Here is a 54425-nt window from a genome sequence, read left to right as displayed (position 1 = left end):
ATCTGCTCAACGACGGGGACACGGTGTTCGCCCTCGCCACAGGCACCCACGCGCTCGACGCCGCGAACCCTCTCGCCCTGAACGAGATCCTCGCGGCGGGCGCCGACTCGGTGACCCGCGCGATCGTACGGGCCCTGCGCGCGGCCGGGTCGGTGGACGGACCGGGCGGAGCCTGGCCGTCGTACGAGGAGCTGTACGGGTAGCTGCATGGGTAGGTGTATGACGAACCGGACAGGGAGGCTCGTGGCGCCCCGGACGGGAAAGCGTAGGGGAGTCGGGCGGGACAGCGAGGACGTCCGGTGAACGGAGGGAGTCAACCGCTGAGCGGACTGCGTGATCGGCGGCCGACGACCCGGCGACGAGCGCAGGAACGGCGTCTGAGCAGGGGGTACGGGTGTCCGCCGGGGACGGGCGGGAATTCTTCGCGCGATCCGTTCGTTTCACCGCCGCACGTTTTCTCAGTTCCCGGACATGATGTCCGCCCGAAGGGCTACGGTATGCACCCACAAGGTGACATGCAGCGACGCCGGGAGAAGCCTTGAGCGTTCCGTACGAGACGGCAGCGTACGAACCAGCCGACTCGCCCGAGTCTCCTGAGGAGCATCTCGCGCGACTGCTCGGCCGTGCCCTGAACTCCTTCGAGCTGCCCGACGAGGCAGTACGCCTGCTCGACTGCGCGCTGGCGTACGACAGTTCGCTGCACTCCGCGCACCACAGTGCCGGCCTGCACCGCGAGACGTACCGGCACACCTGGCTGCTCGCCGACGGCTCGGCGCTCACGCTCTGGGAGCTGGTCCACAACACGACCCCGGGCAGCGAGCCCCAGCACGAGGTGTACGTGGACGGGGAGGAACTGGGCGTCGCCACCGCCCGGCTGCCGCTGCCGCCGGAGACCCCGGACTTCGAACTGCCGGTGGCGGTGCAGTTGTCCCAGATCCCCGCACCCCTGCCCGTCTACGTCCCCGACGCTTCGGCGGACCACGCGCGCCGCTTACTGCGCCGGGCGGAGAACACGGACCGTCCGGGACCTCGGACGGCCGCGCTGCTGACCACGGCGTCCGCCCACCAGATCACCCAGGCCTTCGGCCGCCCGGCCGCCGTGGGAGGGCCGGGGCGCTCGAGGCTGTCCTTCTCCCTGTACGAGCACGCGTTCCTGCTGCGTGACGGGGTGGAGATCTCCCTCTGGGAGGTGGAGCACACGGCCACGCCCGACGGGCGGCACATGTGCGAGGTGTACACCACCGAGGACGCCGCCCGGGACGCGATGGAGCGGCGCGCGACACAGGTGCCCTGACCAGGGTCGCACTGCCCGGCCCGCTGTCATCGCCCTTCCCGACCACCGGTGAAGCGCCGCACCAGGACGGTGAACGCCTCACGCTCGGCCGGGGTGAGCCGCACCTGCTCCGCCTGCGGGCCCGTTCGCCGCTGACGCGGAATCGTCCGGAGTGCCTGCGACTCCTGCGGCCCCGGAACGTCGCGCCCCGGCTTCGACTTCGGATCCGGCTTCTGATCCTGATTCGGGCGAGGGCCGACGTCCTCGCCCCGCGGTCCCGGCCCTGTGGGCCCCCACCGCGCTCCCGCTCGGGCCGGCGTCCGCATCCGCGTCCGCAAGCCGGCGCCACTCCCCCGCACCCGCCTGCGGTCCCGCCGCAGAACACCGGCCAGGCCCGCTGTGCAGGCCACGGCCACCAGGGTGAGGACGGTGGCGCCCGTCACCCTCAAGATCGAGTCGTGCTCAGGCATGGGCCCAGTACACATCACGGTCCGGGACTTTGGTCCCGGACCGTGATGAACGTGATCTATATCGCAGTTGACTCGTTTTCCTGCGAAAGTCTCACATGTACCTATTGGAGCAGTTCGCCGGCCTTGCCGCCTTCCGCCGTTGCCGGCTTCCGTGCTGTCCGCTCCCGGGTCACGCGGCGACCGGCTGCTTCGATCCCGCCGCCGCGGCCGCCGAGCCCTCGCCGCTGATCGCGCCGGGCGCTCCCGGAGCCGGCTTGCGCAGGCCCTTCAGGACGATCACCAGAGCCGCCGTGACACAGACGCCCGCCGCGATGGCGACCAGGTAGAGCAGCGGGTTGCCGATCAGCGGAACCACGAAGATGCCGCCGTGCGGCGCGCGCAGGGTGGCGCCGAAGGCCATGGACAGGGCTCCGGTGACCGCGCCGCCCACCATCGAGGCGGGGATCACGCGCAGCGGGTCGGCCGCCGCGAACGGGATCGCGCCCTCGGAGATGAAGGAGGCGCCCAAAACCCAGGCGGCCTTGCCGTTCTCCCGCTCGGTCCGGTTGAAGAGCTTGCCGCGGACCGTGGTGGCCAGGGCCATCGCCAGCGGCGGAACCATGCCGGCCGCCATCACCGCGGCCATGATCTTCATCGCGGAGTCGCTGGGGCTGGCGACCGCGATACCGGCCGTGGCGAAGGTGTACGCGACCTTGTTGACGGGGCCGCCGAGGTCGAAGCACATCATCAGGCCGAGCAGGGTGCCGAGCAGAATGGCGTTGGTGCCGGTGAGGCCGTTCAGCCAGTTGGTCATGCCGTTCTGCGCCTCGGCGATCGGCTTGCCGATCACCACGAACATCAGGAAGCCGACCACCGCCGAGGAGATCAGCGGGATCACCACCACCGGCATGATGCCGCGCAGCGCCACCGGGATGCGCACCCGCTGGATCCCCAGCACCACCGCACCGGCGATCAGACCGGCGGCGAGACCGCCGAGGAAGCCCGCGTTGATGGTGAGGGAGATCGAACCGCCGACGAAACCGGGCACGAGTCCCGGCCGGTCGGCCATGCCGTACGCGATGTAGCCCGCCAGGACCGGGACGAGGAACCCGAAGGCGACGCCGCCGATCTGGAAGAGCAGGGCGCCCCAGCTGTCGGCCTGGGTCCACACGAAGTGTTCCATCACCGACGGCGCCTTGTTGATCTCATAGCCGCCGATCGCGAAGCCGAGGGCGATGAGGAGACCGCCCGCCGCGACGAACGGGACCATGTAACTGACGCCGGACATGAGCCACTTGCGCAGCTTGGTGCCGTAGCCCTCACCGGGTTCGCCGGCGCGGTCCACGGGGGTGTCGCCCGATGCGGCAGCGGCGGTGGCCTCACCGCGCTCGGCCTTCCCGCGGACCTCGTCGATCAGTTCGGCGGGGCGGTTGATGCCCGCCTTGACGCCGGTGTCCACGGTCGGCTTGCCCGCGAAGCGTTCCTTCTCCCGGACGGGCACGTCGTGGGCGAAGATCACGCCGTCCGCCGCCGCGATCACGGCCGGGTCGAGCCGGGTGAAGCCCGCCGAGCCCTGCGGCTCGACCGCGACCTCGATGCCTGCTTCCCGGCCGGCGTTCTCCAGCGCCTCTGCCGCCATGTACGTATGGGCGATGCCCGTGGGGCAGGAGGTGACGGCGACGATCCGGAAGGGGCGCGCGCCCTCGCCGGACGTGGCCGCGTCCGCGTGCGGGGCGTCTTCGCTCGTGGCGCGTTCGTCGGTTGTGCCTTCGCCGGGAGTGCCTTCCGCGGAAGTGCCTTCGCCGGTGGTGCCCATGGCGGCGTCGGCGGGGGCCGCCGCCGGCGCCACCACGGAGTCCGTGGAACCTTCGGAGTCGCCGGAGCCGCCGGAGTCCTTGGAGCCGGCCGCGTCCGCCGTGGCCCCGGTCCCGTCGGCCACCGGCTGCTCGTCACCGCGGATGAGCGCCGCGGCGCCCGCTGCGTCGCCGATCGCCCGGAGCCCGTCGGTGAACTCGGAGTTCATCAGTTTCCGGGCCAGCGAGGAAAGGATCGTCAGATGAGCGTCGTCCGCACCGGCCGGAGCGGCGATCAGGAAGATCAGGTCGGCGGGCCCGTCCGCGGCCCCGAAGTCGATCCCGGCGGCGCTGCGCCCGAAGCCCAGCGTCGGCTCGGTCACGTGCTCGCTGCGGCAGTGCGGGATGCCGATGCCGCCGTCGAGGCCGGTCGGCATCTGGGCCTCACGGGCGGCCACGTCGGCGAGGAAGCCCTCCAGGTCGGTCACCCGGCCCAGGGCCACCATCCGCTCGGCGAGGGCTCGCGCCGCCGCTTCCTTGGTGTTGGCGGACAGGTCGAGGTCGACCAGGTCCGCGGTGATCATCTCGCTCATCGCGGGCTCCTTTGCACGCGTATCGCCCTTGACACGGGGTGGGCGGAAGGGTGAACGGGGGTGGTGGTGCGGTGGGGGGTGGTGGGAGTTGCGGGATCTGAGGCACGTGTGGGGACCGACGGGCCTGGGAGGGGAGTGGGATGTGTGAGAGCAAAGGTGGCGGCCGTGACGGCCATGCCGGCCGGTCCGGGAAGCGAAGCGGTACGAACGTCGGTGTTCACGTCACCGGCTCCTTCAGTACGCGGTCCAACGGCACCGTCGACGTGACCGTCACCGCTGCCGGGTCCAGGTCACCCGGCGTGGGCATCACGCTGCCGGGGGTCTGGACGGCCGCCGCTCCGTGGGCGAGTGCCGAGGCGAGCGACTCCGGTCCGTGCCCGCCGGCGATCAGGAAGCCGGCGAGCGAGGAGTCGCCCGCGCCCACATTGCTGCGGACGACCTCCACCCGGGCGGTGCCGAACCAGGCGCCGTGCTCGTCGACGAGCACCTGTCCGTCGGCGCCCAGACTGGCGAGCACGGTACGGGCGCCCATTCCGCGCAGTTCCTCGGCCGCCTTCACCGCGTCGCCCACGGTGGTCAGCCGGCATCCGACGACCTCGGCGAGCTCCTCGGCGTTCGGCTTCACCACGTCGGGCCGCTCGCGCAGCGCCGCGGCCAGCGCGGGTCCCGAGGTGTCCAGGGCGATGCGTACGCCGGCGGCGTGCGCCCGCGCGACCAGCTCGGCGTACCAGGAGGGTGCGAGGCCGCGCGGCAGACTGCCGCAGCAGGCGATCCAGTCGGCGCCCCGCGACTCCCGGTGAACCGTCTCCAGGAGCAGTTCCTGCTCGGCCGCGGTCAGCTCCGGGCCGGGAGCGTTGATCTTCGTCAGGACGCCGTCCGTCTCGGCGAGCGCGATGTTGGAACGGGTGGCCCCGGCTATCGGTACCGGAGCGACCTTGATGCCCTGTGCGTCCAGCAGTTCGGCGACCACGGCGCCCGGGGCGCCGCCCAGGGGCAGCACGGCGACGGTGCGCCGGCCGGCCGCGGCGACGGCACGCGAGACGTTGACGCCCTTGCCGCCCGGGTCCACGCGTTCGCCGGTGGCCCGGTTGACCTCGCCGTGCTCCAGCGCGGGGACCTCGTACGTACGGTCCAGGGAGGGGTTGGGAGTGACGGTGAGGATCATGCACGCACTACTTCCGTGCCGCCGCGCTCGATCGCGAGGGCGTCTTCGGGGCTCAGCCCACTGTCAGTGATCAGCAGGTCCACGTCGCTCAGGTCGCCGAAGCGGGCGAAGTGCTCCTGGCCGTGCTTGGAGGAGTCCGCGAGCAGCACCACACGGCGGGCGGCCGCCATGGCGGCCCGCTTCACCGCCGCCTCGGCGAGGTCGGGGGTGGTCAGACCGCGTTCGGGGGAGAAACCGTTGGCCGCGACGAAGAGCACGTCCGCGCGGATCTCGCCGTACGCGCGCAGCGCCCAGGCGTCCACGGCGGCACGCGTGCGATGCCGTACGCGACCGCCGACCAGGTGCAGCTGGACACCGGGGTGGTCGGCGAGGCGGGCCGCGATGGGCAGACTGTGGGTGACGACGGTGAGCGAGAACTCCACCGGCAGAGCGGCGGCGAACAACGCCACCGTCGAACCGGCGTCGACGATCATCGTGCCCTCGTTCGGCAGCTCCGCGAGGGCGGCCCTTGCGATGCGGTCCTTCTCGTCGGCGGCCGTGATCTCGCGCTCGGCGAGGTCCGGCTCGAAGTCGAGGCGTCCGACCGGAATGGCCCCGCCGTGCACCCTGCGGACCGCTCCCGCACGATCGAGGGCCTTCAGGTCCCTGCGGATCGTCTCCGCCGTCACCTGGAACTGCTCGGCCAACGAGACCACATCCACCCGGCCGCCGTCCCGGGCGAGCCGCAGGATCTCCTGCTGTCGCTCTGGTGCGTACATGCCCACTCACCTCCAAACCGTGCCCGAACGTGTGGCTTTCCCCAAAGGGTACGACGGGCAACTCGGGAAGTAAACAGAAACGGGCCCAATCGGGCACGAGTGGGCATGAACAGGTGTTGGATCGCGCCCGATGCCTTTCCCCTCCGACACTTCGACCAGAACGACCAGAACGACCGAGACGGCATAAAACGGCCAGGACGGCCAGGACGGCCAGGATTCGAGTAGGGCACGAGTTCGATCCGCTCATCCCCACCATCGGTGAGTCCGCCGACTTCGACGACTTCGGCGGCCCGGGCGGCTCGGGCGGCGCTGCCCGCACCGCTTCCACCCAGCGCCGGGCACCGGCCTCGTAGAGCGGGGCGACGGCTTCTTCCTTGGCTGCGAAGTACCGGTAGAAGGTGCGCGGGGCGACACCCGCCGCCTGTGCGGTGCCCTCGGCACGGGTGGCTTTCAGGCCCTGGCGGACGAAGAGACCGACCGCCGCGCGGGCGATCTCCATACGGGTCTCGGCTTTGCGCCGCTCGGCCGGCGAGGCAGGAGAAGGGGGAGGATGCGGAGGCGGAGGAGGCGGAGTGGTGCTGCTGCTCGCGCCCGGCAGGCTATGCCCATGTGACACAATCTGCCATCTGGCGGGTCACCCCGGGGTTCAGGTTCGGGGTGACCCGCTTTCCTGTCCCGTACAAGGGGAAACCGGGCCCGGCACCCGGGGGGAGGGTGCCGGACCCGGCTTGGGAAGTCCCGGCGCCGGGGGGGTGGTGCGACGGGACGTGGTTCAGGGGAGTCGTCCAGGAGGCCGAGGCTCGGAGATCTTCCGACGGAGATCTTCCCATCCCCCAGATCTCGAGACCCGAACTCCTGCGCTCTGCATTCTTGTTCCCTGGCCCAGCGGGTTGAAGCAGTGCCAGGGCGTCATGTTTGCGCCGTATTTCATCACCCGGCGCCCTCAAGAGCCCTGCACCGGCCCCGCATTGGCTCTACGCCGCCGCGTCGAATCCGGTGTCGCGGGCCAGCTTCTTCAGTTCCATCAGCGCGTGCTTCTCTATCTGGCGGATCCGCTCGCGGGTCAGACCGTGCTGCTTGCCGACCTCCGTCAGGGTGCGCTCCCTGCCGTCCTCTATGCCGTACCGCATCTTGATGATGGAGGCCGTGCGCTGGTCGAGGCGGCCGATGAGGTCGTCCAGTTCCTCGCTGCGCAGCAGCGTCATCACCGACTGCTCCGGCGACACCGCCGACGTGTCCTCGAGGAGGTCGCCGAACTGTGTCTCACCCTCGTCGTCCACCGGCATGTTCAGCGAGACCGGGTCGCGGGCCCAGTCGAGCACGTTCGTCACCCGCTCCGGGGTGGAACCGAGCTCGGCTGCGATCTCCCCGGGCTCCGGGTCCCGCCCGTGCTCACGGTTGAATTCGCGCTGCACGCGCCGGATCCGGCCCAGCTCCTCCACCAGGTGGACGGGCAGGCGGATGGTGCGGGACTGGTCGGCTATCGACCGCGTGATGGCCTGGCGGATCCACCACGTGGCGTAGGTCGAGAACTTGAAGCCCTTGCGGTAGTCGAACTTCTCGACCGCGCGCACCAGGCCGGCGTTGCCCTCCTGGATCAGGTCGAGCAGGGGCAGACCGCTGCGGGGGTATCGGCGGGCCACCGCGACGACCAGGCGGAGGTTGGAGCGGATGAAGACGTCCTTGGCCCGCTCGCTCGCGTCGTACAGCGCCTGGAGTTCCTCGGTGGTGGCCCCCACCGTGTTCTCCTCGGTGCCGTCGAGGATCTGCCGCGCGAACACACCCGCTTCGATGATCTGGGACAGCTCGACCTCCTTGGCAGCGTCGAGCAGCGGTGTGCGCGCGATCTCGTCGAGGTACATGCCGACCAGGTCGCGGTCGGCGATCTCGCCACGATGGGCGCGAACACTGCTTGCCGAGTCGGCCGTCTCGCCGGAGGCGGACTTACGACGGGCGACGGCACGGGTTGCCATGCTTGCTCCCTTACGATGATGAGGTCGGCGGGTGGTTCTGCGGATGCCCGGCACGTACGTCAGGGGTTCGGTCTCTCACTTCGGACTCTGCTCGGGTGCCCGGCATCTGTTGGAAACAACGACTGGAATCCGGACAGAATTCCCAACCCGACCCCCGAATTTTCTGATCATGCAGTACCCTGTCGGGCCGCAGGGGGCGAGCTGGCGTCGGATTACACGAAGGCCCAGGTCAGGCTGGGGGCCGAAGGTGACCTGACAGCACTCACCGATCTGTACAGCCAGTACGTGCGCGCGGTACGTGCGCGAGACGGCCATCACGTTCGACACCCCGGTCCCCACCCTTGAAGAACGCCGCCCCTCGCTGCTCTCCCACCCGGTAGACGGCCCGTACCGCCTGATGGTTGCCACGGCCGCGACCGCAACTGCGACCGCAATCACAACCGCAACCGGGAGCTCCGAGCAGATTCCGGGCTACGCCACATCCAGCCCTTTCCGGGCGAAGCCCGCCTACGCGACGTCGGTGGAAACGACGGTCCACGTCGCCCCGGACGCCAAAGGCCGCGGGATCGGCGCTCTGCTCTACACGGCCCTGTTCGAGGCCCTGGCAGCCGAGGACCTGCACCGCGCCTACGCGGGCATCGCCCGGCCGAACGAGGCATCCACGCGGCTGCACCGGCTCTTCGGCTTCCGGCACACGGACACGTACCGCGAGGTGGGCCGCAAGTTCGGCCGCCACTGGGACGTGGCCTGGCACGAGAAGGAGCTGTAGCCGACGGCCGCCAGGTGCCGCGACCTGGAGCCGACGGCCGCCAAGCGCCGCGCACGGGAGCCGGCGACCGCCGAGGGCCCGGCACACGGGGCCGGGCGCAGGCCCTCGTGCGCCGGGCCCCGACGTTCTCAGCCGAACTGCACCGACCGCTTGGCCAGCCCCAGCCAGAACCCGTCGATCACCGACTTCTGCGTGTCCAGGTCACCGGCCGCGTCCGCCGCGCCCATGGTCACGAAGAGCGGTGCGAAGTGCTCGGTACGGGGATGGGCGAGCATGCCCGCCGGGGACTTGCGGGCGAAGTCGAGCAGCCCGTCCACGTCACCGGCGTCCAGCGCCCGGTGTCCCCAGTCGTCGAACTCGGCCGACCACCTGGGGATGCCGCCCTGCCGCAGCGCGGCCAGGTTGTGGGTGAAGAACCCGGAGCCGATGATCAGCACGCCCTCGTCGCGCAGCGGTGCGAGCTTGCGTCCGATGTCCATGAGCTTCACCGGGTCCAGGGTCGGCATGGAAACCTGGAGCACCGGGATGTCGGCCTCGGGGAACATCTCGACCAGCGGGACGTAGGCGCCGTGGTCCAGCCCTCGGTCGGGAACGTCCTGTACCGGGATGCCGGGGGCACGCAGCAGCTTGCGTACGGAGTCGGCGAGCGCGGGGGCTCCGGGGGCGCCGTACTTCACCTGGTAGTAGTGCTCGGGGAAGCCCCAGAAGTCGTAGACGAGGGGGACCGTCCCGGTGGCGCCGAGGGCGAGCGGGGCCTCCTCCCAGTGGGCGGAGACGACGAGGATCGCCTTCGGGCGGGGTAGTCCGGCGGACCACGCGGCCAGCTCACCGGGCCAGATGGGGTCGTCGGCCAGGGGCGGGGCGCCATGGCTGAGGTACAGCGCGGGCATGCGTTCCTGAGTGGCGGCGGTCATGGCTGCGACTCCTTCCGGCGATCGGTGCAGATCTGGCTGGCGGGCGGATGAAGCTTTTTACTTGAAACCTCAACCTCTATTTCCGCACTCTAGCGCAACTTTGTTTAACTTTCAAGGAGAAGGGCTTTACAGTGGAGTACATGACGACGGCACCCACTTCCGCAGCGGCACCGGGTTCGGCACCCGGCCCGGCAGGCACCGACGAACCTCGTTGGCTCAACGTCGAGGAACAGCGCGTCTGGCGCTCGTACATCGAGGCCAGCACCCTCCTGGAGGATCACCTCGACCGCCAGCTCCAGCGGGACGCGGGCATGCCGCACCTCTACTACAGTCTGCTGGTCAAGCTCGCCGAGGCACCGGAACGGCGGCTGCGCATGACCGAGCTGGCGATGCTGGCGAAGATCACCCGCTCCCGGCTCTCGCATGCCGTGGCACGCCTGGAGAAGAACGGCTGGGCGCGCCGCGAGGACTGTCCGTCCGACAAGCGGGGCCAGTTCGCCGTGCTGACGGACGAGGGTTTCGAGGTGCTGCGCCGGAACGCGCCGGGTCACGTGGAGGCCGTGCGGCAGGCGTTCCTCGACCGGCTCACCCCCGAACAGCAGAAGGCCCTCGGCGAGATCATGGAAATCATCGCCGAGGGACTCCAGCCCAGCGAAGCGGGTGCGGACCTGCCCTGGCTCCGCTGAGCGCGGAGCCGGGGCAGGCCCTGGAAGCCGTACGGACGAGGCGTCCCCTCCTCCTCCGTACGGGTGGCCCGAAGGAACCGGCCTGTGAGGGTCGGCGGTCGACGGTTGGCGGTGAAGGCCGCGCGGCAGGCCGTCAGTGGGCGATGACCGGCACCGCCACGTCCTCCTCGGCGACCCTGGAGCCCTCGTCGGAGGACCCGGTGACCGTGCTCCCCGGGCGGCCGGCGTTGACGAAGGTCAGGGCGATGGCCGCGGCCAGGACGAGGATCCCGACGGCGAACCAGATCGCACTGGTGTAGCCCCGCACCATGCCCTCGAGCTGCACCAGCTGCTGCTGGGACCGGCTCGCGGCGCCGCCGATGTGGTCGGCGATGTAGGACGTGGTGGCCGAGGCCGCGATCGTGTTCAGCAGGGCCGTACCGATCGCGCCGCCCACCTGCTGCGAGGTGTTGACCATCGCGGAGGCGACACCGGAGTCCCGGGGCTCGACGCCCAGAGTGGCCAGCGACATGGCCGGCATGAACGCCGTACCCATGCCGAGACCGAGCAGCAGTATGCCGGGCAGCAGCACCGCGGCGTAGGAGGTGTCGACCTCCAGCCGGGTCAGCAGCAGCATACCGACGGAGGCGACCAGGAACCCGGGGCCCATCAGCAGCCGGGGCGGGACCCGGGTCATCAGCCGGGCGCCGATCTGGGTGGAACCCGTGATCATGCCCGCGACCATCGGCAGGAAGGCGAACCCGGTCTTCACCGGCGAGTAGCCCTGGACGACCTGCAAGTAGTACGTGAGGAAGAGGAACAGGCCGAACATCGCGATGATCGCCAGGCCCAGTGAGAGGTAGACCCCGCCGCGGTTGCGCTCGGTGACCACGCGCAGCGGCAGCAACGGCGCCCTGACCCGGGACTCGACCAGGACGAACGTCAGGAGCAGAACGGCCGACGCGACGAACATGCCGATCGTCAGCGAGTCGCTCCAGCCCTCGGACTCGGCGCGGGTGAAGCCGTAGACGAGGGCGACCAGACCGAGGGTGGACAGCACCACGCCGGGGATGTCCAGCGGCGAACGGTTGCGGCCGCCCCGCGGCTCACGGATGACGAAGTACGCGCCGAGCGCGGCGACGACGGCGAACGGAATGTTCACGAAGAACGTCCAGCGCCAGTTCAGGTACTCAGTGAGGAAACCGCCGAGGATCAGGCCGACGGCACCACCGCCGCCGGCGATCGCACCGTAGATGCCGAACGCCTTGGCGCGCTCCTTGCCGTCGGTGAACATCACCGCGAGCAGGGACAGCGCGGCCGGCGCGAGCAGCGCGCCGAACACGCCCTGCAGGGCGCGCGCGCCGAACATCATGACCTCGTTGGTGGCCGCGCCGCCCAGCACGGAGGCCGCCGCGAAGCCACCCAGACCGAGCACGAACGCCCGCTTGCGGCCCCACAGGTCGGCTATCCGCCCGCCGAAGAGCAGCAGTCCGCCGAAGGCGAGGGCGTAGGCCGTGACGACCCACTGCCGGTTGCCGTCGGAGATGCCCAGGTCCTGCTGGGCGGAGGGCAGGGCGATGTTCACGATGGTGGCGTCCAGGACGACCATCAACTGGGCGAGCGCGATGAAGACGAGCGCCTTCCAGCGGCTGGCATCCGGTACGCCGGGAGCCTTTGAGGCTGTTTCAGACATGGGGGTACCCACTTCAGGACCTCGGGATTTCGTGACGGAAGAATTCGGAGTTTGCGATGAAAAAACGGTGTCTTCAGGGAACGACTCGTCCACGGGACGGTCGCTGAGGTGGTTACTGGGCTATTGGCTGAGGTATTGGCTGAGGCGGTTCGGGCTGGGTCAGGCTCGATCGGATCGGATCGGGATCGGGGTCGGGGTCGGGGTCGGGGTCGGGAACCGAACCTGAAACCGGATCTTGGTCAGGGATCGTTCAGCTCGCGCGCAGGCCCTCCACGGTGACGGCCGTGCCCGGGAGGGAACTGCGGGCCGGGGCCCGCATCCCGTCCAGGAACAGCTGAAGATGGCGGTGGACGAACCGGTCGGCGCTCAGGCAGCCCGTACCGGCCGGCGGCCGGCTGAGCTGGGCGATACCGACGAGCAGATCACCGGAGCCCACGTCGTCACGGAGCTGACCGGCCGCTTTGGCTCGGTCCATGATCTGTGCGACGAGCGTCTCGACTCGTACACGCGCGGCCTCCAGGTCGGGGTGGTGCTGGTCGAAGGCGCTGGAGAGCATCGGACACAGCGCGCTGATCCGCTCCGCGGCGGCCGTGTGCGCGAACCGCTCCAGCGCCGTGAAGGCATCCCCGGTCTCGGCGAGCGCCTGCTCGGCCGCCTCCGACGTACGGTCCATCACGGAGCACACGACCTCGCGCACCAGCGCTTCACGATCGGGGAAGTTGCGGTACACCGTGGCATTGCCCACGCCGGCCCGGCGGGCGACCTCGTCGAACGGCACGTCGGCACCGAACTCGACGAACATCTCCCGGGCGGCGGTGACGATCCGTTCCCGATTGCGCAGGGCATCGGCGCGGGGCCGGGACGCCTTGGGCGATACGGAAGCGGCGGTCTGCACGATGCACTCCTAGGTCACTGTCGCTGCTCTTGGTACTGCTGTTGCTGCCACTGTCGCGATCCGGGGAAGGATTCCCCGTTTCGCGCGAACACAGGTCCAAACGGGGAAACGGTCCCCGGTTATTTCCCTCCACTGGAAGCTTTTCGTGTGACCTGAGCCACACCCCCGCATGCCTGCCGGAGCCCTCGCACGATCGGCCCCTCCAACGCGCGCCCGCGCATCCCTCGACGGAGGGTGACCAAGAGGGTGCAGCCGGAGACCGGCGGCTGCCGCGCGGAGCGGAGGTCCTCCACATGCAGCCGCAGTCGACCAGCAGCCGGATACCCTCGCGCCGACTGGCCACCCTGGCGTCCGTGACCGCTCTGGTCCTCGTCGTCTCCCCGTCGGCCGGCAACGACCACCTCTCCCCGTACCTCTCGGCCCCCGGTGCCGGACCCAGAGCCCTGTCCCGCTCCTCCGCGCACGGCCCCTGCATGATCGGCAGCACCCGCGAGGTCCAGATGTCGGAGGGCATCCCCACGATCGCCGGGTACGCCCGCTCCACCGGCACCGTCCGCGCCCTCACCCTCATGGTCGACTTCTCGGACGCCCCCGGCGAAGGCAAGGCCCTCGACCGCTACCGGGAATTCTTCCCGCAGACCCAGCAGTGGTTCCGCACCAGCTCGTACGGCCGTCTCGACTACCGCCCCGAGATACCGATCCCAGGCTGGCTGCGGATGCCCAAGTCGTTTCAGGAGTACGGCATAAAGCGCGGCGCCCCGTTCGACCCCGGTTACCGCAAGCTGGTCGACGACGTCGTGGCGGCGGCGGACCCGAAGGCGGACTTCCGGTCGTACGACCTGGTGAACATACTGATGACCCCGAACGCGGGCCCCTCCGCCCTGGACACCGTCCTGTCGGTCACCTTCGCCGGCAACGGGGAGGCCCCGACCGCGGACGGCGTCCCGGTCTCCAACGCGTCTTTCATCTACTCCCGCCAGGACGACGGCTCCGGCTCCCTGGACCGCACCGGCTACCGGGTCCTCCCGCACGAGAACGGCCACGTCTTCGGCCTGCCCGACCTCTACACCGCCGAGGGCGGCGCGGCCGTGGGCCACTGGGACATCATGAGCGAGGACTGGGGCGCCAACAACGACCTGCTCGGCTGGCACAAGTGGAAAATGGGCTGGCTGGACGCACGCCAGGTGCACTGCGCGGCGGGCACGGGCACACGGGAGTACACCCTGACACCGCTGGCCGAGCGGGGCGGCCCGAAGCTCGTCTTCCTCCCGCTGGACGCGGGTTCCGGATACGCCATCGAGTTTCGCACCCGCGCCGGCAACGACGAGGCGGTGTGCCGGCCCGGCATCCTCATCTACAAGGTCGACGCGGACGTCGACACCGGCATGGGACCGGTCACGGTCTACGACTCCCACCAGGAGAGCGGCGGTTGCACCCGCAGCCCCAACATCCACGCGGAACTGTCCGACGCCCCCTTCACCCCCGGCGAGACGTTCATCGACCGCGAGGCGGGAATCCGGGTGAAGGTGCTGAAGGCGAAGGGCTCGGATTCGGACTCCGACGGGGGCTCGGGCCTGGCCGCGGGGCCGGGCTCGGACGCGGCTGCGGCTGCGGCTGCGGGCTCAGGTTCGGGGTCGGCCTCGGCCTCGGCCATGCCGGTGTACCGAGTGCGGATCACCCGGACCTGAACCTGAGTCCGCGCCCGAGCGCGAGCGCTTGGATGAGGAGGGCCCACCGGGTCGGGCGGGCGCCCGCGGTGTGCGTCGGCTCGGGCACGATGACGACCGGGCAGGCGGAGTGGTGCAGAACCCCGCGGACCACCCGGCCCGACTGGAGCCCGAAGTGCCGCCGGCCACGCCTGGCGCCGATGACGAGGAGGTCCGTGTCGCGCGAGGCGTCCACGAGGACGGCCCGGGTGTGGCCTTCGACCGTACGGCCGTGCGCGTCCACCCCGGTGAGGATGTCCCGGAGCGCCTCGTCCAGGGTCTCCACCGCCTGCTGCTGGTGCAGTCGGGCAGGCTCACCGGCGAGCAGCGGACGGCCGGTGGCCTCGTGCGCGGGGCTCCGCCAGGCCCGTACCGCTTCCACCGGCGCCGCGCGGTGCCGCGCCTCCTCGAAGGCGAAACGCATCGCCGCCGACGCGGCCGGCTTCTCGCCGGCCCCCACGACGACGCGCCCGTGCGTCCCGGACATGGCCCGGTTGTCATGGCTGCCACGCACGACGACCGTCGGGCGGTGCGCGTGCCCGGCGACGGCCGGGCTCACGGAGCCCAGCAGCGTCTCGGCGATGCCGCCGCGGCCCCGCGTGCCGGTCACCAGCGGGGAGGCGTTCCGGCTCTCCCGTACCAGCGTGTACTCGGGTTTTTCGGGCAGTACGTCGGTGGAGACCTCCACGTCGGCCCGACGGCGGCAGACCCACCGGGCGGCGGTCTCGACGATGTCCATGGCCCGCACCTGCTCGGGAGGCCGCTCGTCCAACTCCTCGGCGAGCCGGGCCGACCGCTTCTGGATCACCCGGACGGGCACGGTCGAACTCGGCATGCGCCTCCCCGGCCGTCGAGCGGCCGTCATCGAGCAGATCCGGCACGACGGACTCATCGGCTGGTCCTGGCTCTTCACCCCGCACGCCTGGCGCCTGGGCGCCGAGGCGATCACGCCGGTGCAGGCGTACGAGCTCGACGCCACGGCCGTACGCGCGGTGGGCGAGGACGACCCGCCCCTGGGCAGCGCCGTCGGCCGCTGGGCCGGTGGCGCGTCCTCGCCCACCGCCTCAGCTCGTCCCGGACCCGCCTGATGGACCTGTACGACGCCGCCCCCTACGGCGCCGGCAGCCAGACCTGAACGGATAACCGGACAAGGAGTCACCATGCACAGCACTCCCCACACGGTCAGCGACGTCATGACCCACACGGTCATGGCCATCGGCCACAAGGCCACGTTCATGGAGATCGTGCGGCTGATGCAGGATGGGAAGATCAGCGCCCTGCCGGTCATCGAGGGCGAGGGCCGGGCCGTCGGCGTCGTCTCCGAGGCCGACCTCCTGCACAAGGAGGAGTTCCGCGACAGCGACCCCGACCGTTACACGCAGTTGCACCGCCTGCCCGACCTGGCGAAGGCCGGCGCGGTCACCGCGGAGGAGCTGATGACCTCCCCGGCGCTCACCATCCACCCCGACGCGACACTCGCCCAGGCCGCCCCCACCATGGCGCACGGCAAGGTCAAACGGCTGCCGGTGGTCGACGAGCTGGGCATGCTGGAGGGCATCGTCAGCAGGGCCGACCTGCTCAAGGTGTTCCTGCGCAACGACGACGAGATCGCCGAGGAGGTACGGCGCGAGGTCGTGGCCCACGTGTTCCCCTTGTCGGGCCCGGCGCTCGAGGTCCAGGTGCACGACGGAACGGTGACGCTCGTCGGCCGCGTCCGGGACACGCCCCTGATCCCCGTGGCCGCCCGCCTGATCCGCGCCGTGGAGGGCGTGGTGGACGTCGACTTCGACCTGGAACGCGACACGGACACGACGCCCGCCACCACGCCCGCACAGCCGGGTGGTACAGGAAGCCAGCACTGTGACGCACAGGTTCACCGGATCCCGTTCGGGCCTCGCAGGTGAGGGACCGACCGCTCCGGCCGCGAAGGGCCCACTGCACGACCGACCGAAGCACCTGACCGCACAGTACAGACGCCCGCAGACGGGCACCCGGTGCCCGCCTGCAGTGCATGCCACCTCGGCGCACCGCCGACAACCGCTAGACTGTGCGCGGTGCACCACTCAGGTGGGGCACCCTGTGGATGCATGGGGCCCTTGAGGCGAGATCCACCCACCATGGGCGGCTCTCCAACACCTTTACCCACGCATCCCGGCCTTCGTAGCTCAGGGGATAGAGCACCGCTCTCCTAAAGCGGGTGTCGCAGGTTCGAATCCTGCCGGGGGCACAGAGAGAAGGGCCAGCTCAGGAGGGGTTTCCTCCCAGGCTGGCCCTTCGTCGTTCCGGGCGTCATGCCACACGCGTGCCACTACGTCCGCTCGGAGCCCTCTTCCGAGGCGTTCGACGCCCCTTCCCCGCCGCCGCGGATCATGGCCCCCAACCGGTCGGCGATGGCCCGGTCACGGTCGCTGGTCATGTGCTGGTAGATCAGTGCGGCGCGCGAGCTGCTGTGCCCCATCCGCGTCATCAGTTCGCGTGTGCTGGCCCCGGCCGTGGAGGCCAGTGTGTTGCCCGTGTGCCTCAGGTCGTGAAAGTGCAGCTCGGCCGAGACGCCCGCCGCCTTCCTAGCCTTTACCCAGTCGTCCCGGAAGTTGCTCCGCCGAAGCTGTCCACCCTGCGGGCCGACGAACAGGTGGCCGTCCTGCCCCGCGGCGGCGTAGTGCTCCAGGTGGTGTCTGATCTCGTCGACCAGCTCAGCGGGGAAGGAGACCGTACGCACCCCCGCCGCCGACTTGGGTGCCTTGTCGAAGAGCCGCCCGTTCTGCAACTCGGCTTGAGCACGCCGGACCACGACCACGCGGCCGGCCAAGTCGATGTCCTTGCACCGAAGCGCGGCCAGCTCGCCGAAGCGGAGCGTCGTGAACGCCGCCAGGAGGACGAGCAGTCGGTAGCGCGGCGCGATGGCATCGGCCACGCCGAAGACCTCCGCCACCGACAGCACGGGCCGCTCGGGCACGTCATAGCTGTCCGCGCCCTTGATGCGGCACGGGTTACGGCGGATCATCTCGTCGTCCACGGCCGTGTTCATCAGGGCCCGCAGCAGTTGATAAGCCTTGACGACCGTCGGCTCCCCCACCCCGGCCGCGAGCAGCTTGCCGCGCCAGCTCCGCACCCGCGCGGTCGTGACGTCGGCGATGGAACCCGCGCCGAAGGTCGGGATGATGTGGAGCCGCATCACCGATTCATTTCGCTCCCGAGTGCGGTCCGCCAACTTCCGGTCCCGCAGCCACGCCGTGGTGTAGTCGGCGAAGTTCACCGCCCCGGCGTCAGGGTCCGCCCACTGCCCGCGCGTGATGTCCGCCTCGATGTGCGTGAGCGCAACTTGGGCGTCTGTTTTGGTCTCGTACGTCTTCTCAGCCGGGCGGAGAAGACCGGTCCCCGGATCGCGGTAGCGGACCTGCCACCGGCCGGACGCAAGCTGCCGGACGGCCCCGAAGCTTCTGCGCTTGCCCTTCTTGTTGGCCATCAGGCAGCCCTCCGCAGCATGCCGCCGCGCTGCCGGATCGGCTGGACGGTGTGCGCGTCGATGAAGGCGCTCAACGCGCTCTCGGGGATGCGCACGTGGCGGCCGACCTTGACGAACGTGATGCGTCGCTCCGCGATGAGGCGTCGCGGGAAGCGCTCCGTGGTGCCGAGGAGTTCGGCGACCTGCGCCACGGTGAGGTAGCGGTCAGCCACGGGTCGGTTCTCCTTCTGTTCCGGGGGCGGGTGCGATGGACTCGGCAAGCCAGGCTTCGGCGTCGGTGAGGCCGGTTCCGGCGAAGACCCAGTGCGAGAGGACGAGGGTCGTGTTCTGCTCGGTCTCGTCCTCGGTGGCCGCTGCGGTCTCTACGGCCGCTGTGGCTTGTGCGCGGCGCCATTCGGCGCGGGCGTCGCGGAGAGTGCCGAGGGTGGTGGAGTAGCGGCGGGACTTGGTGGAGAAGTGGCCGCGGAAGCCGAGCATGTGGGCCCAGGCCCGCAGGCGGAGGTGTTCGAGGTCCTTGCGGGCGCCAAGGGTCCAGGCGGTGCGGATGAGCCGGCGGGCGTGGTCGCTGATGTCGAGCTGGGCGAGTTCGGCGAGGAACTTCAGCGGCCGGTCGAGTGCTCCCGTGGCGGTCTCGGCGCCCTTGGTGGCGTACTTGGCGATGTACGCGGCGACGGCTCGTTCGGTCAGTTCCTGGCCGCCGTCGAAGTCGGCCGAGCGGATGGTGCGAACGTCGAGCTGTCGGCCGAAGGCGAAGGCGTGGGCTTGGCCGTCGATGACCGGGCCGTCGACGCGGGCGGCGGTGGCGGCGGCCCGGATGGCGTCGGTCAGCAGTTCGGCGGTGGCCCAGGTGGGAGGCGGGGTGTCGCCGCCCTCGGGGCCGTCGATGCGGATGACGGCGTGGAAGTGGACCGCCCCGCGCTTTTGGTACTCGGCGACCTTGGCGAAGGACACCCGGGCATGCTCGCGGAACTCACGCTGCGAGAGTCCGGCCCGCTTGGCGACCTCCCGGCGCAGGTAGGTCGAGAAGCGCCGCCACAGCGGACCGGCGTGCGCGTTCCAGAGCACGGCCGCTTCGTAGTCGTACGTGTCCGGGTCGAGCGGGGTGCCGAGCACGTCGTCGTCCTGCTCGTGGAGCACGCCGCACCGGCAGCGGCGGACCGAACCGGCCGGACCGGTCGGGCGGTTGTGGACCGGGCCGAAGCCCGGGGCGGTGAAGGTGGCGAAGACGCGGGGGTGAGCGGCGACGCGTTCGGGAACGCCCTTGCCGCCACGCAGGCCCGAGGTAATCAGGTGGAAGGTGTCGCGGCGGTAGACCTCCGAGCAGGCCGCGCAGCGGGTCGTGCGGCGGTTGTTGCAGCGGACCAGGAGGTGACCGGCGGGGAGGCCGGCGGAGTCGAGGCGGTGGAGGAGGGTGCCGATCTCGCCGGTACGGGTGTTCACGTCGTACTCGGCGCGGTGGCCGTCGAGGCGGATCGGCTGGGTGCAGCCGCCGAGACCGGAGAGCTGACGCAGAAGGCCGGGCATGGTGCCGAGGGCGGCTAGTTCGCCGAGTTCGGCAAGCGGGGGCGGGGTGGTGCGGGTGATGATGGCTTTCTCCTTCTGGCTTCGGTCAGGAGGGGCAGGGCCCCCGGGGCGGCGGATGCTTGGCGGTGTCGGTCCGCCCCGGGGGCTTGGTGTCGTCGAGGTGGTGTCAGCGGTGGCGCTGGTCGCGAAGCATCGAGCGCAGGACCACGGCGGCGACGGCCACGGAGACGGCCGAGACGGCGACGGCGGCCAGGAGCGCGGTCAGCACGACTCCGCCGACGAGGACGGCCACGACCGCTCCGGTGCTGACGGATATCTGCGGGGCCGACCGTCGCACGGGAGACGGATCGGTCGGTGCGTGCGTGTGCACGGACGGCGGTATCGGGTTGTCGGGGTACTTGGGCAGGAACACGGCGGAGTTCTCCTTACCTACTCGTCTAGTCATGTGAGCCGTTGACGATGTCCACGCCGGAGCGCGTACCGGACTCGATGGCCGGGGCCATGAAGGTGTGCGAGAGCCAGAAGCCGAACAGGGCGATCACGACGACGATCCAGGTACGGACGCCGAGGAACTTGACCGCTCCCCAGGCGAAGAAGCCGAGGACGACGACGAGCGGCAGGCTGACGGTCACGGAGGCGGGTCCTTCCAGAGGAACAGCGGATCAGTGGACGGGGCAGCGGTGGGTACGGGCGGCCAGCTCGGCGGCGGCGCGACTGTCGTAGTCGGCGGAGAAGCCGCAGCGCGGGGCCGTACAGGCGGCGGTGTGCTTCTCGCGGCCCCGGCCGTCGTAGGCCGTGCCGACCTGGACGGGGCCGATGCGGGTGACGTTGCGGAAACCGCGCGGACGAGACATCACAGACCGTCCTCTCCGGTGAAGTCGTGGGCGTGGTCGGTGAGCCACTGTTGGATTTCGGGGTGCTCTTCGTCCGTGGCACGGTTGATGGCTGCTTCGGCGACGGCCACGGCGTCGACGAGCCGGTTGTTACGGGTCAGTTCGGCGGCGGATTCCAGGGCGAACCTGATGGACGGACGCATGACGCGGTTCTCCTTCGTCGTCAGTCGAGTCGGGCGGCGATGGCGTCGGCGAGCGGTAGGGGGACGCCGAGGCGGGCGCGGAGGGTCGGGACGTCGATGGGTGCTCCGGTGCGGGTGCGGTGTTCGGCGGCGACCTTGCGGGCGTGCTCGACCAGGGCGGCCGGGACGGATACAGCGGGCGGAGCGGGTATGGCGGGCGGTACGGGCACAACCGGTGGAGCGGGTGCCGGATCTGCGGCCGGTAGCGCGGGCGGCTCAGGCTCGGGGCCGCGAACAGGCTCGGCGTCGTCCACCTGGTCCACTCGGTCCGCGTCCACGGCGGCGCTCCCCACGTCCTCCCCCTCCTCCACGGCTTTCGGCGTCGAGTGAGCGAGGAGCGTTCCGCCGAGGAAGGCGACCGCAGGCCAGCCCGCGACGAGGATGCGCAGCCAGGCCGGCACCTGGTCCATGTCGAGCAGTCCGGCGGTGGCGACATTCGCCCCCAGGGACGCGGTCAGCGCGATGACGAACCAGCACCACCCGGCCGCTCTGGCGCCGCCGGACCGCAGTCGGCGCCAGGCGGCGACGAGCAGCAGGTCGACCGAGACGGGATAGGCCCACGCCTTCCACCCGTCCTGTCCGGCCGCCGAGGCGACGTCGTGCAGGTGGGCGAAGGACAGCGCGGCGGCGATGACCGCTTGGACGAGCACCGCGTCGACGCGGGCCAGTAGGGCGCGCATGCTGCGGCTCCTTCCTGTTCCAGGCATGGGAGGGGTAGGGACGTGGCGCGAGACGGTCACGCCGACCGAGGTGGAGCGGGTAGCGGCTCAGTCAGCCACGGGCCGCGGTCGCAGGACCGGGGCCGGGGACTCGACCGGCCGTACGGGCACGGCGGGCCGGAAGGGCTTGAGTGCGGGCAGGTCGGGGACGAGGTGGGCCGACTCGTGGCAGATCCCGGCGGCGTCGCCGAGGGAGAGGTACGGCGTGCGGATGCGGGACCAGCCGCCGGAGGTGTCACCGGCCACGGCGAGGCCGGGCCGTTCGGGGGCGATGGCGCAGGCGGCGGAGACCGCTTCGGGGGCGATGTCGCCGAGCGCCATCTTGGCCGAGGCTTCGTCGTTCACGCGGTGGCAGACCCGGCCGGTCAACTGGGCCCGCAGCATGGTCGCGCCCTTGCCCAGTTCGGCCCCGAAGCGTTGCCCGCAGACCTCCAGGTAGATGCCGGCCGCGCGGCCGAGCTGGGCGAGGCGGATGAGCTGGGTGACCATCTCGTCCCGCCGTTCCTCGTCCTTTTTCGTGGCGACGAGGAAGAGTTCCGCCACCTCGTCCACGAACAGCACGACGGGTACGGGCCGTTCGTGCTCGAGCAGGCCCCAGATGTCGGAGGTGATCTCCTCGTCCGGAGTGCTCGGCGCGATGCTCTGCCGGGCCTTGATCAGGTCGTAGCGGTCCTCCATCTCCTTGATGAGCACGGGCAGCAGCTCGGCGGCCTGCTCCGGGTCGGTGGCGAGCGCCGACAAGCGCGGAGCGAAGGGCGCCAGTTCCACGCCCCGCTTGCAGTCGATGCCGACCAGGGCGACGGGCTGGCGGGCAAGTCCGGCGACGAGGTGACGCAGGTACATGGACTTGCCGGACAGCGTGGCGCCGAGGGTGAGTTGGTGCGGCACGGTGCGGTAGTCGCGTATGAACGGAGTGGCGTCCTCCCGCAGTGCGACCGGCACCCTGAGCAGCCCCGAGCGGAGCTTGCGCGGCATGCGCACCCGCCGCAGTACGTCGAAGCCGACGAGCCGCAGGTCGACCACGCCCGGCTTGACCGTGGTCACGTAGACGGCGTGGACTCCCCAGGCGTGCCGCAACCGTTCGGCGGAGGCGGCCACGTCGGCGGGTTCCTGCCCCGGGGCGAGCCGCAGGCGGACCCGCAGCCCCGTCATGGTCGGGCGGATGATCCCCCGACGCGGCGGTACGGGCCGGACCTCACGGCGAGTGGTGGCCTTGACCGCCAGGACCCGCAGGCGGGAGGGGGCCACGGTCAGTCCGCACGCCTCCATGACGGAGCCGTAGGAGCTGAGCAGCCGGACCGTGGACATCGGTAGGCCGACCGCGGACCAGTAGACGCCGGGGTGTCGTGCCCGGGCGTAGGCGGCCCCACCGCCGAGTGCGGCGACGGGACCACCCACCTCCAGAAGCGTTGCCAGGTCGGTCATCAGGCCGTGGCCCCCACGGTGGCCGGGAAGGCGGCCGGGGTGACAGCGGCGGCCCGGAAGGCGATGCCGTGCCGCTGCTGGCCGTTGAACACGCTCTCCCACGGCCGGGCGATCAGGCCCGGCAGGGAGACCGGGGCACCGAGGGCGAGCCCTTCCGACACCCCGCTCTCCGGAACGGTCACCTTGATCAGGGACGACTCCCCCTCCTCGATGTACACGACGCCGAGCGTCATCAGCGCCTCACCGCTGACGGCGTCCTTCGCGATCTCGCCCGTCTGCCGGTCGCGGACCTTGGGCTCGGGCGCCTCGGTCAGCAGGATCGTCGCGGCCGAGGTCTCCACACGGATGGTGCGCAAGATTTCTTCCCATCTACTCGTCTAGACAAGATGCAGTCTTCGAACCCGACTTCACCGGGAACGGGATCACCTTGCCACACAACTTGCCCACTCGTCTATACGAGCATGCGTGTCGGTGTGTACGAGTCCGGGGAAGTGGCCTCGCGCACCGCCGATCAGGTCGCCGGAAGCTGATAGGAGAGGACGTAGGCGTCCGCCGCCATCACCGTGTCGCAGACCTCCACGGCCCGCCCCGCGGTGTCGAAGGCGGTACGGATCAGGTGGATCACCGGCACACCGGAGGCCAGTTGCAGCGTCTTCACCTCGGACGGCGAAGGCATCCGGGCCCGGATCTCCTCCTCGAAGTGGTCGAGCTGGTGGCCCAGTTCCTCGAGACGGGCGTAGATGCCGCCGGGGCCCGGGTTGGGTTCGGCGATCTGCGTACCGCGGGCGATGTCGAGCGGGAGGTACGACGCGGCGAACTCGACCGGCCGGCCGTCGAGCAGGTACCGGCGACGCCGGGCGAGCACGCGCCGTACGGAACCAAGCCGGGTGGAGATGTCCTGGCTGGCCTTCTCCTCCTTCACCTCCAGACTGTCCACGGTGGGATGACTGCCGGCGGCGTCGGCCTCCACGATGAACGCGGACTTCCCTTGCTCACGGTGGCGCCGGGCGAACCGGTCGGAGGCGAGCCGGCGCACCGGAGGCCGGGGCCGGACGAAGACGCCCTTGCCGTGCTCGGCGTGCACCAGGCCCTCGCCCTGGAGGATCGAGAAGGAGTTCCGGACCGTCATCCGGGAAACCCCGTAGTGCTCGACCAACTCAGCCTCAGAGGGCAGTTTCTCCCCTTCCTTGAATCGCCCACGGTCGATGGCCTCGCGCAGCTGGTCGGCGATCTGACGGAAGACCGCACGATCACTGGTCGGGTCGAGGCCGCCGAGAATGCTCGGTAGAGAAGTCACGCGTACTCCTTTAGGTATCTAGACGAGTGGGCGAGTGTTGTTGCTACGGTGGAGAGCCTAGTCAGCCGAGAGGGCCGAGGAACGTGAGCACAGAACGCCCGCACTCCGTGAGCGTCGCCGGGGTCATCGTCGATGACCGAGGCCGGACCCTCTTGATCAAACGTCGCGACAACGGCCACTGGGAACCCCCGGGCGGCATCCTCGAACGCGAGGAGACCATCCCCGAAGCCCTCCAGCGCGAAGTCCTCGAAGAAACCGGCATCAAGATCGCGCTTCCCGCGACTCTCACCGGCGTCTACAAGAACATGACGGGCCTGATCGTCTCCCTCGTCTTCCGCTGCCAGGCGGCCGACGGCACTCCCACCACCGGGGACGAGACCCGCGCCCTGTACTGGGCCACCCGCGAAGAAGTCATCGAACTCACCGACGAGGCGTACGCGATCCGTGTCCTGGACGCACTCGACGCAGCGTCCCCGCCGGCCGTCCGCGCCCACGACGGCGTGAAACTCGTCTAGCCCGAACCCGCTGCACATGGCGGCCTATCAGCATGAAGGAACTTGTATGCACGAGTATACGAGTAGGGCCCGGGTCTGGGGACTGTCTTGCCCAGGTTTTCCGGAAGAGGTCAGCAGGGCCCGCCGCTGGACTCGCGACATCCTGCGAGGCTCGCCGTTGGCGGAGGACGCCGAGCTGATCGTCAGCGAGCTGAGCGCGAACGCGATCCTCCACACGGCTAGTGGCCAGGCATCCGGCAGCTTCCATCTGGCCCTCGCGGTCTCCCCGCAGGTGATCGCCCTGTCCGTCACAGACGACGGAGGCACGGGCACGGCACCGAAGGTTGAGCACCAGGACCAGGCTGCGGAGCATGGCCGAGGACTCGGCATGGTCAGCGCGCTCGCTCACCGGGTGGTGGTCCACAGCAGCCAGAGCGGCCGCACCGTCACCGCGGAACTCTTCACCGACACCCGACCGGGAGCCCACCCGTGCTGATGGACAAGCCCACCCGCGGCTACTGGTGCGAGTGCTGGACAGAAAGCCTCGGAGAGAGGGCAGAGGGGCTGGCCTTTCACGCCTCCTTCGACGCGTACTCGGCGCTCCAGGCGGACAGGTGGGTAGCCGTCGCCCTCCGCACGATCTCACCTGCACTCGACGCGGACGCCTCGGACGAGGCATGGGCATGGCTCCATGACGGCCGCAGCGAAACGAGGCGTGCCCTACTGCGTCAGGAAGCGTGCACGGTGACCATCACCCACGCCGGCACCCGCATCACCTGGACCATCCGCCCAGTGCTCTTCCTGACTCTCGCCCACCGACCGGGCAACGAACTCCCAGCCTGCGCACATGACTTCAAGCCCCACACCACAGACTGAGTTACAACTTTCTCTACTGGTTCAAGGCGGCTCGCTCCGCTCCCCGCGCGCGGCCCGGCCCCCGGCCGGGCCTGCGCTCCTGTCTCCGCCCCGCTCCAGCCCGGCCGGCGCCCGTGCCGCGCGTAGGCAGGCGAGCCGAATCCCGTAAGCCGAGTACCGCACACGGGCCGGTCAAGGCAAGAGCGACGCCTCAGGCGGGGGATCGGCCGGCACCGGAATAGAGGGGGCAGCGTCGCTGACTGCGGACCCGTAAGGGGCGTGCGTGGGGAGCCTCCATCCCGTCCACCGTCGCCCCAGGCAGAACCGAGCGGACGGGGCCCAATCAGAGCGCGAGCTGAAAGGGTAATTAATAGGGACCGAGGAACCGTGAGCCGTTCAGGTGGATCAGGTGGTCGGGCGCGTCAGCCACCCAGGCTTCAGTCTCCCATGCAAGGTCGGCCAGCCACTTACGCATCGTGGCACGGTCCGGGAAGCAGTTCACGAACACCAGCCCTGCTTTGTCCGTCGCGAAGAGTTTCTTCAGGTGCTCACGCCGTCCAAAGTCGATCGGTCCGTGAGAAGTGACGGCCTCCATCAGGAAAAGCCAACCGCGCTGCTCGTCGTAGACCACGAGGTCCGGGTTCTTGCCGTGCTCGTCGAAGGCCAGCCCGAGACGTGCGAAGACGTCGTCTTGGCGGATGTCGTAGCGGTGATCCTTGGCGTCCCCCAGGTAGAGCACCTGTCCGCCGGGGGCGAAGCGAGGGCAAAACTCTTCGACCATGTCCCGAATCAGGGGATTCTGGCCACCGGGAGAGAGGCGGAACAGAGAACCGTCAGGAAGCGTGACCGGGAGCATCTGCATCTCGCGGGTTGCCTTGTAAGCGGCCTGCTGGGTGGGAGCCTCGGTTACCCAGGCGTCGAGGGCGTCTTGAAACCCCCGGGTGCCGAAGAGACGCACTACGGACAGAGCCGCCGGAGCGATCCGGTAATTGTTCTTGGAGGAGTTGACCGCGCGCCCTTCGGGAGCATCGGAGTTGTGCTCAGCGAACCCCGCGTCGACGAACTGGTGGAGCGTCTGCTTGCGGAAGGTCTCGCGCGAGTTCGGGGCATACTCTTTGCCCCATTTCTCCGCAATGACGCCCATGATTTCCGTGACGCCGAGACGCGGGTTGATCGCCGTGCCCCACGGCTCGCCGGGCTCCAGGCCGAGCAGCACGAGGGCCGTCAGGGCGGACCTGTTATTGCAGCGGACCTTGTCGAAGCCGAAGGCTTGCAGGAGGACGCTGGCGTTGTCGACGGATGCTCGTAATGTGCTGATCACTCCGCTGAGCCTACGACAGCGGGGAACATGTCAGCTACGAGGGCGTCGAGCTTCGCCTGTTCCGGGAGCCATTCCGGCGCGTTCTGCGCCAAGCGCACCAAGTCGTCACGAGAGGGGAAGGGGAGTGTCTTAACGTCCCCGGCGTTGACCTGGGTGTGCCCGGAGAAGGTGCGGAAGATCGCGTCGAGCGTCGAGGAGTTCAGCCAGAGCATCAGCCCGTGCGCGAGCTGGGGGTCGATAGGCCCCTTCTTCTCATGCAGGTAGTTGGTCTTATTGTCCAGGGCAACCGGGCCGTCGTGCTTCCAGACGCCCGCGACTACACGCCGCTTCTCCTCCTTGGCGGAGAAGCGTTTGATGACGACGTAGTGCCCTTCGGGCAGGAGCAGCTTGCGGGCGGCCTCAGTGCTGGGGGAGAAGCCTTGCGGCTTCTTCGCGGGGCGCTGCGGCCACTCGATCTCTCCGCCGCGTACGTTGGCCTGGTAGATCATCGGGACGACATCTTCGGCGCTGAGGTCGTCGGTCAGGTGCTCGCGGTTGCGGAAGTCGACCACCTTGCCCGTGCTGACGCCCAGGCCCAGGTCGGCCAGGGTGAATGAGACGGCCGGCGGTACGACAGCCGAGTCGTCGAAGCGGACGAACCGCTCGCGGTCCCCGGGCAAGACCACGGCGCCGAACGGGACGGTACGGCGCAGCGGGACGTCGTCGTGCGCGATCGACGCCGACAGGACGACCTCTGGCTGTTGGTCGCCCTGCGTGCCAGCCACGATGACGTTTTCCTGGAGGACGCCGGTGTCGGCGAAGACTGTGTTGCGGCTCTCAAAGACGTGTAGGAGGTCGAGGCTGGTGCGGTCGAGCATCCACTGGCGGAAGGCGCGATGGTAGGTGCCGTTGGCCCAGGAGCGGGGCACGATGATCGAGATCTGGCCGTCGGGGGCGAGGGCGGCTGTGGCCCTGGCCCAGAAGGCCGTGTAGATGTTGCTGGTATCGACCAGGAGGTGGGCAATGCGCGTACGGTGCAGGCTGCCTGCGGCGAGCTTTCCGTAGGGTGGGTTGGCGACGACAAGGTCGAACGGCCCGTCGATGAGTGCGTCGTCGTCGGTGAGGTAGTCGCCCTGCACGAGGTCGAACGTGGTGCCGTAGGTTGTCCTGCATTCCTCAAGCGTGGTCCGCAGGTAGGGCATGACCTGCGGGTCCTTCTCCACAGCAACCACGTGAACGTCCAGGTCAGGGCGCTCGTCGTGCAGTCGGCTCACCAGTGCGGCGGTAAGCGAGCCGACCCCGGCGCCGGGGTCCAAGACGCGCACGGTGTTGCTCAGCGCGTCTAGGCGAGGCATCGAGGCGATCAGGTCGGCGGCTGGTGCAGGGGTAAAGAACTGCCCCAGGGCGGCCTGCACCCGAGGGGCAAGGACACTGAGCGCCTCCACCCGTCGTGCCTCGGTGTTCTCGATCAGTTTCACGTCCGCGATCCTCTCACGGGGCACCCCCATGAGGCCGTTGGTGGAGATACATACTAAGTCCGCCACCCCGTGGCAACGTCGGGAGGCAGGTGCTGAAGGGCGAGAGAGCCCAGGGCGTCCCGAAAACCGCGTGTCATGCGCTGATCATCCACGACACCACCGACAGCGCCCCCGGGCTGCCACCGGGCACAGACGCTCAGACCGCCTGGACGACGGTGGTCTCTCCGGGCTTCGACTCTGACGCAGCGCGCCCTGTCAGGCAGGCCGGATGAACATGTGTGTCCGGTAGGACTGGCGTAAGGGCTCAGGCATCGTCGCCATGTGCCGGCCGCCGCGGCTTGCTCCGGTCAACGGCATTGGCAGCGTGGCCGAGGACTGCGGGGGTACAGCGAGGCATACGCGTGCGTCGTCGGTCGGTGCACCCGCCGTCGTGGCTGACTGTCGTCGGCTGAGGTTCAGGCAAGGCGGCGAAGGTGTCGGCCGTCAGCCGAGTACGCCGAGGCTGGGCCGTCTCTGGACCGTCCGAGGGCGCTCGACAGTGGCCAATGACGACCAACGACGACCACCAGGCGCACGAGCCCACTGCCCTTTGAACGACCCCGTCCGAGTCACTCAAAACCACCACAGTTTCAAAGCGTGTTGGCGGTGCAGCGCTTCACCTGGTGTCTGGTCGTGACGGGGCACCTCGGCGGCTGGTAGACCATCCGCTGAACCGCGCGCACTTGCCCCTCACCGGCCGGTGGGAGACCGGTCACAAGCGAGCCAGACCGCAACCGAGCCTCCGCCCCTCCCAGATACCATCCCGGGCAAGGCACCTTCATTCGACAAAGGGGACCGGTGGACCTTCCCAGCAGGCTCACCAAAGCCAAAGAATTACTCATAGCGGGCGAACATCAATCAGAGGTCCCTGACGTCATCGGGTACCAGGACGTACAACATCAGTGGGAACGCGGCTACCGCGAAACGCTGGTGCGAGCCGTCGAGAACGGCGCGTGCGGCCCGGAAAGTACCAGCATCATCGACTTCCCTAAGACCGATCTGACCGTGCGGCCACTAGCCCGTTTCTCCACCCGAGACCGTCTAATCTACGACGCACTCGTATTTACCATCGCTGATCAGATCGACTGCCAGCTCCACCCCGCCGTATCCAGCTACCGATGGAACCGCTTCAAGGGCGAACCCATCGGATGGTGGGCCAACTGGTCCTCCTACCGGGCGAAGTCACTTCGGGCTATCCGCTCCGATACCTCACTCAAGGTCGCCTACCTCGACATCGCGGCCTTCTACGAGCACATCGACGTGGCCATGCTCGGAGACGATCTAGAAGCCCTCGGTGGTGACGGTACGACCGCCGGCCACATCATCGACTTCCTCACCCGGTTCCAGACCATCAACCACGCTTGGGGCCTACCCCAAGGACCGGACGCCTCCGGCATACTCGCCAATCTCTACCTGGCCCCTGTCGATTCCTATCTGGCCCAGAACAGCGCCCGGTTCCTGCGCTACTCCGACGACATCAAGGTCTTCCACCCGGACTGGAGCGAGCTGCGTGATCTCTTCCTCGGCGTGAACAGCCAACTCCGCTCCAGGAGGCTCGCTATTTCCTCCAGCAAGACCGTCATCCTCGATCCCCAAGACGCCCGGGAACGGGAAACCGACATCCGACATGACTCGCTCGCTGGCGCTATCAAGAGCGGACGCCCACGGGCTCGCGAAGATCTCGCAGCCTACTTCGAGAAGATCGCCAAAGAGGGGAAGTTCAACGGTAACCAGGTCCGTTTCGTTCTCGGTCAACTCCGCATGATCAGAGATGATCGCGCCGTCGGCTGGTGCCTGGACAATCTCACCCGCCTCCCCCACGCCATCACGCACGTGTTCAAGTACCTCAACGCAGCCAAGGGAAGAGCGCCCGAGATCGAAACCACCCTGGTCCGGTTTCTGCACTCCAGCAACAGCGCCACGCACCCACTGATTGAGCAGCGCATTCTGCGCTATCTCATCGCCATGGGCATCAAGGATGAACGAGCGAAAGAAGCAGCGTGGAACATTCTCGGGGACCGTAACCGGGCCGAATACGCCCGCGAGTTCGCCGCTCGCTACATCGGAGAGCACGCGTCCATTGCCGAGGCCCAGATGCTCCGCCACCGCTTTGAGGGGGAAACCAACGCTGCCGTCCGACGCGCCGTGCTCGTCGCGCTGTACACGGCTGGCTACCTCACCATCCGCTACCGCAAGGAGATCAGAGCCTCCGTCCCCGGCATGGAATGGCTCTGCAGCTTCCTTGGCACCAACCCACGCATCAGTCCGCCCCGGATTGGACCCTATGCCTACTTCTGACACGCCGTTCGAGAGTATCAAGACCGAACTGGCGCGCATACAGAGCAACTGCCTATACACCGCTCAGGGATACTTCGAAGCGGCCAAGAGCGCAGAGAAGTGGGGGCGACTAATCGTGTTCATCCCCGCCTGCGTGACCGCAATATGCAGCCTTCTGGTTGCCGTCAAAGTCGGCCCGGAAGTCTTTTTCAGTGGGCTCGGCGCCGTCTCTGGAGCCATCGCGGCCACTGCAGCTTTCCTGGGCTCACCAAAGACGGCGGCTGACCATCTCGCATCTGCCCGCGCCTACACAGCGCTCAAGCACCGCGCAGACACCGAGATCAGTCTCATGACCGAGGCGTCCGACCTGGCGGTCCTCGAAGTCAGAACCCGAGAGCTGAGCGCCGACTACGTACGAATCACCTCTACCGATACACCGATGGCGAACAGGTTCTACGCAAGGGCCCAGCAGCGGATACAGCAAGGTGCGGCCGAGTAGTCGAATTTGGGACAAGCAGCCAGTACCAAGCAAGAGCTTGGGCCAGGCCATGGCGGTTCACGACGAGACGGGGATCGTGGACTATTCGTGGACTCGCCCTGCCTGATCAGCCAGGCGCAGGGCCGTGACCTGCCGCGTTGCCCTGCTAACAAGGGGATTCCGGAGCCGTGTTGGTTGCCGAAGCCGTCGAGTACTGTGCCGCAGCGTTGGCCGGGAGTCGTCGTTCGCCAGTATCGAAAAGCATGAGCACCGGAGTGGGCATCCCTCCTCCTTACCTCGGGCAAAATGAGGTCATGGCACCCACCGACCTATCTCGCCTGCAGTTGCCGAGCGCGTGCCGTGAGGCTCTTGCCAAGCAGCGGTCAGAGCGGATCGACAGTCACACCATTGTCATAGCCGCCGACTGGTGGAACAGCGAGATTGCCGCCACTCGCCTGCCTGGTGCGCCCGTGACCAGACAGGGTGTCACGCAACTCAGTCGCGGTGACTTGTTCGCGGATGCGGCCAGCCTTGATGCGGGCTCCGAAGAGGAGCTGCTGCGATTTCTGTGGCGAGTGCTCGCCTGGGGCAGCGGCATGAGACTCCGCCTCAGCCGCCAGCGCATCCGATCTGTGGCAGATAACCCGTCCTCAGCCGTGGCGGCTCTACGCCAGGCTCTGCAGGCGGCCCGCGAGGATCCGGCGCAGGCCTACGAAGCTCTACGCCCGGGAGGCCGCAACGCCATTGCGTATCTGGGCCCGGCGTTCTCGACCAAGGTCTTGTACTTCGCCGGCAGCGGCGCTCTCGACCACCCGTGCGTGATCCTCGACTCCCAGGTGGCCGCCACGCTCAGGAGCACCTGCAAGTGGGACTCGCTCGGTGACGACGGATGGCCCACCAGTACCTACGTCCGGTACTGCACGCTCCTGGACCGCTGGGCCCACGAGGAGAGCAGTCAGCTCGGGCGCCGTATCTGCATTGATGAGATCGAACACTGGCTGTTCAGGCCCTGATCCGCGAACCGCGCTGTCGACTTAGATCTCCCAGAGGCCACTCACGATCGCCTCACCCTGTCTGGAGTAACGCGCTCCCAGCCAGGTACGTGTCTGACTGCGTGACAACACCGATGCGCACCGGCGTACGTACGCGGGCGCCTACGGACCATTAACGCTGGTGAACGGCGCACCACCCGAGGCTAGCCGCCCATCCAAGTTGCTTCGGGATGAAGGGAACCCGGAGTCAGCGGCACTGTCGAGGTGCCTTGATAATGGGTGCAAGACCGCCAACTTCCACAACCCGTGGTGTTCCACGGCTTCGTCCCCTAACGTTCATTCATGCTCGTGGGCGGGCACTTCACGTATGGGGGGAGAGTGCGTGATTAGAGATCTGATCTTCGTCGAGACGGCGCGTGTGCAGTTCGGTGCGTTGCCCAAGCGACACCAGGCCGATGTCAGCGAGGCGTTGCTGAAGATCATCCAAGAGGAGAACCGCAGCGGAATGTGGCGGCACGCAGACAATCGGCGCCTGACTGTCACTTATTCCGTGCACCCAAGCGGCGCAATCGTGGTGAGAGAGATCAGCACGGCTCCCGTCAGCCCAGCCAGACCCCGGCAGCCCTATGCAGGCATGGAGATGCGAGACGAGGGTGGCGGACGCTGGATCCACATGAATCCTCACGAGGAGTAACCCCCAAACAGCAACCCTTCAACCGAGGCTGTGGGGTGAAGAAGTCTGTGCCAGACCCGTGCCAGATCGTGCAGGGAACCACGGGGAACACCGGGGAACCAGTCGACTGCCCACCAGGTGCCGACGGCGCTCCGCCCCAGGTCAGTGCGGTAGTCGCCCCCAGAAAACCCAAGCTTCCCAGGCTGAGGGCTCAGACGGCGTCATCACGTGTCGGACGTCGCGGCTTGCTCTGGTCGACGGCACTGGCAGCGTGGTGGAGGCGGGCGGGGGTGCAGCGAGACATACGCGCGCTTGGTCGGTCGACGCACCCACCGTCGTGGCTGACTGTCGTCGGCTGAAGTTCGTGCCACAACCGTGCCAGATACAGGGGTCAGCCACGGTCAACACCAGTGCCCTGCGGTCGAGTAGCCGCCCGCTGCCGCGGCTGGCGAAGCCGCAGCTCAGCCCGCAGATCACCCAGCCTCTCTCCTAAAGCGGGTGTCGCAGGTTCGAATCCTGCCGGGGGCACAGAAGAAAGGGCCAGCTCAGGAGGGGTTCCCTCCCAGGCTGGCCCTTCGTCGTGTCCAGGCACCGGGCCCCTCACCCAGCCCGGTACAGGTCAGAGCGGGGGCAGCCAGGGAAAACCCTGACCGTCCCGACTCCGGGCGCTCGCGGTCTCACCAGAGCCACCGCCCGGAGACGACTACGCCGCCGCACTGCCCTGATTGCCGCTGGCCGGCATGCGTAGGGTGTGGTCGCCGAAGTCCGCGACCAGATCCAGCCTCCCACCGAGCGCCTCCACGTAACGGGCGATGACGTCCAGGGTGGCACCCTCACCGTGTTCGATCTGGGAGATCCGGGCGACGCTGACTCCCATCCGGGTCGCCACATCCCGCTGGGCCAACCCTGACTGCTTGCGTGCCTCGGCAAGCTGGTGGCCACGTGTCTCGGCGAGAAGCCGACGAGACCCTGCCTCCACCTCGGCGGGCTCCACACCGGCCGCGTACAGCTCCTGCTCCAGGACTTCCCAGTCCTGCGCAGCCTTCTTGGGCATGGCTACTCCTTCAGTCCTCATCGCCGACGTGATCGTGGTAGAGCTGCTCGGCCAGCGGAATGTTGTCGCGGTACCAGCGATCCCAGTTTCCGGCCTTGTCACCGCCCAGGAGCAGTAGGGCCGAGCGAGTCGGATCGAAGGCGAAGATGATCCGGATTTCGGAGCGCCCGCCCGATCCCGGCCTCAGCTCCTTCAGATGATGCAGCTCCGAGCCCTTCAACCGATCCACAAGGGGGCGCCCCAAGGTCGGCCCCGCCTCGCGCAGGGCTGCCACAGCCTGCGCAACCTGGGAGGCCGAACTCAGATCCTCCTTGATCAGAAGCCTGAACCACTCCGCGTACTCATCGGTGACCTTGATCGCCCAGCTCAAGACGACTCCCTTCGACACCAACACCGACCTTAAGGTTTTCCTTAAGTGTCGGCAAGCGTCGACAGTCCGCCGTCGCAGACGGAGCCCGTAGGGTTCCGTCCATGGTGACTGCGACCGTCCGCAAGTGGAGCGACGAGGAAGGGTGGGGCGTGCTCGACTCCCCCGAGACCCCCGGCGGCTGCTTCGGCCACTACTCCGACATCCAGACCACCGGCTTCCGCACCCTGTCGCCCGGGCAGCAGGTCGATCTCACATGGGAAGCTCCCGGCTTCAAGCAGGACGGGTATGACTACCGCGCAGCGAGCATCGCGCCCCGACCTGCCTGACATCCACGCTTGACATCAACGGCAGCGCACAACCACGGTCCCCAGTGGTCCGCCGTGTCACCGCACCCTTTACCAGGACATGCAGCGGCATCCTGTCGATCGAACTCCTAAAGCGGGTGTGGGAGTGTCTACTCAACGGCCCAGTCTCGCATTCGGTGGTGACGGTAAGCAGTTTCCGTGGCCGGTAGTAATACTCTCGGGTCAGCGCGAGTGACACGATCGTCGGTACCGTGTCTGTCCCGCTTGATGGCGCGTCTGCGACTGCTCTCCTTGGAGCTCGGACCAGGCACATTGGCGATGCCCCTCTGTCACCACCGAATGTGAGACAGGGCCGTTCGATTGGCAGACCCGATCCCCCGCCGTTTCTCGTCCGCCGATCCTGTCGAAGTCCATGGCCCCTTGCTTTCAGGGGGCTTGAACTCGACCTCGTGGGGACAAGTTGAACGATCCACTGCGAGTCCAGCACGGGCTCACGGGTGGTACGACGACGCCGCACCTTTCCGCCACGGGCAGGTGCGGCGTCGCGTGGGGGGCCCGTACCTGCGGGGCGGTCAGGCGTCCGCCGTCGCGGGCCCCGTGGAGGCGACGCGCATGTCCGTGCGGTGCGGGGAGGCGGCGACGTTCCGGCCGACTATGCGGCCGGAGACCATCGCCCAGCCGATGTGCAGGCCGTGGTTGAGGAGCTGCAAGCCGCCCTGGCCGGTGGATCCGGCGGCCCACAGGCCGGGTACGGGGGTACCGTCCTCACGTACCACGCGCAGCTGGTCGTCAACGCCGAGGCCGCCGTCGGCGAGCGTGATGTAGGCGTTCATGGGGCCCAGCGCGTAGAACGGGCCCTGCGTGACCCCGTTGCCCAGGTGCTGGCGGCCGTGGTCCTCGTCCTTGCCGTCCTGCACGTTCTGGTTCCATCGGTCCACCGTGGCGCGCAGGGTGGCCGGGTCGACGCCGATCTCGTCCGCCAGCTCCTCCAGGGTGTCAGCGCGGTGGTACACGTCCGGCCTGTACCGCTTGTAGTCCTGCACGTACGCGTACGCGACGCCCGGGAACGTGGAGACCGGGTTCGGCCACGCGGAGAACTTCTGCGCGACCTGCTTGTCGAACACCATGAACCCCGTGTTGTTCCCCGTGGCGGCCACCGCCCGGGCCATCGCCGAGTCCGTGTCCTCGTTCGCCAGACGGCGCCCCGTACTGTCCACGAGGATCGCTCCCGCCCGGTACATGGTGACGTTCGGGCCGATCCAGCTGGTCAGCGCACCTCGGATCACGTACGCCAGCAGGTTCTTCGGCAGCCGCTCCACCACGAACCGCATCACCCGGTTCAGCGCGGGGACCGCCGGCAGCATCTTGATCAGGTCCGGCCGCTTCGACGGCGCGAACCGCAGGCCCTCGTACAGGCGGTCCATCTGCAGGGTGTACCCGCCGGCCTTCTCGCCCAGGTAGAACCCGTCGCCTGTGTTCGCCGGGTTCACCGGCGGGATCCTCGCCGCGTCCTCGCCCACGTGCTTCGCCTTCAGCTCCGTGGAGGCGGAGTAGTCGCCCGTCGTCAGGACGACGCCCCGGCGCCCGAAGTACCGCGTGCCGTTCGCCGCCGCACCGATGATCTCTCCGTCGGCGTTGCGCAGCAGCTCGTCCACCCGCATCGACGTGTAGATCGTCACGCCCAGCCGGCGGCACTCCCGCAGCAGTGCGTCCCGATAAGCTCGCGAGTTCGGCAGCACATTGTGCATGCGCGGCTTGTCGTACGGCGGCTCCGGCGTAGGGCCCAGGAACTGCACCCCCAGCGACGACAACCACTCCACCGTCGGCCCGGCGTTCTCCGCCAGGATCCGCCGCAACGACTGGTTCTCCCGCGCCTCGTACGGACCGTTCGCCGTCTTCATGTCCTCGACGAACAGGTCGATGCTGTCGTTCACCCCGGCCCGGAACTGGTAGCTCGTGTTCGCCGCCGTGAACGACCCCACGGACAGCGCGGTGGACCCACCCACCTGCGGGCACTTCTCCAGAACGACGACCGACGCCCCGCTGCTCGCCGCCGAGATCGCGGCCGCCATGCCGGAACCTCCGGCCCCCACGATCAGGACGTCTGCGGTGTAGACCATGATGCTTCTCCTCGTCAGGTTCCGTGGCTCAGGTGCCGGTCAGCACGTCGGCCTGCGGGCGGGGCCCGGCGCTCGCGGCCCGGGCGGCGCTGCGCCCGGCCCGCCGTCCGGTGATGTAGGCAGGAGCAAGACCGCCCGCATATCCGTGGTTGGACAGCCCGCCGATGTCCGCCCCGGCGGCGTGCAGGCCGGGCACGGGGCGGCCGTCGGCGTCCAGGACGCGGGCCTGGTCGTCGATGCGCACGCCGCCGAACGTGAAGGTGATGCTGGGCTGCACCATCAACGCGTACAACGGGCCGGTCTGCGGGGCGCGGGCCTGCGCGGCTACCGGGTGCCCGCCCGCGAACCCGCCCCCGGCGGAGGCGGCCGAGACGTAGTCCCGCAAGGTCTGCCCCAGGACGGCCGGGTCGATCCCCCAGGCGGCCATCTGCGCGACCAGGTCCTCCAGGGTGTCGGCTTGGGCGTGCAGGGCCCCGTTGTCGACGGCGACCCGGTAGCGGTCCACGACACCCAACCCGGGGAAGGGCTCGTCGGTGCCGACGGTGGAGCGCACGTGGTCGTCGAAGACCAGCACGCCGCGGGCCTGCGGCTGCATCAGGAGGTCCTGGTTGAGGATCTCGTCGCCCAGGGTCTCGTCGACGAACCGGCGGCCCTCCAGGTTCACCAGGACGGCGTGGTCGGAGTAGTACTGCGAGTTCGGCAGGAAGTCCTCCGGCTCGAAGCTGTTCACGGGGGCCCCGATGAGGTGCCCGTAGAACGTGCTCATCGCGGTGCTGCCGCCGGCCCCGGCCTGCCGGGCCAGGCGCAGGCCGTCGCCGACGCTGCCCGGGTTGGAGCGCAGCAGCAGCCGGTCGGCGTTCGGTCCCATCGCACGGGTCAGCTCGTCGCGCGCCCCCTGGAAGCCGCCGCTCGCCAGCACCACCGCCGGGGCCTCGTACCGCACCCGGCCCTGTGCGGTGCGGGCCAGCAGGCCCGTGACCGCGCCGTCGTCGTCCTGCAGGACCCGCAGTGCCGCCGTGCCGGTGCGACACACGCCACCGCCCGCCTCCACCTGGGCTCGGCACCAGGCCAGGATCGCGTGGATGTCCGTGGAGTATCCGATGCCGAACGTCATGATGTCCGTCTTCGGGGTGTCGCCCACTCGCTCGCCGGTGGCGCGCAGCTCCTGCAGGCACTCGGCATAGTCCTCCACCACGGCGCGCCCCAGGGCCTCGTCCCCGAGGGGGATACGGCGCCGGTAGGCGTCCAGGTCGGGGGCCGTCCAGAACATGCCCGCCGACAGGGCCGTGGATCCGCCGAACGTGTCCTGCTTCTCCAGGAGCGCCACTCGAGCGCCCCGCCGCGTGGCCGCCACCGCGGCCGAGGACCCGGCGATACCGGACCCCACCACGACGACGTCGAACCTCTCCGTGCGCACGGTGTTCACGCCGCGACCTCCTCCTGTTCGCCGCTGTCCTGGCTCTGTGGCTCGGTCCTGGCGAGAGCGGCGCCGAGCATGTGCCCGAACACCGCGCCCTTGCCCAGGGACGTGCCGGTGATGTACGTGGCCCCGTGAAAGCCGCCCACGACCTCCCCGACGGCGTACAGGCCGCCGATCGGCTCGCCGTCGACGGTGGTGACCTGAGCGTCGGGGGTGACGGTGACCCCGCAGTAGGTCGTCGTCATCAGCGCCTTGGCGGGGTAGGCGTAGTACGGCGGGGCGTCGATCGGCGTCAGCTCGCCCACGCCGTTGCACAGGCCTGTGCGGCCCTGCTCGTCCGCGGCCTTCCCGGCGAGGGCGGCGTTGTATCGCTCGACCGTGGCGGCCAGCCCCTCGGGGGCGACGCCGGCCAGCCGGGCGACCTCCTCCAGGGTGTCGGCCTCGTGCAGGTGCCCCAGCTCCTGCAGGGTGTCCATGTCCTTCAGGGGGATGCCGCGGTGGGACTGCGCGCGCACCCGGGAGTCGAACACCTGCACGCCGAGCCCGCCGGGCTGGTCCAGGACGGCCCGCCCGAGCGCCTTGTAGTCGATCGACTCGTCCACGAACCGCCTCCCGGCCGTGTTCACGACAATCGCGCCCATGTAGTAGGCGGTCAGCAGCTCGTGGAACTCCTCGCCCGTCTCGGGGTGGGAGCCGTAGGTCGCCGCCACGAACGACATGTCCGCCATCCCCGCGCCCAGGCGCCAGGCCATGCACAGGCCGTCGCCGGTGTTGCCGCGCCCGCCGTACGGGATGGCTGCCAGCTGCTCCGGCGCGAAGACCTTCAGCATCTCGGTGCCGCGACTGAACCCGCCCGTGGCCAGCACGACGCCGCGGCGCCCGTACAGCTCCACCAGCCCGTCCGGGCCCTCCGCCAGAACGCCCACGACTCGGCCGTCGTCGGTCAGCAGACGCTGCGCGGCCGTGCCCGTCAGCGTGGTGCCGCCCGCTGCGACGAACGCCGCGTGCAGGGTCGCCAGGACCTCCTTGATCGCGCTGTTGTGCCCGCGCGCGGCCGACATCCCGGAGCTGATCGCCACCTCCCGGAACCGCACTCCGTGGTCCTTCAGGAACCGGTAGGCGACGTGCTGGTGGGCCAGGTAGGCGTTCACCAGGTCCGGGTCGTTCAGGTGCCGGCCGCCCTCCAGCAGGTCGTGCCGGAACAGATCCTCGGAGTCCTCGATGCCCTCCTCGGCCTGCTCCGGCGTGCCGGAGAAGGCGAACCAGCCGCCGCTCATCGTCGAGGTGCCGCCCAGGGTGGGCTGCTTCTCGACCAGCAGGACGTCCAGCCCTGCCTCGGCGGCCGTGGTCGCGGTGGTCTGCCCGGCGATGCCGGAGCCCAGGACCACCAGGTCGTGCTCGCGGTGCTGCATGGTGCTCTCGCTCTCCTCGTCGAGGTCGGTGCACGGGGTCGTGCGCGTGGCCGCGGGGCGACCCGTGGCGAGGTCAGGCGCGGGGCGCCCAGCCACCGTCGACGTCGATGCTGGTGCCGGTGATGTAGGACGCCTGCGGGGACAGCAGGAACTCCACAGCCGCCGCGACCTCCTCCGGGCGCGCGTACCGGCGGGCCGGGACCTGCTCCACGATCGGGCCGGTCGGCGGGACCTGGCCCATCATCGGCGTCTGCACGAACCCCGGGGCGACCCCGTTGACCCGGATGCGTCGCTCGGCCAGCTCGTGCGCCAGGCTGATCGTCAGGTTCGCCAGCGCGGCCTTCGAGGCCCCGTAGACCATCGCCGACGGCAGGAACGGCGGGTAGAGGGTGCCCGCCGGGCCGCCGGTCCCCGTGCGCCCGGCGATCGACAGCAGGTTCACGACGCTCGCGCTGCCGTCGTCGGGCATCAGCCGGGCGGCCTCCCGCACGAGGAAGAACGGGGCAGCCACGTTGACCGCCATCACCTGGTGGAACAGGGCGTCGTCGATCTCGTCCAGCTCGATCTTGCGCCCCTCCCGCTTCGGGGAGATGCCGACGGCGTTCACGACCGCTCCGATCGGGGCCAGGCCCGTGGCCGCCGCCGCGAGGTCCGCGTTCACGGCCGACGACGTCAGGTCGCCGCCGAAGCCGAGGTGGCCTTCGCCGGGCAGGCCCTTAGCGGTGGCCTCCGCGCGAGCGCCGTCGACGTCCGCGACGACCACGTGGTAGCCGGACTGCGCCAGCCGGGTCGAAATCACGGAACCGATGCCGCCGGCACCGCCGGTCACGATCGCCGAGCGCTCCGGGGTCGAGGTCCCCGCGGCCTCCGGGCTCCGCGCGGGCAGGGCAGGGGTGGTGGTCATGTCAGGAACCTCCGACGTTGGTGTTCTCCTGCCGCGGGGCGCGGACAGGGCGCTGCTGGTGAGGGCGGCTTCCTCGGCCGGTCTCCGACGCGGCCAGTGGCACGCCCGCGGTCGTGGTGATGAACGCTCGCCCTCGAGCGTGCGGTAGTCGCCCATACGGGCCACCACGAGCAGCGCGGCGACCGTCGCCGCGATCCAGAAGGCCGTGATGCCGAGCGTGGCCCCGAAACTCCTTCGTCCCGACACGGATGGAGCCGCGGGTTCCTCCGGACGGCCACGTCGGCGTGGCCCCGCTCCCAGGCTCGATGTGACCGTAGCGATTCACTTGCGAACCGCGCAATGAAAAGTAGGCTTGTTGCATGGAACGCAATGAAGGGTTTCGCGTAGAGGCGGCGCACCGCGTACTCGTCCTCGTCAAGCTGCTGGGCTCGGCGGGCTCGTTGAGCGTGAGAGAGGCCGCCGCCGCCCTCGACGTCAACCCGTCCACCGCCCAGCGGCTGCTGGCCACGATGGTCGGAGACGGGTTCGCCAGGCAGGGCGAGCGTCGCCGCTACTTCCCCGGCCCCGAGATGGTCCGCCCCGCCACGGCCTCCGCCCCCACCCTGCGCGACCAGGTACGCCCCTATCTGGAGCAGCTCTTCGAGGAGGTCAACGAGACCGTCCACCTCGCCACCCTGGTCGGCACCGAGATCCACCACGTCGACGGCATTGAGGCCACCGAGCACGTCATCCGGTTCGGCCTGCGTACCGGCGTGCGTCTGTCCGCCCACGTCACCTCCGCCGGCAAGGCCATGCTCGCCGGCCTCTCCGACGACGACGTCCAGGCCCGCTACCAGGTGGCCTCCAGCGGGCGCCGTCGACGCCCCCTCGGGGCCGACATGGACCGTCTGCGGGAAGCCCTGGACAAGGTGCGCAAGCAGCGCATCGCCTCCAACTTCGAGGAGAGCGAGGTCGGCGTGGCCGCGTTCGCCATCAGCCTCGGCAGCCAGGAGGGGCAGCACGCCGCCCTCAGCATCGCCCTGCCCGTCATGCGGTGCGGCCGCGCCGACGTCACCCGCTTCGGCGAGGCCCTCGTCGCCGTCGCCGACCGCTACCTCGCCGACCAGGGCCGGGCACGCTGAGGCGGGGTGGGCACCCTCGTCGTGAGGGCACCCACCCCGCCTCGGGTGCGTGAAGGACGCGTCAGTCGATCTGGCGGCCCAGCTGCGCCAGGGGGACCTTGTGGGTCTCGCGGGCCGTGGCCACGGCGATCGCGGAGATCACGCAGGCCAGGGAGGTGAACGCGGCCGCCGGCCACCAGGAGTCGCCGGTGGCGGCGGAGACGGCCTGGATGATCGTCGGGGAGAACCCGGTCAGGATCATGCCCAGTTGCAGGCCCACAGCCATGCCGCTGACGCGGAAGCGGACGTTGAACATCTCGCTGAAGAAGGCCGGGTACACGGCGTTCGTCGCGGCGAACCCGAGCGTGATGGTCAGGAAGAAGCCCAGGTAGATCATCGGCACGTCCGCGTTTCCGACGGCCCAGAAGAACTGCCACACCGCCACGGCACCGAACAGGTTGCCGCCGATCAGCACCGGGCGGCGGCCCACCCTGTCGCTCAGCGCAGCGAACAGCGGCTGCGTCACCAGGGCGGTGGCGTACCCGAACACGACCGCCCACAGCATCGTCGAGGACGATACGCCCACCACGTGTGTCGCGTACGTCAGGCCCCACACCGGCACCACCGAGCTGATGACGATCAGGAAGGCCGCGAAGACTACGCGCACCACGTCCGCCGGCTGGTGCTTGAAGACCAGGCCGATGGGCGCCTTGGCGACCTTGCCCTGCTCCTTCTGCTCCCGGAACGCCTTCGGGTCCTCCAGGGTGCGGCGGATGACCACGCCCACGACCACGATGACCGCAGAGGCCCAGAACGGCACCCGCCAGCCCCAGGCCAGCATCTGCTCCTCGGGAAGCGCCGCCACCCCGATGAACGCCAAGGTGGCCAGGATGTAGCCCACCCAGATGCCGTTGATCATCCATGAGCAGTACAGGCCCCGGCGCCCCTCCGGGGCGTGTTCCAGCGTCAGGGACGCCGAGCTGGAGGCCTCGCCGCCCACCGACAGGCCCTGGAGCAGGCGCAGCGTGATCAGCACGGCCGGCGCCCATATGCCGATCGACGCGTACGAGGGAAGGCAGCCGATGAGGAACGTCGCCACGCCCATCACCATCAGCGTGATGATCATGATGTTGCGGCGCCCGAACCGGTCGCCGATGTGACCGGCCAGGAATCCGCCCAGCGGGCGGGCCACGTACGCCACGCCGTAGGAGCCCAGGCTCAGCAGCAGACCCATCGCTCCGGCGTCCGGGAAGAACACCTGGCTGAACACCAGGGCCGAGGCCGAGGCGTAGATGTACATGTCGTAGTACTCCAGCGCAGAGCCCACGAAACCGGCAGCGGAGGCCTTCTTGCCCTGGCTGAGGCCGCCCTTCCCGGAGGCGGTGGAGGCAGGGACCGCGCCGGGATCCAGCGGCACCCCGGTCGCACCCGAGGCGGAGACGGGTGACCTGTTCGTCGTTGACATGGTGCGTTGTCCTGTTCGTCGGGAGTCGCGCGTCGTCGCACGCCTCGGTGTCAGTAATCCGCCCGGCCGCCCGAGGCGTCGTACACGAACCCGGTCGTGAACGAGGCCTGGGGCGAGACGATGTAGGAGACCAGGTGCGCGATCTCCTGGACGGTGCCGAAGCGGTGCATCGGGATCAGGGACTTCTGCACCTCCTGGCGCTCCGGCGTCATGCCCTGGATCAGGGGCGTCTCCACCGACGCCGGCGCGACGGCGTTCACCGTCACGCCGGAGGCCGCGTACTCCTTGCCGACCGCCTTGACCATTCCGATCACCCCTGCCTTCGAGGCCGAGTAGGCCGCCATCTGCGGGTTGCCCTCCTTGCCCGCCACGGAGGCGATGTGCACGACCCGTCCGTAGCCGCGCGGCAGCATCAGCTCCAGCGCCGCCCGCGTCACCGTGAACGCACCCCCCAGGTTGAGGTCCACGATCCGCTCGAACGTCTCCTGCGACGTCTCCACCGTCGGGGCGACCGGGCCGAGGATCCCCGCGCAGTTCACGACGATCTCGACCGCCCCGAACGCCTCCTCCGCGCCTTTCAGCGCCGCCTCCACCGACGCCACGTCCGTGACGTCCACCGAGCCCGTCATGCCCGCCACCTCGTCGCCCCACGAGGCCGACGGCAGGTCCAGGGCCAGCGTCTTGATCCCCTGCGCGCGCAGCGTCTCCACGATCGCGGCCCCCATACCGCTGGAGGCGCCGACCACGACCGCGTGCTGCTCCTGCGGAGCCCCCTCGCCTGGGCCCCGGCCACCCGCTTCGCGCTGCTGACGATCTGCTGTCATGTTGCTCTCCCTGTGAACGTCGTCCGCTGTTCACCGAGGCGTCGCTGCCCCTGCCCCGGGATGGTGTGACGGTAAGCTCACTTGCGGTGGCAGCAAAGCGTTCGCGAAAAAGTTGCGCTGAGCGCAATGAGCGTATAGCGGTGCCGAGGAGACCTTCCGTATCGCTGGGTGACTGGCCCTTGTGCGCGCGGTGATCTGCGTCGTGGACGGGCCGGACGACAGGCGCCGTGAACAGTCGCTGGATCTCGCTGCAGGTGAGCGGGATCAGCTCGTCCGGGGCAGGATGGCGGGCGTGTTCGTGGGCACGGATGACGGCGAGGAAGGCGTGGGCGAGCATCCCACTCCAGCCGAGCTGATCCTGTTGGCCGGCAAAAGCCGGCCCCCTCGGCCAGGGCCTCCGTGCCGCCTGAGAAATCGGCGTCCACCACAGGCCAGGAAGGCTGACGGCTGCCGCCATCTACATGTGCTGCTCCCACGGATTGACCACCAGGGCCCCGGTTCGGGCCATGTGCTTGATGTTGCGGGCGGCAACCGTCCAGCCGTTGGCCAGGGCGGTGGCAGCGATCAGTGCATCCGGCGGGTCGACGCTGGTGCCAGTGGCCCTGAGCGTCTGGTGGACGGTGAGGTAGGCGGCCGCTTCCGGTTCGCCGATCGGCGCGATGCAGTCGCGGTATTCGTGCCGTACCGCAGCGAGAGCTCGGGCTTAGCGGGCCTGGCGTACAGGATCCGGAGCAGCGGCCACGCCGGCCTCGATCTCGGCCACGGTGATCACACTCAGGAAGCGGTTGGGCCGGGCTGTGGACCGGAACCAGGCCAGGACGCGTGGATCGGGCGTGGCCCGAGTCGTGAGTTCGGCGACCATGTTGGTGTCGAACATGTTGGTGTCGAACAGGCAGATCACTCGGTGTCCGGCTGCTCGTCGTAGGAGCGCGCGCCGAACTCCAGACCCTCGAACGGCCGGGAGAGCAGGAACTCCTCGAAGCCGTCGTTGCTCAATGCCACCCAACGGTGAAGCATCTTGGGCAGTGCCTCGATCTCCGTGTCGGCGAGCTCCGCGTCGAAGTGCCGACGCTGGTCCTCCGACAGAGACTCCCGGATGTCACGGATGGTCCGCAGCGGATGCGACGACGAGGACGGTGGGTGAGGCACACCGCCAGGAGCTGTGGTCATCGGCATCCCCTCCGCTTGATCAGAACCGTGTGCTGCGGGTGATCCCAGGCTACGGGTTCCCACCCACCCGCTCACAGCTCTGTAACTGGAGCGGACATCCGTCCGGATTCAGGATCTCGCCCCGGCCCGGTGACCGACCGGAACGGATTCGGCACACATGAGGCCGGGAAACCCTGCGAACACGTGAGAACCACTGAAGCGTGTTTTCCCAGGTCAGACGCACCCAAGGCAGCGTTGACCCAGGTCAGGGCCTTGACTGGGGAAAACTCCTCAAGCGGGTGTCGCAGGTTCGAATCCTGCCGGGGGCACCAGCCAAAAGGCCCCGGACCGATCATGGTCCGGGGCCTTTGACGGTTCGGTTTCAGGCGGCGTGCGGGGTGAAGGTGACGCGGGAGTCGCCCTCGTCGATGGCCAGGTTCAGGGTGCCGTCCAGGGCCTTGGCCAGGCGTCGCGGCAGCGGGAGCGTCGGCACGGTGTCGCCGCCCTCCGTTCGGGACACCTGAGGCTGCGTCATCCCGGCCCGCTCGGCCAGCTCGGCCTGGGACAGGCCGAGCTCGATCCGACGGTCGTAGACCGCCTGCCCGAGGTCGCCGGCCAGCCGCGCGTCGACGTACTCCTGGTCGCACTCCACCGTCTCACCCGCAAGCTGCCGGGCCCGGCGCGTCCTCCACGTGCTGTGATTCATCAGCTCTCCTCGCGCCGCTCATAGGTGTACGGGGCATGACCATGTTCGGCCTCGCAGACCTTTTGGGCCTGGTGCGCACGCTCGACTTCCGCCGCCTCACGCATCCTCGTCTTGCGGAACACCGTCAGCAGAACGATCCGCTGCCCGGGGGCGAGCCGGTACGGGAGACGCACGGCCTCGCCGTCTAGCTCGAAGCGCAGCTCACGCAGCTTGCCGCCCAGGTGCCGCGCGTACGGCTCACCGAGCGTCGTCGGCTCGTCCGGCAGACGGTCCGTCTTGTCCTCCACCCGCCGGTAGAAGCGAAACGGAAGCAGCTCCAGCCAATCCCGCACCTCGGGTTCGATCTCGACCTCTCACCGCTCCGTCATGCAATCAACGGTATATACCTCCAATTGCATAGCGTAAGCCTCCGCGGCCCATGTCTCCCCCCTGGCCGCGCGCCCCCGGGCCAGTGCATCAGCCGTCCTCCTCGGGTCGCCGTCGGCGGCCAGGCCGGAGCGGGTCGCGTGGCGATGCGCATCTGTTCGCTGCGCGGGCGAGGATGGAGGTATGGGGCGGGTGTCGCCCGCCGTGTTCCTCCGGTACGAGGAGGTCGGATCGTGTTCTTCAGGGATCGTCGTGATGCCGGCCGGCAGTTGGCCGCCCGGCTGGAGCATCTGAAGGGGACCGACGTGGTGGTGCTGGGGCTGCCCCGTGGAGGGGTGCCCGTCGCCGCGGAGGTCGCGGGGGCGCTCGGCGCGCCGCTCGATGTCTGCCTGGTGCGCAAGCTGGGCGTGCCGTTCCAGCCGGAGCTGGGGATGGGAGCGATCGGCGAGGGCGGTGTGCGTGTGATCAACGATGCCGTGGTGCGCACCGCGCGTATCCCCCCGGATGAGCTTGCCCAGGTCGAGGTCCGTGAGCGGGAAGTGCTGGAGAGCCGCGCCCGGCGCTACCGAGCAGGGCGGGAACCGGTTGGCACGGAGGGCCGCACGGTGTTGGTGATCGACGACGGGGTGGCCACGGGGTCCACGGCGCGTGCGGCCTGCCAGATCGCCCGTGCCAGGGGAGCGGCACGGATCGTGCTCGCCGTCCCCGTGGCACCGCACGACTGGACCGCACGGCTCGGCGAGGACGCCGACGAACTGGTATGCCTGCACACCCCGTGGGACTTCTATGCGATCGGGCAGTTCTACGCCGACTTCTCCCAGACCGACGACGCTGAGGTCGTCGCCTGTCTGGAAGAAGCCGTGGCCCGTCCGCCGAGCCCCCGCCGGACTGAGCCGCCTCACGCGGTGCCGGGGGGCCCGGAGGTGGATGTGCAGGCCGGTGCGATGGTGCTGCGCGGGCAACTGACGTTGCCCGAGAGCGCGGCCGGGGTGGTGCTGTTCGCACACGGCAGCGGCAGCAGCCGGCGCAGCCCGCGCAACCGGTTCGTCGCGCTCGGGCTGAACCGGGCCGGGCTCGGCACTCTCCTGTTCGACCTGCTCACCGAGGAGGAAGAGAAAGACAGGGCCAACGTGTTCGACACAGGTCTGCTGGCCCGGCGGCTGGCGGACGCCACCGGCTGGTTGCGCGGTCGGCCGGAGACCCAGGGGCTGGCTGTCGGCTACTTCGGTGCGAGCACCGGCGCGGCCGCCGCGTTGTGGGCGGCCGCCGAGCCCGGCGCGCGGATCGCCGCAGTCGTCTCCAGGGGCGGCAGGCCCGACCTGGCCGGGCCACGGCTGCCGACGGTGAACGCGCCCACGCTGCTGATCGTCGGGGGCCACGACGAGTTGGTGCTCGACCTCAACCGCGATGCACAGGCCCGGCTGCGCTGCGAGAGCCGGCTCGCGGTCGTCCCCGGCGCGACCCACCTCTTCGAGGAACCCGGTGCCCTGGAGAAGGTCACCGATCTGGCCCGTGACTGGTTCACCGACCACATGGCCCCGGTCCCGCATGCGGCGCGCTGAGTCTGGAACGCGTGCTCCGGTTACGGGCGGGTGCTCGAGCGCAGCAGCACGATCCCTCTGATGACAGGCGAGCACCTCGTCACCGACCTCTTCCTGGAGGGCAGCCCTCGCGCCTGCCGGAGTGCCCGCGTCAGTACCCACGACGCCCGGGAGGGCGATGTCCGGTACGGATTCGACTACCGACAGCGCACACCACGCCACCATGACGGCGCGCGGTGCCTCGGTGCGTCGACCGGTGACATCTGGTTTGCCTTCCCCCGCAGCGGTACCGGGACCTGGCTGCCGTTTCGCTGAGGTTCCCCCGCTGTGCGGGAGGGGCTGACTAGCTGGTCAGAGCGACGCAAGCAGCCGTTTCACCGGCAGGCACATGCCTCCACGGAACGAATTCAGCACACATGAGGCCGGGAGACCACGTGAACTCGTGAGAACTACGGAGGGGTACTTCCCCAGGCCAGACACCCTGCAGCCGACGTTTCCACAGGTCATAGCCCCGCCCATGGAAAACTCCTGAAGCGGGTGTCGCAGGTTCGAATCCTGCCGGGGGCACCAGCCAAAAGGCCCCGGACCGATCATGGTCCGGGGCTTTTTGGCGGTTCGGTTTCAGGCGGCGTGCGGGGTGAAGGTGACGCGGGAGTCGCCCTCGTCGATGGCCAGGTTCAGGGTGCCGTCCAGGGCCTTGGCCAGGCGTCGCAGCAGCGGGAGAGTGGGCACGGTGTCGCCGCCCTCCACCCGGGACACTTGAGGCTGCGTCATCCCGGCCCGGTCGGCCAGCTCGGTCTGGGACAGGCCGAGCTCGATCCGACGGTCGTAGACCGCCTGCCCCAGATCGCCGGCCAGCCGCGCGTCGGCGTACTCCTGGTCGTGCTCCACCGCCTCACCCTCAAGCTGCCGGGCCCGGCGCGTCCTCCACGTGCTGTGATTCATCGGCTCTCCTCGCGCCGCTCGTAGGTGTGCTCGGCCCGGCCGTGCTCGGCCCCGCAGACCTCCTGGGCCTGGTGCGCGCGCTCGACTTCCGCCGCCTCACGCATCCTCGTCTTGCGGAACACCGTCAGCAGAACGATCCGCTGCCCGGGGGCGAGCCGGTACGGGAGACGCACGGCCTCGGGCACCGGGCTCGTTCGCCGCAACGACCGAGAACATCTGTCGCGGACGGCACAACTCGCGGCTCAACGCATTCCGGTCGCACCGGACCAGTACTGATCAGCCCACGTCGCAGTGGCTCTCCTGCCTTCCGGAGAGCCGCTTGCACCGTTTCCTCGTGCCGAGGTCGCAGATTCGGCGACCTTCGATGTCGGGTGCCGTCAGGGATCAGCCCGCCGTACGGACCACGACTTCAAATCCGAGGTCGCTCAACAGCTTGGCAGGATGGTCCTTGCCGCCGGAGAACTCGTCACGTCCCAGAGGATCCCGTCCGGACAGATAGCCGTGCGCCGCCCCACGATGGCCTTTGAGTCGTACTCCTTGCCATCGATCTCGAGCAGGTAGCTACGCGACGGTCCGAATCCGTATCTCTCCAGGAACGCATCCCGACCGAGCCGGTCGTACTCCGCAACAGCCTGCAGGACCGCAGATCGAGTGATTTCGTTCAGCGTCATGAGGGGAAGGTAGACGAAGCCGCCGACATACGGGGCCGTGCCGGCCAGGAAGAGCCCTCCGGCGGGCGTCCGACCGTGGGCGCAGACTCCGCCGGTGACGACGCCAAACCGTTATCAGCCGAGTACCGACGGGCGTTCCCGCACCGTCGCGGTCGACGGCCAGGACGTGGGCGCGTACGCGGCCGCGGTGGATGTTCACGCCGTGCCTCACGACCTGTCGCGGGTCGTGCTGCATCCGCGCCCGATCGGGACGTGGCCGGCCAAACCGGAGTCCTCGCCCGGGTGGAGGGCGGCATCCCGTGCACCCCTGCTCTTCGGAGCCGGCTTCTTCGAGGAGTCAAGCCACGCCACCCAGAACCTGGCATACTTGAAGTATGGCAACTCGGAAGATCACCATCACCGTGCCGGAAGAGCTGGTGGAATCAATCAAGGAGCGCGTCGACGCACGCGGGGTGTCCGGCTACATCGCGGCCGCCGCCGCCCATCGGGACGCCATGGACCGGCTGCGCGAGTTGGCCGACCGTCTCGAGGAAGAGCACGGCGCCGTGACGGATGACGAGCAGCAGGCAGCGCTGGAGCGCATCGCCGCCATCGACGGCTGGCACGACGAACAGCGATCGGCTTCGGACGAGGCCGCGTGAGCCGCGCTGTCCGAGCGAAGTTGCCCCGGCCACGGCAGCGCGTCTTCGTGTTCGACTCCGAGGCTCTCTCCAAGGCGGTCCAGGGCGATCGGGAGATGGCTGCGCTGCTCAAGACGGCTCCGCGGCTCGACATCCCGATCGTCACCTCGGCCCTCACGACCCTGGAGGCATGGGACCCGCGCGAAACCTCGAGGCAGGCACTGTGGAACTGGACGCTGTCCCGGATCCGCGTCGTGCACACGGACGACCAGGTGACCGCCATGGCGCGCGACATGCTGAAGGCAGCCGGCCTGCATGGGCACAAGTACGCCCTCGACGCCGTTCTGGCGGCTGTGGCCGGGCGGGAAGCCGCACAGGGGGCCCAGGCAACCGTCTTCACCTCCGACACCGACGACATGAATCAACTCCTCGCGGGCCACTCCGTGCGAGTCGAAAAGGTCTGACGAGGCGCCCGCGCCTCACTTCGGCCGCTCACCGGCTTCCCCGAGCAGCCCGTGGCCTTCGCCGGACAGCACACTCACCGGCACGTATTCGGCACACACGAGGACGGGAAGCACCGTGAACACGTGAGAACTATGGAGGGGTGTTTCCCCAGGCAGGCACCCTTTCGGTGACGTTTCCGCAGGTCACAGCCCCGCCCGGGGAAAACCCCTCAAGCGGGTGTCGCAGGTTCGAATCCTGCCGGGGCACAACGCCTTACCGCTCTGACCTGGAGTTTCTCCCCCGGGGAGGCGCTCTGGTCGGCCTCGGACTCTTTGTCCGGGGCCGTCTGCGTGAGCGGTGCGCGAGCGGATGGAGAGTTGATCTCCGGAATATCTCCCAACGGATCAGCATCATCCGGCATGGACTCCGGACCGGGCTTGTCCGCGTCCTCGGGCTCTGGCTCCGCCTCGGGAGCGGTTCTCTCGGAGGCGCCGCGGGCGCGCGGTACGAGCCGGGCTGCGGCCTCGGCGATCGCCAGATCCGCCTCGGGCAGCAGGCTCGTGTACGTGTCGGCCGTGATGGTGATCGAGGAGTGGCCGAGCATCTCCTGGATGCCCTTCAGGTCGGCCCCGGCCGCGTGGGCCGGCGTCGCGGCCCCGTGCCGCAGGTCGGGGAGCCGGACCGGCGGAAGGCCGATCTCCTCGTACAGCTCGACGAACCGCCGGGTGATGTTGGCGAGGTGGAGCATCTCGCCGTTCTCCTGGGTGAAGACGCGGCCGGTCTCCACCCAGGCGCTCCCCCCACTCCTCACGGTCCTTGTCCTGCTGGGCACGGTGCCGCTTGAGGGCCTGGACCGTGTCGGAGTCCAGCGCGATGGTCCGCGCACCGGTATCGGTCTTGGGGTCGTCCTCGTACACCTCCCAGCCGTCCACGACGAGTTGCTTGGCGACGGTGATGAGACCGGCGTCCAGGTGGGTGTCGGTCCACTGCTGCCCGCACGCCTCGCCCCGTCGCAGCCCTCGGAACGCGATCAGGTGGAACAGCGCGTACAGGCGGTCCTCTGCCACGTGGTCGAGGAAGAGATCGGTGTGCTCCGGCGTCCAGACCATCACCGGCGAGGGCTTCTCGCCGGTGCGCTTCCAGTGCGGGATGCGCTCGTCCGTCCACACCAGCGCCTCGGGCCGCTTGCCCGCCTCCAGCTCGACGCGGGCGGCCGGGTTGAAGGTGATCAGCTGCTGCGCGATCGCGGCGTTCAGCGCGGCCCGCAGCGTGGAGTGGACACGCTGACGCGTGGCCGGACCCGCCGTATGCCGCAGCTTGTGCGGGGTGACCTTGAGGTGCCCCAGCCTGGCCTTCACGACCGCCGGCGCGAAGAACCGCTGGCGAAAGTTACGGGCCCGCAGCGGTCCGCCCTGCGGAGCCGTGAAGAGCAGTTGCTCTTCTCCCCGCCCCTGGGCGGGGGGCTTCAACTCCTCGGCCAGGGAACGCGGGATCGGTACGGACCGGCGCCCGCGGCTCTTGGCGGTGTCGAGGTAGAGCTTGCCGTTGCCCTCGGCGTACGCCTCGACGATGAGCGCTCGGCAGGCATCCAGGTCCACACGGCCCGCCTCCAGCGCGGACGCCTCGCCCCGACGCAGGCCGAAGCAGGCCGGTGCAGGCCGGTGCAGACCGGGCCGTGCTGGACCAGGCCGAAGCGTTCGGCTCGATCGCCTCGACACCGCCTGCCTGACAGCTGCTCGCCGACGTTGACGAACAGACAATGGCCTCTGTGCACTCGCCCCGCGCTGCGGCTGGGGAGGTCGCCTGGCTACGGCCGCCGAGACCGGTGAGGGCATGCCCGCTGACCCGGCCGCGGGACGCGTGCCGCCCGGCCACGTCTCCGAACCTCGACGCCACTCTGATCACCTGGCGCTCCGGGAGGGTCCCGGAGCCCGAAACGGAACCCGGACATCCGGGAACGTGTGTACGAAAAGACCTCGCCGTACATGGCTGGAGGTGACAGGATTCCTTCAATTGGCCTGCTAAAGGCCTGAGTTGGGGGATGTTCATGAGAAATGGGAGCTACAGACGTGCCACGGCGCTGGCCCTGGGCGCGACGCTGCTGGCCGCACTGCCGCCCGCCGCGACCGCTCATGCCACGGACAGCGCAGCCGCCCAGGCCACGGCGGAGGCGGCCCGCACCGTGGATACCGAGACCACCGATGACTTCGCCGCCCTCGCGGATGCCGTACTGACCAGACGGACCTCCGCGCTCCTGGACGGATCTCAGGCCACCCGCCGTGCCGGCGCGGTGTTGCCGCTGAAGGGCGCCGTGCACGTCACCAGCAGTCTGGCCCGCACGGAGGACACGGCGACCGAGGTACTGCGTCACCGCAGGGCGCGGCTCGCCGACCTGGACGAGGCGTACACGGCGGCCGAGACCGAGGTCGCCGTGGACAAGGTGCTGGTGACCGGCGACCGGGCGACTGCCCAGGTCACCGAGACGACGATGCTCACGTACAAGAAGATCCAGGGAGACGAGCCGCCGACCACCGGCTTTCAGGCCAGGCACGAGCTGACCTTCGTCGCCGCGCCGGACGGCACGTGGGAGCTGACCGGATTCACGCCTCTCGATGAGGAAGGGCCGGCCGCGGTCAACTCGGTGGCGGACACCGCCGGGGACGGCGGGCCCACGCTCACCGGCATGGCTGAGGAACCGATCGACGAGGGCGGCGAGCCTGAAACCGACGGCCCCGCGCCCCAGGAGAGCCAGGCGGGCACCACCCAGCCCACCGTCCAGGCCCAGGCCAAGGTCAGCGCGAGCTACAACTACACCGCCATGGCGAAGTACGCGGAGAAGTACTGGAAGGACTACAACCCCAACTACCGCAAGTTCAACGACGTCGGGGGCGACTGCACGAACTTCATCAGCCAGGCGCTGCGGGCCGGCGGCTGGAAGAACGACACAGGTTGGTACAAGAGCTACAAGAACTGGTGGTACAACTCCTCGAACCAGACGACGTCCTGGATCAACGTCAACTACTGGGCGTCCTTCGCTCTGCACAGCGACCGGGCCTACAACCTGGACAACGTGTACAAGCTGGGGATCGGGGACATCCTCCAGATGGACTTCAGCGGCAACAGGTCCAAGGACCACTCCATGATCACCACGTACAAGAGCGGCGGAGTGCCCTACCTCACCTACCACTCGACCAACACCTACCGGAAGTCGGTGAAGAGCCTTGTGGCGCAGTACCCGCGCGCGACCTACTACGCCTTCCGCACCTGACGGAAGCGGACATCGCTCGTGGCGGCGTCGCGCCGGGCTGCTCATGGCGGTGCTCTGCGCGGTAGCGCTCACCGCGTGCGGCGGCGGGGACGGCTCCGCGTCCGCGAAACCCGACCTGGCGGACCAGGACCGTTTCCTGCACGACTACGTACGGTTCCTCAACCGCTCGGACGAGGACGGGCTGGCCGGGCTGCTCGACGCCCATCCCCAGGGCTCCAAGGACGCCCGCGCCCGGATCAAGGCGTACGGCGGACAGGACTGGGACGTCCGGTGGACGCGCACCTCTGACTTCGAGGGCGTATGGAAAGTGGACGTGTCCGGCACCGCAGGTACCGAGCGCCGACCCGTCCGCGTCACCGAGACCATCACCTGGGAGAAGGCGCGGTGGGTGATGAACCCGCTCCCGGGTGTCGTACCGACCCCACCCGACGCGGCGGGGACCGAACCGCCCGGGTGAGCGCATCAGAGCCCGGCCGTTTCGCCTGAGCGGCGTCCGGTCTTGAACAAGACAGCGAATGTACCTCCTGACCTGGGGCGGCCGGGCTTGTCCCAGGCTTCTGTCGTTCCAGCGGGAGGACACTTTCTGCGTACACACCATCGCCTGGCCCCCAGGCTCGTCGTCTCGGCCGACACCCACGAAGTGGTCAGCCACGCAGGATCGCGTGCCCACGCCTGCCTTCTTCGCCGGGCTGCTCGCGCTTCGGTCACCGCAGACTGCAAGAGATGTCGGCGGTCGCTGAACCTGGACCCCTTTGGGGTCGGTGGCTTTGGTGGCCGTCCCCATCGCCCTCGGTATCGCCTACGACCGCGCATTCCCGCACCGTCAGCAGGACGGCATGCACCCGAACTCCGCCGCTCGCCGGCGGTGACGGCCGCCCGTCGAGAGATCCGGGCCCCTTGGGCACAAGGGGAAGAGCCCGAGCGGGGCCGTAGTGGTGTGCGCGGGGTGCTCCCATCCCGTCCACCGTCGACCCAGGCAGAGCCAAGCGGGCGTGGGTCGATC

At 69.2% G+C, this 54425-nt stretch carries 56 protein-coding genes, 2 tRNA genes and 7 pseudogenes (1 of these 65 running past the window's edge); 25 read left to right on the top strand and 40 right to left on the bottom strand.

Going from position 1 to position 54425, the window contains the following annotated elements:
- A protein-coding gene (locus ACFP2V_RS07380; protein ID WP_381207197.1) for a P1 family peptidase crosses the window boundary here: on the top strand, nt 1-203 show its final stretch. The gene continues 823 nt to the left of window position 1, outside the view; 203 of the gene's 1026 nt are visible here — the last part of the coding sequence; the start codon falls outside the window, past its left edge; it ends in the stop codon at nt 201-203.
- A gap of 335 nt (nt 204-538) precedes the next feature.
- Nucleotides 539-1294: a DUF6227 family protein gene (locus ACFP2V_RS07375; RefSeq protein WP_381207194.1), complete on the top strand. Its 756-nt coding sequence runs from the start codon at nt 539-541 to the stop codon at nt 1292-1294.
- Nucleotides 1295-1912: 618 nt separating this feature from the next.
- Here the strand turns inward: ACFP2V_RS07375 and ACFP2V_RS07370 are convergent.
- The 5 genes and pseudogenes from ACFP2V_RS07370 to ACFP2V_RS07350 form a co-directional block, all read right to left on the bottom strand.
- Complete coding sequence (locus ACFP2V_RS07370; protein WP_381207191.1) at nt 1913-4108, bottom strand: PTS fructose transporter subunit IIABC; 2196 nt, start codon at nt 4106-4108, stop codon at nt 1913-1915.
- A 217-nt stretch (nt 4109-4325) separates the two neighbouring features.
- The gene (pfkB, locus tag ACFP2V_RS07365; RefSeq protein ID WP_381207188.1) at nt 4326-5273 is read right to left on the bottom strand and encodes a 1-phosphofructokinase; all 948 of its coding nucleotides are present in this window, start codon (nt 5271-5273) and stop codon (nt 4326-4328) included.
- Complete coding sequence (locus ACFP2V_RS07360; protein WP_381207185.1) at nt 5270-6031, bottom strand: DeoR/GlpR family DNA-binding transcription regulator; 762 nt, start codon at nt 6029-6031, stop codon at nt 5270-5272. The genes pfkB and ACFP2V_RS07360 overlap by 4 nt, the downstream gene beginning before the upstream one ends.
- Before the next feature lie 291 nt (nt 6032-6322).
- Nucleotides 6323-6530, bottom strand: a pseudogene (locus tag ACFP2V_RS07355) (TetR family transcriptional regulator); the annotation flags it as partial.
- Between the two features lie 475 nt (nt 6531-7005).
- The gene (locus tag ACFP2V_RS07350; protein WP_381207182.1) at nt 7006-8004 is read right to left on the bottom strand and encodes a sigma-70 family RNA polymerase sigma factor; all 999 of its coding nucleotides are present in this window, start codon (nt 8002-8004) and stop codon (nt 7006-7008) included.
- A gap of 201 nt (nt 8005-8205) precedes the next feature.
- Between ACFP2V_RS07350 and ACFP2V_RS07345 the strand changes: the two are divergent.
- Nucleotides 8206-8773: pseudogene (locus tag ACFP2V_RS07345) on the top strand (GNAT family N-acetyltransferase).
- Between the two features lie 128 nt (nt 8774-8901).
- Here the strand turns inward: ACFP2V_RS07345 and ACFP2V_RS07340 are convergent.
- Nucleotides 8902-9687, bottom strand: a complete 786-nt coding sequence (locus tag ACFP2V_RS07340; protein ID WP_381207179.1) for a dioxygenase family protein — start codon at nt 9685-9687, stop codon at nt 8902-8904.
- Between the two features lie 140 nt (nt 9688-9827).
- Between ACFP2V_RS07340 and ACFP2V_RS07335 the strand changes: the two genes are divergently transcribed.
- The gene (locus tag ACFP2V_RS07335) at nt 9828-10373 is read left to right on the top strand and encodes a MarR family winged helix-turn-helix transcriptional regulator (protein ID WP_381207176.1); all 546 of its coding nucleotides are present in this window, start codon (nt 9828-9830) and stop codon (nt 10371-10373) included.
- A gap of 133 nt (nt 10374-10506) precedes the next feature.
- Here the strand turns inward: ACFP2V_RS07335 and ACFP2V_RS07330 are convergent, their stop codons facing one another.
- A complete protein-coding gene (locus tag ACFP2V_RS07330) occupies nt 10507-12045 on the bottom strand; it encodes an MFS transporter (RefSeq protein ID WP_381207173.1) in 1539 nt (512 codons plus the stop codon).
- Between the two features lie 250 nt (nt 12046-12295).
- On the bottom strand, nt 12296-12940 hold the full coding sequence (locus ACFP2V_RS07325; protein WP_381207170.1) for a TetR/AcrR family transcriptional regulator: 645 nt from the start codon (nt 12938-12940) through the stop codon (nt 12296-12298).
- Nucleotides 12941-13233: 293 nt separating this feature from the next.
- On the opposite strand from ACFP2V_RS07325, the gene ACFP2V_RS07320 reads away from it, so the two are divergent.
- On the top strand, nt 13234-14628 hold the full coding sequence (locus tag ACFP2V_RS07320; protein WP_381207167.1) for a M6 family metalloprotease domain-containing protein: 1395 nt from the start codon (nt 13234-13236) through the stop codon (nt 14626-14628).
- On the opposite strand, the gene ACFP2V_RS07315 is transcribed toward ACFP2V_RS07320, so the two are convergent.
- Nucleotides 14615-15481: a universal stress protein gene (locus tag ACFP2V_RS07315; protein ID WP_381207164.1), complete on the bottom strand. Its 867-nt coding sequence runs from the start codon at nt 15479-15481 to the stop codon at nt 14615-14617. The genes ACFP2V_RS07320 and ACFP2V_RS07315 overlap by 14 nt on opposite strands.
- On the opposite strand from ACFP2V_RS07315, the pseudogene ACFP2V_RS07310 reads away from it, so the two are divergent.
- From ACFP2V_RS07310 to ACFP2V_RS07300, 3 genes and pseudogenes are all read left to right on the top strand, one after another.
- Nucleotides 15378-15781 (top strand): annotated as a pseudogene (locus ACFP2V_RS07310) (cyclic nucleotide-binding domain-containing protein). The gene ACFP2V_RS07315 and the pseudogene ACFP2V_RS07310 overlap by 104 nt on opposite strands.
- A 25-nt stretch (nt 15782-15806) precedes the next feature.
- Nucleotides 15807-16550 (top strand): CBS domain-containing protein, encoded by a 744-nt coding sequence (locus tag ACFP2V_RS07305; protein ID WP_381207161.1) that lies wholly within the window; start codon nt 15807-15809, stop codon nt 16548-16550.
- A gap of 250 nt (nt 16551-16800) precedes the next feature.
- Nucleotides 16801-16873, top strand: a tRNA-Arg gene (locus ACFP2V_RS07300).
- Between the two features lie 81 nt (nt 16874-16954).
- Here ACFP2V_RS07300 and ACFP2V_RS07295 read toward each other — a convergent pair.
- The 11 genes from ACFP2V_RS07295 to ACFP2V_RS07245 all read right to left on the bottom strand — a co-directional run bounded on the left by ACFP2V_RS07295 (nt 16955) and on the right by ACFP2V_RS07245 (nt 24152).
- Nucleotides 16955-18112: a tyrosine-type recombinase/integrase gene (locus ACFP2V_RS07295; RefSeq protein ID WP_381207158.1), complete on the bottom strand. Its 1158-nt coding sequence runs from the start codon at nt 18110-18112 to the stop codon at nt 16955-16957.
- The gene (locus ACFP2V_RS07290) at nt 18112-18324 is read right to left on the bottom strand and encodes an excisionase family DNA-binding protein (RefSeq protein ID WP_381207155.1); all 213 of its coding nucleotides are present in this window, start codon (nt 18322-18324) and stop codon (nt 18112-18114) included. Before ACFP2V_RS07290 ends, ACFP2V_RS07295 begins: the two co-directional genes overlap by 1 nt.
- A complete protein-coding gene (locus tag ACFP2V_RS07285) occupies nt 18317-19636 on the bottom strand; it encodes a replication initiator (protein WP_381207152.1) in 1320 nt (439 codons plus the stop codon). The genes ACFP2V_RS07290 and ACFP2V_RS07285 overlap by 8 nt, the downstream gene beginning before the upstream one ends.
- A 166-nt stretch (nt 19637-19802) precedes the next feature.
- Nucleotides 19803-20048: a SpdD protein gene (locus ACFP2V_RS07280; RefSeq protein ID WP_381207149.1), complete on the bottom strand. Its 246-nt coding sequence runs from the start codon at nt 20046-20048 to the stop codon at nt 19803-19805.
- 25 nt (nt 20049-20073) lie between these two features.
- Nucleotides 20074-20268, bottom strand: a complete 195-nt coding sequence (locus ACFP2V_RS07275; protein ID WP_351285269.1) for a hypothetical protein — start codon at nt 20266-20268, stop codon at nt 20074-20076.
- Nucleotides 20269-20298: 30 nt separating this feature from the next.
- Complete coding sequence (locus ACFP2V_RS07270; protein WP_381207146.1) at nt 20299-20490, bottom strand: mobile element transfer protein; 192 nt, start codon at nt 20488-20490, stop codon at nt 20299-20301.
- A complete protein-coding gene (locus tag ACFP2V_RS07265; RefSeq protein ID WP_381207143.1) occupies nt 20490-20672 on the bottom strand; it encodes a hypothetical protein in 183 nt (60 codons plus the stop codon). The genes ACFP2V_RS07270 and ACFP2V_RS07265 overlap by 1 nt, the downstream gene beginning before the upstream one ends.
- Before the next feature lie 20 nt (nt 20673-20692).
- Entirely contained in the window at nt 20693-21391 is a 699-nt protein-coding gene (locus tag ACFP2V_RS07260; RefSeq protein ID WP_381207140.1) for a DUF2637 domain-containing protein, read from the bottom strand.
- Nucleotides 21392-21478: 87 nt separating this feature from the next.
- A complete protein-coding gene (locus tag ACFP2V_RS07255) occupies nt 21479-22855 on the bottom strand; it encodes an FtsK/SpoIIIE domain-containing protein (protein ID WP_381207137.1) in 1377 nt (458 codons plus the stop codon).
- Complete coding sequence (locus ACFP2V_RS07250; RefSeq protein WP_254379053.1) at nt 22855-23211, bottom strand: SCO3933 family regulatory protein; 357 nt, start codon at nt 23209-23211, stop codon at nt 22855-22857. Before ACFP2V_RS07250 ends, ACFP2V_RS07255 begins: the two co-directional genes overlap by 1 nt.
- A 155-nt stretch (nt 23212-23366) precedes the next feature.
- Nucleotides 23367-24152 carry a GntR family transcriptional regulator gene (locus ACFP2V_RS07245; protein ID WP_381207133.1) on the bottom strand — a complete coding sequence of 262 codons (786 nt, stop codon included), beginning with the start codon at nt 24150-24152 and terminating at the stop codon, nt 23367-23369.
- A 107-nt stretch (nt 24153-24259) separates the two neighbouring features.
- Between ACFP2V_RS07245 and ACFP2V_RS07240 the strand changes: the two genes are divergently transcribed.
- From ACFP2V_RS07240 to ACFP2V_RS07230, 3 genes are read left to right on the top strand one after another with little or no spacing between them, the layout of a single operon-like run.
- Nucleotides 24260-24667: an NUDIX hydrolase gene (locus ACFP2V_RS07240; protein WP_381207563.1), complete on the top strand. Its 408-nt coding sequence runs from the start codon at nt 24260-24262 to the stop codon at nt 24665-24667.
- Nucleotides 24668-24713: 46 nt separating this feature from the next.
- On the top strand, nt 24714-25142 hold the full coding sequence (locus ACFP2V_RS07235) for an ATP-binding protein (RefSeq protein WP_381207130.1): 429 nt from the start codon (nt 24714-24716) through the stop codon (nt 25140-25142).
- The gene (locus ACFP2V_RS07230; protein ID WP_381207561.1) at nt 25142-25522 is read left to right on the top strand and encodes a hypothetical protein; all 381 of its coding nucleotides are present in this window, start codon (nt 25142-25144) and stop codon (nt 25520-25522) included. Before ACFP2V_RS07235 ends, ACFP2V_RS07230 begins: the two co-directional genes overlap by 1 nt.
- Before the next feature lie 346 nt (nt 25523-25868).
- On the opposite strand, the gene ACFP2V_RS07225 is transcribed toward ACFP2V_RS07230, so the two are convergent.
- Both ACFP2V_RS07225 and ACFP2V_RS07220 read right to left on the bottom strand, forming a co-directional pair.
- Entirely contained in the window at nt 25869-26822 is a 954-nt protein-coding gene (locus ACFP2V_RS07225; RefSeq protein ID WP_381207127.1) for a BsuBI/PstI family type II restriction endonuclease, read from the bottom strand.
- On the bottom strand, nt 26819-28279 hold the full coding sequence (locus ACFP2V_RS07220; RefSeq protein ID WP_381207124.1) for an HsdM family class I SAM-dependent methyltransferase: 1461 nt from the start codon (nt 28277-28279) through the stop codon (nt 26819-26821). The genes ACFP2V_RS07225 and ACFP2V_RS07220 overlap by 4 nt, the downstream gene beginning before the upstream one ends.
- Nucleotides 28280-29116: 837 nt before the next feature.
- On the opposite strand from ACFP2V_RS07220, the gene ACFP2V_RS07215 reads away from it, so the two are divergent.
- The 5 genes from ACFP2V_RS07215 to ACFP2V_RS07195 all read left to right on the top strand — a co-directional run bounded on the left by ACFP2V_RS07215 (nt 29117) and on the right by ACFP2V_RS07195 (nt 33266).
- Nucleotides 29117-30616, top strand: coding sequence for an RNA-directed DNA polymerase (locus ACFP2V_RS07215; protein WP_381207121.1), 1500 nt, complete (start codon nt 29117-29119; stop codon nt 30614-30616).
- Nucleotides 30603-31094, top strand: coding sequence for an SLATT domain-containing protein (locus ACFP2V_RS07210; RefSeq protein ID WP_381207118.1), 492 nt, complete (start codon nt 30603-30605; stop codon nt 31092-31094). Before ACFP2V_RS07215 ends, ACFP2V_RS07210 begins: the two co-directional genes overlap by 14 nt.
- Before the next feature lie 293 nt (nt 31095-31387).
- Complete coding sequence (locus ACFP2V_RS07205; protein ID WP_381207115.1) at nt 31388-32086, top strand: 8-oxoguanine DNA glycosylase OGG fold protein; 699 nt, start codon at nt 31388-31390, stop codon at nt 32084-32086.
- Nucleotides 32087-32447: 361 nt separating this feature from the next.
- Nucleotides 32448-32759, top strand: a complete 312-nt coding sequence (locus tag ACFP2V_RS07200) for a hypothetical protein (RefSeq protein WP_381207112.1) — start codon at nt 32448-32450, stop codon at nt 32757-32759.
- A 432-nt stretch (nt 32760-33191) separates the two neighbouring features.
- Nucleotides 33192-33266: transfer RNA gene (locus ACFP2V_RS07195), tRNA-Arg, on the top strand.
- Nucleotides 33267-33441: 175 nt separating this feature from the next.
- Here the strand turns inward: ACFP2V_RS07195 and ACFP2V_RS07190 are convergent.
- Complete coding sequence (locus ACFP2V_RS07190) at nt 33442-33792, bottom strand: helix-turn-helix domain-containing protein (RefSeq protein WP_381207110.1); 351 nt, start codon at nt 33790-33792, stop codon at nt 33442-33444.
- 10 nt (nt 33793-33802) lie between these two features.
- Nucleotides 33803-34162, bottom strand: a complete 360-nt coding sequence (locus ACFP2V_RS07185) for a type II toxin-antitoxin system RelE/ParE family toxin (RefSeq protein WP_381207107.1) — start codon at nt 34160-34162, stop codon at nt 33803-33805.
- A 101-nt stretch (nt 34163-34263) separates the two neighbouring features.
- On the opposite strand from ACFP2V_RS07185, the gene ACFP2V_RS07180 reads away from it, so the two are divergent.
- A complete protein-coding gene (locus ACFP2V_RS07180; protein WP_381207104.1) occupies nt 34264-34488 on the top strand; it encodes a cold-shock protein in 225 nt (74 codons plus the stop codon).
- Between the two features lie 551 nt (nt 34489-35039).
- On the opposite strand, the gene ACFP2V_RS07175 is transcribed toward ACFP2V_RS07180, so the two are convergent.
- The 4 genes from ACFP2V_RS07175 to ACFP2V_RS07160 form a co-directional block, all read right to left on the bottom strand.
- Nucleotides 35040-36587, bottom strand: a complete 1548-nt coding sequence (locus tag ACFP2V_RS07175) for an FAD-dependent oxidoreductase (RefSeq protein ID WP_381207101.1) — start codon at nt 36585-36587, stop codon at nt 35040-35042.
- A 28-nt stretch (nt 36588-36615) separates the two neighbouring features.
- Complete coding sequence (locus ACFP2V_RS07170; RefSeq protein ID WP_381207098.1) at nt 36616-38013, bottom strand: FAD-dependent oxidoreductase; 1398 nt, start codon at nt 38011-38013, stop codon at nt 36616-36618.
- Complete coding sequence (locus tag ACFP2V_RS07165; protein ID WP_381207095.1) at nt 38010-39419, bottom strand: FAD-dependent oxidoreductase; 1410 nt, start codon at nt 39417-39419, stop codon at nt 38010-38012. Before ACFP2V_RS07165 ends, ACFP2V_RS07170 begins: the two co-directional genes overlap by 4 nt.
- Before the next feature lie 73 nt (nt 39420-39492).
- The gene (locus ACFP2V_RS07160) at nt 39493-40569 is read right to left on the bottom strand and encodes an SDR family NAD(P)-dependent oxidoreductase (protein WP_381207092.1); all 1077 of its coding nucleotides are present in this window, start codon (nt 40567-40569) and stop codon (nt 39493-39495) included.
- Nucleotides 40570-40682: 113 nt separating this feature from the next.
- Between ACFP2V_RS07160 and ACFP2V_RS07155 the strand changes: the two genes are divergently transcribed.
- Nucleotides 40683-41444, top strand: a complete 762-nt coding sequence (locus ACFP2V_RS07155) for an IclR family transcriptional regulator (protein WP_381207089.1) — start codon at nt 40683-40685, stop codon at nt 41442-41444.
- A 61-nt stretch (nt 41445-41505) separates the two neighbouring features.
- Here ACFP2V_RS07155 and ACFP2V_RS07150 read toward each other — a convergent pair whose 3' ends face one another.
- The 7 genes and pseudogenes from ACFP2V_RS07150 to ACFP2V_RS07120 all read right to left on the bottom strand — a co-directional run bounded on the left by ACFP2V_RS07150 (nt 41506) and on the right by ACFP2V_RS07120 (nt 45911).
- Nucleotides 41506-42888, bottom strand: coding sequence for an MFS transporter (locus tag ACFP2V_RS07150; RefSeq protein ID WP_381207558.1), 1383 nt, complete (start codon nt 42886-42888; stop codon nt 41506-41508).
- 50 nt (nt 42889-42938) lie between these two features.
- Nucleotides 42939-43712, bottom strand: coding sequence for an SDR family NAD(P)-dependent oxidoreductase (locus ACFP2V_RS07145; RefSeq protein ID WP_381207086.1), 774 nt, complete (start codon nt 43710-43712; stop codon nt 42939-42941).
- 187 nt (nt 43713-43899) lie between these two features.
- Nucleotides 43900-44049, bottom strand: a pseudogene (locus tag ACFP2V_RS07140) (IS701 family transposase); the annotation flags it as partial.
- A gap of 366 nt (nt 44050-44415) precedes the next feature.
- A complete protein-coding gene (locus ACFP2V_RS07135) occupies nt 44416-44613 on the bottom strand; it encodes a PIN domain-containing protein (protein ID WP_381207083.1) in 198 nt (65 codons plus the stop codon).
- Nucleotides 44610-44882 carry a hypothetical protein gene (locus ACFP2V_RS07130; protein WP_381207081.1) on the bottom strand — a complete coding sequence of 91 codons (273 nt, stop codon included), beginning with the start codon at nt 44880-44882 and terminating at the stop codon, nt 44610-44612. Before ACFP2V_RS07130 ends, ACFP2V_RS07135 begins: the two co-directional genes overlap by 4 nt.
- Before the next feature lie 361 nt (nt 44883-45243).
- Nucleotides 45244-45567 carry a helix-turn-helix domain-containing protein gene (locus tag ACFP2V_RS07125; RefSeq protein ID WP_381207078.1) on the bottom strand — a complete coding sequence of 108 codons (324 nt, stop codon included), beginning with the start codon at nt 45565-45567 and terminating at the stop codon, nt 45244-45246.
- A complete protein-coding gene (locus ACFP2V_RS07120; protein ID WP_381207555.1) occupies nt 45567-45911 on the bottom strand; it encodes a type II toxin-antitoxin system RelE/ParE family toxin in 345 nt (114 codons plus the stop codon). Before ACFP2V_RS07120 ends, ACFP2V_RS07125 begins: the two co-directional genes overlap by 1 nt.
- Nucleotides 45912-46166: 255 nt before the next feature.
- Here ACFP2V_RS07120 and ACFP2V_RS07115 point away from each other — a divergent pair, with 255 nt between their 5' ends.
- Nucleotides 46167-47495 (top strand): phosphoribosyltransferase family protein, encoded by a 1329-nt coding sequence (locus ACFP2V_RS07115; RefSeq protein ID WP_381207075.1) that lies wholly within the window; start codon nt 46167-46169, stop codon nt 47493-47495.
- 60 nt (nt 47496-47555) lie between these two features.
- Nucleotides 47556-47789 carry a hypothetical protein gene (locus tag ACFP2V_RS07110; protein ID WP_381207072.1) on the top strand — a complete coding sequence of 78 codons (234 nt, stop codon included), beginning with the start codon at nt 47556-47558 and terminating at the stop codon, nt 47787-47789.
- A 306-nt stretch (nt 47790-48095) separates the two neighbouring features.
- On the opposite strand, the gene ACFP2V_RS07105 is transcribed toward ACFP2V_RS07110, so the two are convergent.
- The 3 genes and pseudogenes from ACFP2V_RS07105 to ACFP2V_RS07095 all read right to left on the bottom strand — a co-directional run bounded on the left by ACFP2V_RS07105 (nt 48096) and on the right by ACFP2V_RS07095 (nt 49090).
- Nucleotides 48096-48419, bottom strand: coding sequence for a helix-turn-helix domain-containing protein (locus ACFP2V_RS07105; RefSeq protein ID WP_381207070.1), 324 nt, complete (start codon nt 48417-48419; stop codon nt 48096-48098).
- Nucleotides 48416-48598 (bottom strand): annotated as a pseudogene (locus ACFP2V_RS07100) (type II toxin-antitoxin system RelE/ParE family toxin); the annotation flags it as partial. The pseudogene ACFP2V_RS07100 and the gene ACFP2V_RS07105, both read right to left, overlap by 4 nt.
- 205 nt (nt 48599-48803) lie before the next feature.
- Nucleotides 48804-49090: pseudogene (locus tag ACFP2V_RS07095) on the bottom strand (ScoMcrA-related endonuclease).
- Nucleotides 49091-49464: 374 nt separating this feature from the next.
- Between ACFP2V_RS07095 and ACFP2V_RS07090 the strand changes: the two are divergent.
- Both ACFP2V_RS07090 and ACFP2V_RS07085 read left to right on the top strand, forming a co-directional pair.
- On the top strand, nt 49465-49731 hold the full coding sequence (locus ACFP2V_RS07090) for a hypothetical protein (protein WP_381207064.1): 267 nt from the start codon (nt 49465-49467) through the stop codon (nt 49729-49731).
- A complete protein-coding gene (locus ACFP2V_RS07085; protein WP_381207061.1) occupies nt 49728-50174 on the top strand; it encodes a hypothetical protein in 447 nt (148 codons plus the stop codon). The genes ACFP2V_RS07090 and ACFP2V_RS07085 overlap by 4 nt, the downstream gene beginning before the upstream one ends.
- Before the next feature lie 209 nt (nt 50175-50383).
- Here ACFP2V_RS07085 and ACFP2V_RS07080 read toward each other — a convergent pair whose 3' ends face one another.
- Entirely contained in the window at nt 50384-50941 is a 558-nt protein-coding gene (locus tag ACFP2V_RS07080) for a tyrosine-type recombinase/integrase (protein ID WP_381207058.1), read from the bottom strand.
- Nucleotides 50942-51240: 299 nt separating this feature from the next.
- On the opposite strand from ACFP2V_RS07080, the gene ACFP2V_RS07075 reads away from it, so the two are divergent.
- Nucleotides 51241-51441: a hypothetical protein gene (locus ACFP2V_RS07075; RefSeq protein ID WP_381207055.1), complete on the top strand. Its 201-nt coding sequence runs from the start codon at nt 51241-51243 to the stop codon at nt 51439-51441.
- 71 nt (nt 51442-51512) lie between these two features.
- Here the strand turns inward: ACFP2V_RS07075 and ACFP2V_RS07070 are convergent.
- A pseudogene (locus tag ACFP2V_RS07070) lies at nt 51513-51989 on the bottom strand (hypothetical protein); the annotation flags it as partial.
- Nucleotides 51990-52201: 212 nt separating this feature from the next.
- On the opposite strand from ACFP2V_RS07070, the gene ACFP2V_RS07065 reads away from it, so the two are divergent.
- Both ACFP2V_RS07065 and ACFP2V_RS07060 read left to right on the top strand, forming a co-directional pair.
- A complete protein-coding gene (locus ACFP2V_RS07065; protein ID WP_381207052.1) occupies nt 52202-53422 on the top strand; it encodes an amidase domain-containing protein in 1221 nt (406 codons plus the stop codon).
- Nucleotides 53423-53471: 49 nt separating this feature from the next.
- Nucleotides 53472-53879, top strand: a complete 408-nt coding sequence (locus ACFP2V_RS07060) for a hypothetical protein (protein WP_381207050.1) — start codon at nt 53472-53474, stop codon at nt 53877-53879.
- The last annotated feature ends 546 nt before the right edge of the window (nt 53880-54425 follow it).

Source organism: Streptomyces incanus, from assembly GCF_042656345.1.
GTDB lineage: Bacteria > Actinomycetota > Actinomycetes > Streptomycetales > Streptomycetaceae > Streptomyces > Streptomyces incanus.
The sequence above is the reverse complement of the archived record's forward strand: the minus strand, read 5'-3'. Positions and strand labels throughout refer to the sequence as shown.

Bases quoted from the DNA above. Each gene is read 5' to 3' on its own strand.
- ACFP2V_RS07370 (WP_381207191.1), bottom strand. From the start codon at position 4,108: ATGAGCGAGATGATCACCGCGGACCTGGTCGACCTCGACCTGTCCGCC.
- pfkB (WP_381207188.1), bottom strand. From the start codon at position 5,273: ATGATCCTCACCGTCACTCCCAACCCCTCCCTGGACCGTACGTACGAG.
- ACFP2V_RS07360 (WP_381207185.1), bottom strand. From the start codon at position 6,031: ATGTACGCACCAGAGCGACAGCAGGAGATCCTGCGGCTCGCCCGGGAC.
- ACFP2V_RS07350 (WP_381207182.1), bottom strand. From the start codon at position 8,004: ATGGCAACCCGTGCCGTCGCCCGTCGTAAGTCCGCCTCCGGCGAGACG.
- ACFP2V_RS07340 (WP_381207179.1), bottom strand. From the start codon at position 9,687: ATGACCGCCGCCACTCAGGAACGCATGCCCGCGCTGTACCTCAGCCAT.
- ACFP2V_RS07335 (WP_381207176.1), top strand. From the start codon at position 9,828: ATGACGACGGCACCCACTTCCGCAGCGGCACCGGGTTCGGCACCCGGC.
- ACFP2V_RS07330 (WP_381207173.1), bottom strand. From the start codon at position 12,045: ATGTCTGAAACAGCCTCAAAGGCTCCCGGCGTACCGGATGCCAGCCGC.
- ACFP2V_RS07320 (WP_381207167.1), top strand. From the start codon at position 13,234: ATGCAGCCGCAGTCGACCAGCAGCCGGATACCCTCGCGCCGACTGGCC.
- ACFP2V_RS07315 (WP_381207164.1), bottom strand. From the start codon at position 15,481: ATGCCGAGTTCGACCGTGCCCGTCCGGGTGATCCAGAAGCGGTCGGCC.
- ACFP2V_RS07305 (WP_381207161.1), top strand. From the start codon at position 15,807: ATGCACAGCACTCCCCACACGGTCAGCGACGTCATGACCCACACGGTC.
- ACFP2V_RS07295 (WP_381207158.1), bottom strand. From the start codon at position 18,112: ATGGCCAACAAGAAGGGCAAGCGCAGAAGCTTCGGGGCCGTCCGGCAG.
- ACFP2V_RS07285 (WP_381207152.1), bottom strand. From the start codon at position 19,636: ATGCCCGGCCTTCTGCGTCAGCTCTCCGGTCTCGGCGGCTGCACCCAG.
- ACFP2V_RS07270 (WP_381207146.1), bottom strand. From the start codon at position 20,490: ATGTCTCGTCCGCGCGGTTTCCGCAACGTCACCCGCATCGGCCCCGTC.
- ACFP2V_RS07265 (WP_381207143.1), bottom strand. From the start codon at position 20,672: ATGCGTCCGTCCATCAGGTTCGCCCTGGAATCCGCCGCCGAACTGACC.
- ACFP2V_RS07260 (WP_381207140.1), bottom strand. From the start codon at position 21,391: ATGCGCGCCCTACTGGCCCGCGTCGACGCGGTGCTCGTCCAAGCGGTC.
- ACFP2V_RS07255 (WP_381207137.1), bottom strand. From the start codon at position 22,855: ATGACCGACCTGGCAACGCTTCTGGAGGTGGGTGGTCCCGTCGCCGCA.
- ACFP2V_RS07235 (WP_381207130.1), top strand. From the start codon at position 24,714: ATGCACGAGTATACGAGTAGGGCCCGGGTCTGGGGACTGTCTTGCCCA.
- ACFP2V_RS07230 (WP_381207561.1), top strand. From the start codon at position 25,142: ATGGACAAGCCCACCCGCGGCTACTGGTGCGAGTGCTGGACAGAAAGC.
- ACFP2V_RS07210 (WP_381207118.1), top strand. From the start codon at position 30,603: ATGCCTACTTCTGACACGCCGTTCGAGAGTATCAAGACCGAACTGGCG.
- ACFP2V_RS07205 (WP_381207115.1), top strand. From the start codon at position 31,388: ATGGCACCCACCGACCTATCTCGCCTGCAGTTGCCGAGCGCGTGCCGT.
- ACFP2V_RS07190 (WP_381207110.1), bottom strand. From the start codon at position 33,792: ATGCCCAAGAAGGCTGCGCAGGACTGGGAAGTCCTGGAGCAGGAGCTG.
- ACFP2V_RS07180 (WP_381207104.1), top strand. From the start codon at position 34,264: ATGGTGACTGCGACCGTCCGCAAGTGGAGCGACGAGGAAGGGTGGGGC.
- ACFP2V_RS07175 (WP_381207101.1), bottom strand. From the start codon at position 36,587: ATGGTCTACACCGCAGACGTCCTGATCGTGGGGGCCGGAGGTTCCGGC.
- ACFP2V_RS07165 (WP_381207095.1), bottom strand. From the start codon at position 39,419: ATGCAGCACCGCGAGCACGACCTGGTGGTCCTGGGCTCCGGCATCGCC.
- ACFP2V_RS07155 (WP_381207089.1), top strand. From the start codon at position 40,683: ATGGAACGCAATGAAGGGTTTCGCGTAGAGGCGGCGCACCGCGTACTC.
- ACFP2V_RS07150 (WP_381207558.1), bottom strand. From the start codon at position 42,888: ATGTCAACGACGAACAGGTCACCCGTCTCCGCCTCGGGTGCGACCGGG.
- ACFP2V_RS07145 (WP_381207086.1), bottom strand. From the start codon at position 43,712: ATGACAGCAGATCGTCAGCAGCGCGAAGCGGGTGGCCGGGGCCCAGGC.
- ACFP2V_RS07130 (WP_381207081.1), bottom strand. From the start codon at position 44,882: ATGACCACAGCTCCTGGCGGTGTGCCTCACCCACCGTCCTCGTCGTCG.
- ACFP2V_RS07125 (WP_381207078.1), bottom strand. From the start codon at position 45,567: ATGAATCACAGCACGTGGAGGACGCGCCGGGCCCGGCAGCTTGCGGGT.
- ACFP2V_RS07110 (WP_381207072.1), top strand. From the start codon at position 47,556: ATGACAGGCGAGCACCTCGTCACCGACCTCTTCCTGGAGGGCAGCCCT.
- ACFP2V_RS07105 (WP_381207070.1), bottom strand. From the start codon at position 48,419: ATGAATCACAGCACGTGGAGGACGCGCCGGGCCCGGCAGCTTGAGGGT.
- ACFP2V_RS07090 (WP_381207064.1), top strand. From the start codon at position 49,465: ATGGCAACTCGGAAGATCACCATCACCGTGCCGGAAGAGCTGGTGGAA.
- ACFP2V_RS07065 (WP_381207052.1), top strand. From the start codon at position 52,202: ATGAGAAATGGGAGCTACAGACGTGCCACGGCGCTGGCCCTGGGCGCG.